The sequence below is a fragment of the Streptomyces sp. NPDC088246 genome (assembly GCF_044741025.1).
Classification (GTDB): Bacteria; Actinomycetota; Actinomycetes; order Streptomycetales; family Streptomycetaceae; genus Streptomyces.
Map to the genome: position 1 here is coordinate 53,791 of NZ_JBIURV010000004.1, position 53,929 is coordinate 107,719.

54 protein-coding genes, 1 tRNA gene and 4 pseudogenes (1 of these 59 cut by a window edge) are annotated in these 53,929 nt (G+C 70.0%); 34 read left to right on the plus strand and 25 right to left on the minus strand.

Translation table 11 applies throughout. The features are described from left to right. Nucleotides 1–384: the 5' portion of a TnsA-like heteromeric transposase endonuclease subunit gene (locus ACIPEK_RS07705; protein WP_401992007.1), read on the minus strand. It extends 168 nt beyond the left edge of the window; only the first 384 of its 552 coding nucleotides appear in the window; it begins with the start codon at nt 382–384; its stop codon lies beyond the left edge, outside the window. Between the two features lie 503 nt (nt 385–887). Here ACIPEK_RS07705 and ACIPEK_RS07710 point away from each other — a divergent pair. The 3 genes from ACIPEK_RS07710 to ACIPEK_RS07720 all read left to right on the plus strand — a co-directional run bounded on the left by ACIPEK_RS07710 (nt 888) and on the right by ACIPEK_RS07720 (nt 2,509). After that, nucleotides 888–1,391, plus strand: coding sequence for a helix-turn-helix domain-containing protein (locus ACIPEK_RS07710; protein ID WP_401992010.1), 504 nt, complete (start codon nt 888–890; stop codon nt 1,389–1,391). 27 nt (nt 1,392–1,418) lie between these two features. Beyond that, a complete protein-coding gene (locus ACIPEK_RS07715; RefSeq protein WP_401992013.1) occupies nt 1,419–2,051 on the plus strand; it encodes a hypothetical protein in 633 nt (210 codons plus the stop codon). A gap of 122 nt (nt 2,052–2,173) precedes the next feature. Then, on the plus strand, nt 2,174–2,509 hold the full coding sequence (locus tag ACIPEK_RS07720; RefSeq protein ID WP_383072642.1) for a DUF2516 family protein: 336 nt from the start codon (nt 2,174–2,176) through the stop codon (nt 2,507–2,509). Here ACIPEK_RS07720 and ACIPEK_RS07725 read toward each other — a convergent pair. The 3 genes from ACIPEK_RS07725 to ACIPEK_RS07735 all read right to left on the minus strand — a co-directional run bounded on the left by ACIPEK_RS07725 (nt 2,491) and on the right by ACIPEK_RS07735 (nt 6,307). After that, nucleotides 2,491–3,855, minus strand: coding sequence for a PP2C family protein-serine/threonine phosphatase (locus ACIPEK_RS07725; RefSeq protein WP_401992016.1), 1,365 nt, complete (start codon nt 3,853–3,855; stop codon nt 2,491–2,493). The two genes, ACIPEK_RS07720 and ACIPEK_RS07725, sit on opposite strands and share 19 nt — an antisense overlap. 332 nt (nt 3,856–4,187) lie before the next feature. Next, the gene (locus tag ACIPEK_RS07730) at nt 4,188–5,276 is read right to left on the minus strand and encodes an NlpC/P60 family protein (RefSeq protein ID WP_401992019.1); all 1,089 of its coding nucleotides are present in this window, start codon (nt 5,274–5,276) and stop codon (nt 4,188–4,190) included. 239 nt (nt 5,277–5,515) lie between these two features. After that, nucleotides 5,516–6,307, minus strand: a complete 792-nt coding sequence (locus ACIPEK_RS07735) for a class I SAM-dependent methyltransferase (protein WP_401992022.1) — start codon at nt 6,305–6,307, stop codon at nt 5,516–5,518. A gap of 225 nt (nt 6,308–6,532) precedes the next feature. Between ACIPEK_RS07735 and mshA the strand changes: the two genes are divergently transcribed. From mshA to ACIPEK_RS07750, 3 genes and pseudogenes are all read left to right on the plus strand, one after another. Beyond that, nucleotides 6,533–7,885, plus strand: coding sequence for a D-inositol-3-phosphate glycosyltransferase (mshA, locus tag ACIPEK_RS07740; RefSeq protein ID WP_401992025.1), 1,353 nt, complete (start codon nt 6,533–6,535; stop codon nt 7,883–7,885). Next, nucleotides 7,878–8,405: a YbjN domain-containing protein gene (locus ACIPEK_RS07745; protein WP_401992028.1), complete on the plus strand. Its 528-nt coding sequence runs from the start codon at nt 7,878–7,880 to the stop codon at nt 8,403–8,405. The genes mshA and ACIPEK_RS07745 overlap by 8 nt, the downstream gene beginning before the upstream one ends. Before the next feature lie 13 nt (nt 8,406–8,418). Beyond that, nucleotides 8,419–8,604: pseudogene (locus tag ACIPEK_RS07750) on the plus strand (hypothetical protein); the annotation flags it as partial. Between the two features lie 19 nt (nt 8,605–8,623). On the opposite strand, the gene ACIPEK_RS07755 reads toward ACIPEK_RS07750, so the two are convergent. After that, nucleotides 8,624–9,646, minus strand: a complete 1,023-nt coding sequence (locus ACIPEK_RS07755; protein WP_401992030.1) for a phosphotransferase family protein — start codon at nt 9,644–9,646, stop codon at nt 8,624–8,626. A gap of 182 nt (nt 9,647–9,828) precedes the next feature. Here ACIPEK_RS07755 and ACIPEK_RS07760 point away from each other — a divergent pair, with 182 nt between their 5' ends. Beyond that, entirely contained in the window at nt 9,829–10,620 is a 792-nt protein-coding gene (locus tag ACIPEK_RS07760) for a hypothetical protein (protein WP_383072649.1), read from the plus strand. 113 nt (nt 10,621–10,733) lie between these two features. Here the strand turns inward: ACIPEK_RS07760 and ACIPEK_RS07765 are convergent, their stop codons facing one another. Together ACIPEK_RS07765 and ACIPEK_RS07770 are read right to left on the minus strand one after the other, a co-directional pair. Beyond that, a complete protein-coding gene (locus ACIPEK_RS07765) occupies nt 10,734–10,976 on the minus strand; it encodes a hypothetical protein (RefSeq protein ID WP_383072650.1) in 243 nt (80 codons plus the stop codon). Further along, the gene (locus ACIPEK_RS07770; protein ID WP_114245784.1) at nt 10,973–11,221 is read right to left on the minus strand and encodes a hypothetical protein; all 249 of its coding nucleotides are present in this window, start codon (nt 11,219–11,221) and stop codon (nt 10,973–10,975) included. Before ACIPEK_RS07770 ends, ACIPEK_RS07765 begins: the two co-directional genes overlap by 4 nt. A gap of 135 nt (nt 11,222–11,356) precedes the next feature. On the opposite strand from ACIPEK_RS07770, the gene ACIPEK_RS07775 reads away from it, so the two are divergent. Further along, nucleotides 11,357–11,995 carry a hypothetical protein gene (locus tag ACIPEK_RS07775; RefSeq protein ID WP_401992035.1) on the plus strand — a complete coding sequence of 213 codons (639 nt, stop codon included), beginning with the start codon at nt 11,357–11,359 and terminating at the stop codon, nt 11,993–11,995. 177 nt (nt 11,996–12,172) lie between these two features. Here the strand turns inward: ACIPEK_RS07775 and ACIPEK_RS07780 are convergent, their stop codons facing one another. Beyond that, nucleotides 12,173–12,415 (minus strand): hypothetical protein, encoded by a 243-nt coding sequence (locus ACIPEK_RS07780; RefSeq protein WP_401992037.1) that lies wholly within the window; start codon nt 12,413–12,415, stop codon nt 12,173–12,175. Nucleotides 12,416–12,679: 264 nt separating this feature from the next. On the opposite strand from ACIPEK_RS07780, the pseudogene ACIPEK_RS07785 reads away from it, so the two are divergent. Next, nucleotides 12,680–13,493, plus strand: a pseudogene (locus ACIPEK_RS07785) (tyrosine-type recombinase/integrase); the annotation flags it as partial. Nucleotides 13,494–13,573: 80 nt separating this feature from the next. Here ACIPEK_RS07785 and ACIPEK_RS07790 read toward each other — a convergent pair. Continuing rightward, complete coding sequence (locus ACIPEK_RS07790) at nt 13,574–14,335, minus strand: phosphoglyceromutase (protein WP_401992040.1); 762 nt, start codon at nt 14,333–14,335, stop codon at nt 13,574–13,576. Between the two features lie 205 nt (nt 14,336–14,540). On the opposite strand from ACIPEK_RS07790, the gene ACIPEK_RS07795 reads away from it, so the two are divergent. After that, a complete protein-coding gene (locus ACIPEK_RS07795; RefSeq protein ID WP_401992043.1) occupies nt 14,541–15,893 on the plus strand; it encodes an MDR family MFS transporter in 1,353 nt (450 codons plus the stop codon). A 107-nt stretch (nt 15,894–16,000) separates the two neighbouring features. Here the strand turns inward: ACIPEK_RS07795 and ACIPEK_RS07800 are convergent, their stop codons facing one another. Further along, the gene (locus ACIPEK_RS07800) at nt 16,001–16,150 is read right to left on the minus strand and encodes a hypothetical protein (RefSeq protein WP_383072660.1); all 150 of its coding nucleotides are present in this window, start codon (nt 16,148–16,150) and stop codon (nt 16,001–16,003) included. Nucleotides 16,151–16,321: 171 nt separating this feature from the next. Further along, nucleotides 16,322–16,999, minus strand: coding sequence for a phosphate signaling complex protein PhoU (gene phoU / locus ACIPEK_RS07805; protein WP_401992046.1), 678 nt, complete (start codon nt 16,997–16,999; stop codon nt 16,322–16,324). A 196-nt stretch (nt 17,000–17,195) separates the two neighbouring features. Between phoU and ACIPEK_RS07810 the strand changes: the two genes are divergently transcribed. Beyond that, the gene (locus tag ACIPEK_RS07810) at nt 17,196–18,470 is read left to right on the plus strand and encodes a sensor histidine kinase (protein ID WP_383072662.1); all 1,275 of its coding nucleotides are present in this window, start codon (nt 17,196–17,198) and stop codon (nt 18,468–18,470) included. After that, nucleotides 18,467–19,147 (plus strand): response regulator transcription factor, encoded by a 681-nt coding sequence (locus ACIPEK_RS07815; RefSeq protein ID WP_030977814.1) that lies wholly within the window; start codon nt 18,467–18,469, stop codon nt 19,145–19,147. The genes ACIPEK_RS07810 and ACIPEK_RS07815 overlap by 4 nt, the downstream gene beginning before the upstream one ends. A 78-nt stretch (nt 19,148–19,225) precedes the next feature. Here the strand turns inward: ACIPEK_RS07815 and ACIPEK_RS07820 are convergent, their stop codons facing one another. Further along, nucleotides 19,226–19,888: a DUF461 domain-containing protein gene (locus tag ACIPEK_RS07820; protein ID WP_401992050.1), complete on the minus strand. Its 663-nt coding sequence runs from the start codon at nt 19,886–19,888 to the stop codon at nt 19,226–19,228. Nucleotides 19,889–20,508: 620 nt separating this feature from the next. Between ACIPEK_RS07820 and ACIPEK_RS07825 the strand changes: the two genes are divergently transcribed. The 6 genes from ACIPEK_RS07825 (at nt 20,509) to ACIPEK_RS07850 (ending at nt 26,973) form a co-directional block, all read left to right on the plus strand. Continuing rightward, the gene (locus ACIPEK_RS07825; protein ID WP_006380568.1) at nt 20,509–20,991 is read left to right on the plus strand and encodes a CarD family transcriptional regulator; all 483 of its coding nucleotides are present in this window, start codon (nt 20,509–20,511) and stop codon (nt 20,989–20,991) included. 333 nt (nt 20,992–21,324) lie between these two features. Next, nucleotides 21,325–22,071 (plus strand): 2-C-methyl-D-erythritol 4-phosphate cytidylyltransferase, encoded by a 747-nt coding sequence (gene ispD, locus ACIPEK_RS07830; RefSeq protein WP_401992053.1) that lies wholly within the window; start codon nt 21,325–21,327, stop codon nt 22,069–22,071. Continuing rightward, complete coding sequence (ispF, locus tag ACIPEK_RS07835) at nt 22,061–22,564, plus strand: 2-C-methyl-D-erythritol 2,4-cyclodiphosphate synthase (protein WP_383072665.1); 504 nt, start codon at nt 22,061–22,063, stop codon at nt 22,562–22,564. Before ispD ends, ispF begins: the two co-directional genes overlap by 11 nt. 243 nt (nt 22,565–22,807) lie before the next feature. Continuing rightward, complete coding sequence (gene cysS, locus ACIPEK_RS07840) at nt 22,808–24,211, plus strand: cysteine--tRNA ligase (RefSeq protein ID WP_401992057.1); 1,404 nt, start codon at nt 22,808–22,810, stop codon at nt 24,209–24,211. Nucleotides 24,212–24,292: 81 nt separating this feature from the next. Next, nucleotides 24,293–25,249 (plus strand): 23S rRNA (guanosine(2251)-2'-O)-methyltransferase RlmB, encoded by a 957-nt coding sequence (gene rlmB, locus ACIPEK_RS07845; protein WP_266359276.1) that lies wholly within the window; start codon nt 24,293–24,295, stop codon nt 25,247–25,249. 116 nt (nt 25,250–25,365) lie between these two features. Continuing rightward, nucleotides 25,366–26,973, plus strand: coding sequence for a DoxX family membrane protein (locus ACIPEK_RS07850; protein WP_401992061.1), 1,608 nt, complete (start codon nt 25,366–25,368; stop codon nt 26,971–26,973). 79 nt (nt 26,974–27,052) lie between these two features. On the opposite strand, the gene ACIPEK_RS07855 is transcribed toward ACIPEK_RS07850, so the two are convergent. From ACIPEK_RS07855 to ACIPEK_RS07865, 3 genes are all read right to left on the minus strand, one after another. Further along, on the minus strand, nt 27,053–27,763 hold the full coding sequence (locus tag ACIPEK_RS07855; RefSeq protein WP_351263513.1) for a nucleotidyltransferase family protein: 711 nt from the start codon (nt 27,761–27,763) through the stop codon (nt 27,053–27,055). 33 nt (nt 27,764–27,796) lie between these two features. After that, complete coding sequence (locus tag ACIPEK_RS07860; protein ID WP_266359270.1) at nt 27,797–28,210, minus strand: hypothetical protein; 414 nt, start codon at nt 28,208–28,210, stop codon at nt 27,797–27,799. A 225-nt stretch (nt 28,211–28,435) separates the two neighbouring features. Continuing rightward, nucleotides 28,436–29,572 carry an ABC transporter ATP-binding protein gene (locus ACIPEK_RS07865; protein WP_266359268.1) on the minus strand — a complete coding sequence of 379 codons (1,137 nt, stop codon included), beginning with the start codon at nt 29,570–29,572 and terminating at the stop codon, nt 28,436–28,438. 180 nt (nt 29,573–29,752) lie between these two features. Between ACIPEK_RS07865 and ACIPEK_RS07870 the strand changes: the two genes are divergently transcribed. The 3 genes from ACIPEK_RS07870 to ACIPEK_RS07880 all read left to right on the plus strand — a co-directional run bounded on the left by ACIPEK_RS07870 (nt 29,753) and on the right by ACIPEK_RS07880 (nt 32,615). Further along, a tRNA-Thr gene (locus tag ACIPEK_RS07870) sits at nt 29,753–29,826 on the plus strand. A 361-nt stretch (nt 29,827–30,187) separates the two neighbouring features. Beyond that, nucleotides 30,188–31,525 (plus strand): sensor histidine kinase, encoded by a 1,338-nt coding sequence (locus ACIPEK_RS07875; protein WP_401992066.1) that lies wholly within the window; start codon nt 30,188–30,190, stop codon nt 31,523–31,525. A 442-nt stretch (nt 31,526–31,967) separates the two neighbouring features. Continuing rightward, nucleotides 31,968–32,615, plus strand: coding sequence for an ArsR/SmtB family transcription factor (locus tag ACIPEK_RS07880; protein WP_401992069.1), 648 nt, complete (start codon nt 31,968–31,970; stop codon nt 32,613–32,615). Here the strand turns inward: ACIPEK_RS07880 and ACIPEK_RS07885 are convergent. Beyond that, on the minus strand, nt 32,599–33,246 hold the full coding sequence (locus ACIPEK_RS07885) for a response regulator (RefSeq protein WP_383072672.1): 648 nt from the start codon (nt 33,244–33,246) through the stop codon (nt 32,599–32,601). The two genes, ACIPEK_RS07880 and ACIPEK_RS07885, sit on opposite strands and share 17 nt — an antisense overlap. A 474-nt stretch (nt 33,247–33,720) precedes the next feature. Between ACIPEK_RS07885 and ACIPEK_RS07890 the strand changes: the two genes are divergently transcribed. From ACIPEK_RS07890 to ACIPEK_RS07910, 5 genes are all read left to right on the plus strand, one after another. Beyond that, a complete protein-coding gene (locus ACIPEK_RS07890) occupies nt 33,721–33,933 on the plus strand; it encodes a hypothetical protein (RefSeq protein WP_401992072.1) in 213 nt (70 codons plus the stop codon). A gap of 155 nt (nt 33,934–34,088) precedes the next feature. Further along, the gene (locus tag ACIPEK_RS07895) at nt 34,089–35,987 is read left to right on the plus strand and encodes an FtsX-like permease family protein (RefSeq protein WP_401992075.1); all 1,899 of its coding nucleotides are present in this window, start codon (nt 34,089–34,091) and stop codon (nt 35,985–35,987) included. Continuing rightward, nucleotides 35,984–36,256: a hypothetical protein gene (locus ACIPEK_RS07900; RefSeq protein ID WP_401992078.1), complete on the plus strand. Its 273-nt coding sequence runs from the start codon at nt 35,984–35,986 to the stop codon at nt 36,254–36,256. The genes ACIPEK_RS07895 and ACIPEK_RS07900 overlap by 4 nt, the downstream gene beginning before the upstream one ends. After that, on the plus strand, nt 36,253–37,080 hold the full coding sequence (locus tag ACIPEK_RS07905; RefSeq protein ID WP_401992081.1) for an ABC transporter ATP-binding protein: 828 nt from the start codon (nt 36,253–36,255) through the stop codon (nt 37,078–37,080). Before ACIPEK_RS07900 ends, ACIPEK_RS07905 begins: the two co-directional genes overlap by 4 nt. A gap of 60 nt (nt 37,081–37,140) precedes the next feature. Continuing rightward, nucleotides 37,141–37,596, plus strand: coding sequence for a peptidase inhibitor family I36 protein (locus ACIPEK_RS07910; RefSeq protein ID WP_401992084.1), 456 nt, complete (start codon nt 37,141–37,143; stop codon nt 37,594–37,596). 184 nt (nt 37,597–37,780) lie between these two features. On the opposite strand, the gene ACIPEK_RS07915 is transcribed toward ACIPEK_RS07910, so the two are convergent. After that, nucleotides 37,781–38,527, minus strand: a complete 747-nt coding sequence (locus tag ACIPEK_RS07915; protein WP_401992087.1) for a TetR/AcrR family transcriptional regulator — start codon at nt 38,525–38,527, stop codon at nt 37,781–37,783. Nucleotides 38,528–38,652: 125 nt separating this feature from the next. On the opposite strand from ACIPEK_RS07915, the gene ACIPEK_RS07920 reads away from it, so the two are divergent. Both ACIPEK_RS07920 and ACIPEK_RS07925 read left to right on the plus strand, forming a co-directional pair. Beyond that, on the plus strand, nt 38,653–40,152 hold the full coding sequence (locus ACIPEK_RS07920) for an MFS transporter (protein ID WP_401992090.1): 1,500 nt from the start codon (nt 38,653–38,655) through the stop codon (nt 40,150–40,152). 244 nt (nt 40,153–40,396) lie between these two features. Then, nucleotides 40,397–40,810 (plus strand): NUDIX hydrolase, encoded by a 414-nt coding sequence (locus ACIPEK_RS07925; protein WP_401992092.1) that lies wholly within the window; start codon nt 40,397–40,399, stop codon nt 40,808–40,810. Nucleotides 40,811–40,888: 78 nt separating this feature from the next. Here ACIPEK_RS07925 and ACIPEK_RS07930 read toward each other — a convergent pair whose 3' ends face one another. Both ACIPEK_RS07930 and ACIPEK_RS07935 read right to left on the minus strand, forming a co-directional pair. Next, nucleotides 40,889–42,298, minus strand: coding sequence for an NAD(P)/FAD-dependent oxidoreductase (locus ACIPEK_RS07930; RefSeq protein ID WP_401992094.1), 1,410 nt, complete (start codon nt 42,296–42,298; stop codon nt 40,889–40,891). A gap of 63 nt (nt 42,299–42,361) precedes the next feature. After that, a complete protein-coding gene (locus ACIPEK_RS07935; protein ID WP_401992096.1) occupies nt 42,362–43,036 on the minus strand; it encodes a rhomboid-like protein in 675 nt (224 codons plus the stop codon). 9 nt (nt 43,037–43,045) lie between these two features. Here ACIPEK_RS07935 and ACIPEK_RS07940 point away from each other — a divergent pair. Both ACIPEK_RS07940 and ACIPEK_RS07945 read left to right on the plus strand, forming a co-directional pair. Next, a pseudogene (locus ACIPEK_RS07940) lies at nt 43,046–43,963 on the plus strand (aminoglycoside phosphotransferase family protein); the annotation flags it as partial. 40 nt (nt 43,964–44,003) lie between these two features. Beyond that, a complete protein-coding gene (locus ACIPEK_RS07945) occupies nt 44,004–44,492 on the plus strand; it encodes a GNAT family N-acetyltransferase (RefSeq protein WP_401992098.1) in 489 nt (162 codons plus the stop codon). Between the two features lie 12 nt (nt 44,493–44,504). On the opposite strand, the pseudogene ACIPEK_RS07950 reads toward ACIPEK_RS07945, so the two are convergent. Continuing rightward, nucleotides 44,505–44,642, minus strand: a pseudogene (locus tag ACIPEK_RS07950) (zinc-binding dehydrogenase); the annotation flags it as partial. Nucleotides 44,643–44,726: 84 nt separating this feature from the next. On the opposite strand from ACIPEK_RS07950, the gene ACIPEK_RS07955 reads away from it, so the two are divergent. Beyond that, on the plus strand, nt 44,727–45,404 hold the full coding sequence (locus ACIPEK_RS07955) for a pentapeptide repeat-containing protein (RefSeq protein WP_401992100.1): 678 nt from the start codon (nt 44,727–44,729) through the stop codon (nt 45,402–45,404). 15 nt (nt 45,405–45,419) lie between these two features. Here the strand turns inward: ACIPEK_RS07955 and ACIPEK_RS07960 are convergent, their stop codons facing one another. The 3 genes from ACIPEK_RS07960 to ACIPEK_RS07970 all read right to left on the minus strand — a co-directional run bounded on the left by ACIPEK_RS07960 (nt 45,420) and on the right by ACIPEK_RS07970 (nt 48,113). After that, nucleotides 45,420–45,917, minus strand: a complete 498-nt coding sequence (locus ACIPEK_RS07960; RefSeq protein ID WP_114245809.1) for a hypothetical protein — start codon at nt 45,915–45,917, stop codon at nt 45,420–45,422. Between the two features lie 208 nt (nt 45,918–46,125). Then, nucleotides 46,126–46,752: a response regulator gene (locus ACIPEK_RS07965; RefSeq protein ID WP_383072701.1), complete on the minus strand. Its 627-nt coding sequence runs from the start codon at nt 46,750–46,752 to the stop codon at nt 46,126–46,128. Next, complete coding sequence (locus ACIPEK_RS07970; protein WP_401992103.1) at nt 46,749–48,113, minus strand: sensor histidine kinase; 1,365 nt, start codon at nt 48,111–48,113, stop codon at nt 46,749–46,751. Before ACIPEK_RS07970 ends, ACIPEK_RS07965 begins: the two co-directional genes overlap by 4 nt. A gap of 209 nt (nt 48,114–48,322) precedes the next feature. On the opposite strand from ACIPEK_RS07970, the gene ACIPEK_RS07975 reads away from it, so the two are divergent. Further along, nucleotides 48,323–48,877: a heme-binding protein gene (locus ACIPEK_RS07975; RefSeq protein ID WP_401992105.1), complete on the plus strand. Its 555-nt coding sequence runs from the start codon at nt 48,323–48,325 to the stop codon at nt 48,875–48,877. Nucleotides 48,878–49,177: 300 nt separating this feature from the next. After that, nucleotides 49,178–50,593 carry a M1 family metallopeptidase gene (locus ACIPEK_RS07980; protein WP_401992107.1) on the plus strand — a complete coding sequence of 472 codons (1,416 nt, stop codon included), beginning with the start codon at nt 49,178–49,180 and terminating at the stop codon, nt 50,591–50,593. Between the two features lie 25 nt (nt 50,594–50,618). On the opposite strand, the gene ACIPEK_RS07985 is transcribed toward ACIPEK_RS07980, so the two are convergent. Next, entirely contained in the window at nt 50,619–52,199 is a 1,581-nt protein-coding gene (locus ACIPEK_RS07985) for a M4 family metallopeptidase (protein ID WP_401992109.1), read from the minus strand. Between the two features lie 522 nt (nt 52,200–52,721). Further along, nucleotides 52,722–53,297, minus strand: a complete 576-nt coding sequence (locus tag ACIPEK_RS07990; protein ID WP_382946185.1) for a TerD family protein — start codon at nt 53,295–53,297, stop codon at nt 52,722–52,724. 192 nt (nt 53,298–53,489) lie between these two features. On the opposite strand from ACIPEK_RS07990, the gene arfB reads away from it, so the two are divergent. Then, nucleotides 53,490–53,924, plus strand: a complete 435-nt coding sequence (gene arfB, locus ACIPEK_RS07995; protein ID WP_072487942.1) for an alternative ribosome rescue aminoacyl-tRNA hydrolase ArfB — start codon at nt 53,490–53,492, stop codon at nt 53,922–53,924. Nucleotides 53,925–53,929: the final 5 nt, after the last annotated feature.

Here is a 53,929-nt window from a genome sequence, read left to right on the forward strand (position 1 = left end):
CACCCTCCGAGCTCCGTCCAGCAGACCGGCGCCGTCAGCGAACACCTCCACCAGACGATCGGCGAGGTCAGGGCGGTGCACCCGCGGATGCCGGTAGCCGGCCAGCCATCGCACGTTCGCCATCAGCACGGCCTCCGGCGTGCCGACCCGCGCGAATTCCCAGCCCACCGACCGGCAGGCCGCCGCAGTCACCGCGAACTTCACCGCGTCCCCTGGCCCGATTCGCTCATCCGGGCGCACGTCCACCACCAGGGCCGTACCATCCGCGCGCCGGACGAAGAAGTCCGGCGTGTGGCGCACCCGCTTCCCGTCGGGCCCCGTCCACGACAGCCGAAACGGCTGCGAGGACATGCCCGTCACCAGCGGATCGAAGTCGAGCAGCATCAGGCGATCGCGCTCCAGCCACGACTCATATCACCACATGCCTGCCGCACGTCGCCGACCAGTACCAACCGCACCAGTTCCCCTGACCCCGGAAAGCCGGGAACCGTCGCTCGGGCCGTACCGACTCGAACGGAACCGACCACAGGAGCCCCAGAGACCCACTTTCACGAAGCCCAGCCGCGCTGACGTACTCCAGCTCGACGTCCTGTACCGACACCTCGCGCACAACCATCCGGGCCTCCGGTACGACGCCGACCAGCCACGACGACCGTAGACAGCGAAGAGGCGGCGTACCCGGAGAAGACCGAGACACCCCACCAAATGCCCGGAGATGACTGAGACGTCAACTCACTTGCCCGGAGATCTCCGAGACTGCCCGGACATCACAGAGACAGGACAGTGACATCTACCGCGTGAAGTCACAGAGGGCCATGCGAGTGGTGTGGCGCACTTTTGCAAGCAGGTGCTTGCAAAAGTTAGCAAGGGTGGCGCACCATCGACGTATGGCATCACTCAACGTCGGCAATCTCGGTGAGTATCTGCGCGAGCAGCGGCGCAATGCGCAGCTGTCGCTGCGGCAGCTCGCCGATGCCGCCGGGGTGTCCAATCCCTACCTCAGCCAGATCGAGCGCGGGCTGCGCAAGCCGAGCGCCGATGTGTTGCAGCAGGTCGCCAAGGCGCTGCGGATCTCCGCCGAGACCCTTTACGTACGGGCCGGGATTCTGGATGAGCGGGAGCGGGAGGAGCTGGAGACGCGGGCGGTGATCCTGGCCGACCCGTCCATAAACGAGCGGCAGAAGAATGTTCTGCTGCAGATCTACGACTCCTTCCGCAAGGAGAACGGGTTCGAGCCCGGACCGGAATCCGGCGCCGAAGCCGGACCGGCGACCGGCGGCGAGTCCGGACCGGGAGCCGGTGCGGACGGCCGCCCCGGTGCCGACGGCCCCCGCACGGCCGGCGGCAGCGATGCCGGCACAGCTTCAAAGCCTTCAAAACCCTCACACTGAGTCTGATGATCCGGGAGGACCACAGTCATGGCCATCACCGATGACCTGCGTAAGACCCTCACCGACCCGACCCCTCTCTACTTCGCCGCCGGTACGGCCGATATCGCCGTCGAGCAGGCGCGCAAGGTCCCGGCGCTGATCGAGCAGCTGCGTGCCGAGGCGCCGGAGCGTATCGAGGCCGTGCGCAACACCGACCCCAAGGCCGTGCAGGAGAAGGTGACCTTGCAGGCCAAGGAGGCGCAGGCCACCGTGCAGGCCAAGGTCACCGAGGTGATCGGGTCGTTCGACAGTGATCTGCGGAAGCTGGGCGAGAGCGCCCAGGACCTGGCGCTGCGCAGTCTGGGCGTCGCTGCGGAGTACGCGGTGCGGGCCCGGGAGACGTACGAGAAGGTCGCCGAGCGCGGCGAGCAGACCGTGAAGACCTGGCGTGGTGAGACGGCCGACGAGATCGTCGAGATCGCCGTCGTCGTCGAGCCGCGCAAGGAGTCCAGGCCGACGGGCACCACGAAGACGGAGCCTGCCGCCAAGCCGGGGCCGGCAAAGGCTTCGCCCGCCCCGAAGACCGTCAAGCCGGAGAGCAAGGCCCCGGTCGCGCCCGCCAAGAAAGCGCCCGCGCGCAAGCCCGCTGCGAAGAAGACCACTCCGCCGACCGCGAAGTAGGGCCTCGGCTCACAGCCGGAGTGTGTACCGGGGCGCGGGGCGGGCACCTTTCGGGGTGTCCGGCGCGTTGTCCCGGTACCTTGGCCGCGAGGCGCTCATCCACTTATTAGGCGGTGCACACCATGTTGCTCACAGGATTCAGCACACTCGTCTGGCTGCTCTACATGGCCATGCTCGTCCTGGCCGTGGTCGCACTGGTCATGGCCGCGACGGCCCGTGAGGACGCCTACCGGGCCGCGGACAAGCAGAAGAAGTCCTTCTGGCTGATCATCCTCGGTATCACCGTCGCCGTGAATCTCTTCGTGCCGATGCTGTTCCTGCAGCTTGCGGGCGCGGTCGCGTCCATCGTCTTCCTGGTGGACGTACGGCCCGCGCTGAGGGCGGTCTCGGGTGGCGGCGGCCGGCGCGGTGGCTCCAGCAGCGACGGGCCGTACGGGCCCTACAACGGCGGGCGCTGAGCGCTCGCAGGGTTTGCCGGGGCCGTGGGTGATGCCGGTTCGGGGCGGGGGCGCGGGATGCTCCGGCCCCGGTTGGCGTTCAGGCCCCGTCGGCGGATGTGTTCCTGGTCGCGGTTGAGCAGCAGGACCGCGACGTCGTCGGTCAGTTCGCCGCCGTTCAGCTCCCGCACCTGGGTGACCGCGGCCTCCAGGAGATCCTCGCCGGTGAGCCCCTGAGCCAGCTGGCGGTTGATCATCGCGATCATGCCGTCCTGGCCGAGCCGCTGAGAGCCGTCCGGCCCCACGCGTCCCTCGATCAGCCCGTCCGTGTACATCATCAGGCTCCAGGAGCCGCCGAGATCCACCTGACGGCGAGGCCAGCGCGCACGCGGCAGCAGACCCAGAGCCGGGCCGCCGTCCTCGTACGGGAGAAGGTGCGCGGCCTGTCCGTGCCGGGCGATCAGCGGGGCGGGGTGGCCCGCCAGGCAGAGGCCGGCGCGCCGGCCGTCGGGGGTGATGTCGACGGTGCAGAGCGTCGCGAAGATCTCCTCGCTCTCCCGCTCGTGCTCCAGGACCTGCTGGAGGGTGGAGAGCAGTTCGTCGCCGCAGAGCCCGGCCAGCGTCAACGCCCGCCATGCGATGCGCAGTTCGACGCCGAGCGCCGCTTCGTCCGGGCCGTGCCCGCAGACATCGCCGATCATCGCGTGGACGGTGCCGTCGGGCGTACGGACCGTGTCGTAGAAGTCCCCGCCGAGCAGTGCGCGGCTGCGGCCGGGGCGGTAGCGGGCCGCGAAGCGCAGATCGGAGCCTTCGAGCAGCGGGGTGGGGAGCAGGCCGCGTTCGAGGCGGGCGTTCTCCTGGGCGCGCAGCCGGGACTCGGTGAGCTGGTGCTGGGCGACGTCGGCGCGCTTGCGTTCGACGGCGTAGCTGATGGCGCGGCTGAGCAGCCGTCCGTCGAGTTCGTCGCGGAAGAGGTAGTCCTGGGCGCCGACCCGTACCGCCTCGGCGGCCAGCTCGGCGTCGTCCTCCGCCGTGAGGGCGAGGACGGCGTGGCGCGGGGCGATCCGCAGGACGTGCTTGAGGGTGGCGAGCTCGTCGGCCCCTTCGGCGGGGGCGGAGCGGGCCTCGCTGCCGGTCGGCAGGGCCAGGTCCAGCAGGATGCAGTCCACGTCGTCCGTGAGGAGCCGGCCCGCCTCGGTCAGGTTGCGGGCGGTGCGGATACGGACCCGCGTGCCGGCTGCGGCCGGGAGCTCGGGGACGGTGAAGGTGCCCGCCGGGTCGTTCTCGATCACCAGGAGGGTCAGGTCGGCGCCGTGGGAGGTCTCCGCAGCGGAAACGGCGCTCTGCTGGGGTACAGGTACGGGCATCGGTTCGGGTTTCCTTCCCTCCCCCCGAGGGCGCGGCGGAACGACGATCGACGATCCGCCAGACGGGGACCATAGCGGTCCGCGGTGGGGGAACGGAATGGCGTTCCGTAATTGCCCGCTGTCATATGCACCGCCATAAGCCGCGTCAGGTCACGGATCCGGCGAGATGCGCGGGGGTGGGGCGGGTGCCGGGGCATGACAAAGGTCACGCGGGACGGTGGGGGGTGGGTGGTGCGGGTCACTCCCGTGGGGGTGCTGTGGGGCGCCCCCACGGCGGGTGCTTCGTCCTCGATCGCCGGACGGGCTTGATCTGCCCGTCAGGGCAGCGCCCCCTACTTGTCCGGGCGGACCACGCCGAGGATCTGCATCGAGCCCGCGCCCGCCAGTGTGACGTTCCGGCCGGGGCGGGGGGCGTGGATGATCGCGCCGTCGCCGATGTACATGCCCACGTGGCTGGCGTCGCCGTGGTAGATGATCAGGTCGCCGGGGCGCATGTCCTTGATGGCGATGTGGGGCAGCAGCCGCCACTGCTCCTGCGAGGTGCGCGGGATCGGCCGGCCCGCCGCCGCCCAGGCCTGTGACGTCAGCCCGGAGCAGTCGTACGAACGGGGGCCCTCGGCCCCCCAGACGTACGGCTTGCCGATCTGCTCGGTCGCGAAGGCCACCGCCTTCTTGCCGCTCGCACTCGCCTCGCGGTTGATGTCCTTCAGGGCGCCGGAGCTGAGCCAGGCCGTCTGCAGCTTGTACTCGGCCGCCTGCTCCAGCTTGAGCAGGCGGGCCCGCTCCTTCTCCTCCAGCTGGTCTTCCAGCTTCTTCGCCGCGGCGATCTGCGCGTTTATCTTCTTCTTGGCCTCGGCCTGCTTGAGCCGGTTGGCTTCGAGCTTCTCCCAGTTGGTGCTCGCGTCCTGGGTGTACGTCTCCAGGTCCTGCTGGGTCCTGGTCAGTTCACCGAGGACGCCCTGGGCGGCCTGCTGGCCCTCCCTGACCCGGCTCACCCCGTCGAGGAACAGTTGCGGGTCGTCGCTGAGCATCAGCTGGGCGCCCGGCGGCAGTCCGCCGGTGCGGTACTGCTCGCGGGCCTGGGCGCCGGCCTGGTTCTTGAGCTCGGCGATCTTCGACTGGCCCTCGACGATGGCCCTGGCCAGCTTCACGATCTCGCCGGACTGCTTCTTGGCCCGCTCCTCGGCGAGGTTGTACGCGTCGGTGGCAGCCCCGGCCTTGCGGTAGAGGGCGTCGATCTCCTCGCGTACCGCTTCGAGGCTCTTCTTCGGCGTCTTCGACCCGGAACCGGACCGGGTGTCGGGCTGCGTCGCCGAGGGGGAGGGGGGTGCGGGTGCGGCGAAAGCCTGGACCGGCGCGGTGAGTACGGTCAGCGCACAGACCAGAGTGATCGCGGCTGCGGCAACGTGACGTCGGTTCACGGGATCCCCTCCGAATGAATCTGATTTACCGTCAGTAACTTCTTGCCGATGACGAGATCGTGCCATGCCGTACCGAAAAGCAACAGAGGCACACACCTGCTGTCCTGACGGTCACACGGGTCGACCGACGCCCCGGGAATCGCTCCCCACATCCCGGGAATCGCTCCCCATCGTCCTGACGAACGATGCCCTGTCCGCGTTCCCGTACGCCTCCCCGCATGCGGGTCCGGCGGGTCTGTTCAGTACCTGTTGGGCTGCCGGTTGGGCTGGAGAGCGGTCCACTTCACCGTGACTTCGCCCTGGCGCCACCGCCGTACCCCGTCCGTCAGCGGCCAGTCGCCCGACAGCGCCCGCACCGCCGTGATCCAGCGCTGCCGGGCACCCAGTGACGCGTACGGAGCCGCCGCGGCCCACGCCCGGTCGAAGTCCCGCAGGAACGCATGGACCGGTTCGCCCGGCACATTGCGGTGGATCAGCGCCTTGGGGAGGCGTTCCGCGAGGTCGGAGGGGCGGTCCAGGGAGGCGAGCCGGGTCGCGAACGTCACGGTGCGCGGGCCCTCCGGGCCGAGCGCCACCCATACGTGCCGGCGCCCGATCTCGTCGCAGGTGCCCTCCACCAGCAGTCCGCCCGGCGCCAGGCGCGCGCAAAGCCGCTGCCAGACCGCGGCGACCTCACCCTCGTCGTACTGGCGCAGCACATTCGCCGCCCGGATGAGGTCGGGGCGCTCGGGGAGCGGGATCTCGAAGCCGCCGTGCAGAAAGGTGAGGCCCTCGCGCTCGTACGGTTTCGCCGCCGCGACCCGCTCCGGGTCGATCTCGATGCCGACCACCGTCGTGCGCGGCTCGGCGGTACGCAGGCGCTGCAGCAACTCGACGGCGGTCCAGGGGGCGGCGCCGTACCCGAGGTCGACGGCGACGGGGGTGCCGGCGCGGCGCAGGGCCGGGCCGTGGGTGGCGGCGATCCAGCGGTCCATGCGGCGGAGCCGGTTCGGGTTGGTGGTCCCGCGGGTCGCGGTGCCGATGGGGCGCATGACAGCGAGCGTAACGATCTCACGGGGGCGGAAGGCGGCCCGGGTGCCCGCCCCGGTCCGGCCCGGTGGGCGGCGCGGGGCGCCCGGCACCCCGACCCGGCATACGGCCCCCGCACTGCAATGATTTGGTAAAGCGGAAATGAAAGGAGAGATTCCGCTGTTGCAGCCCCCGAAGGGGCTCAGGTCCCTTCGGTGCCATGCCCTGAGTGAGGAGGACCGGACGACGTGAGTCAGTACGTCTCCCGGCTCGGCAGCAGCCGTGTCGCGCCGCGCCTCAGGTTCCCCGCCGCCTTCCCCGGCGGTCACCGCAAACCTCGCCGCATCGCGATGCTCTCCGTGCACACCTCGCCCCTGCACCAGCCGGGCACGGGTGACGCGGGCGGCATGAACGTCTACATCGTGGAGCTGGCCAAGCGCCTCGCCGCGATCAATATCGAGGTCGAGATCTTCACCCGGTCCACCACCGGCGGGCTGCCCCCGACGGTGGAGCTGGTGCCCGGTGTCCTGGTCCGGCATGTCGACGCGGGGCCGTACGAGGGTCTGGCCAAGGAGGAGCTGCCCGCCCAGCTCTGTGCCTTCACGCACGGCGTCATGCAGGCATGGGCCGGCCAGCGCCCCGGCTACTACGACCTGGTCCACTCCCACTACTGGCTCTCCGGTCATGTGGGGTGGCTCGCCGCCCAGCGCTGGGGCGTCCCGCTCGTCCACGCCATGCACACCATGGCGAAGGTCAAGAACGCGGCGCTCGCGGAGGGCGACACCCCCGAGCCCGCCGCCCGCGTCATCGGCGAGACCCAGATCGTCAGCGCGGCCGACCGGCTGATCGCGAACACCGCCGAGGAAGCGGACGAGCTCATCCGCTTCTACGAGGCCGATCCCGGGTCCGTCGCCGTCGTACACCCCGGGGTCAACCTCGACCGCTTCCGCCCCGCCGACGGGCGCGCCGCGGCCCGGGCGCGCCTCGGACTGCCGAAGGACGCCCTGATTCCGCTCTTTGCGGGCCGCATCCAGCCGCTGAAGGCCCCGGACGTGCTGCTGCGGGCCGTCGCCGTCCTGCTGGACCGCGACCCCGCGCTGCGTCGCCGGATGGTCGTACCGGTCGTCGGCGGACCGAGCGGCAGCGGGCTCACCAAACCGGAGGGGCTGCAGAAGCTGGCGGCGCGGCTGGGCATCGCCGATGTCGTACGGTTCCAGCCGCCGGTCGGGCAGGACCAGCTCGCCGACTGGTTCCGGGCCGCGTCCGTGCTGGTCATGCCCTCGTACAGCGAGTCCTTCGGCCTGGTCGCCATCGAGGCCCAGGCGGCGGGCACCCCGGTCGTCGCGGCGGCCGTGGGCGGTCTTCCGGTGGCGGTGCGGGACGGGGTCAGCGGCTTCCTGATACCCGGGCACGACCCGCAGGCGTACGCGCAGGCGCTGGGCCGGTTCGCCGAGGCGCCGGAGCTGGTCGCCCGAATGGGTGCGGCGGCCGCCGCACACGCCCGGGGTTTCGGCTGGGACACCGCCGCGTCCGCGACCGCCGACGTGTACACGGCCGCGATGCACGAACACCGCCGTCGCGTACGCTCGCACCATGGCTGACGTACCCGATGAAGCGGTGACGACGCAGGTCGCGCAGGTCGCGCAGATCATCGAGGCGACCCTGAAGGACGCCGAGCTCGAATGGGAGAGCCCCGAACCCGGCAGCTACGTCGCCAAGCTGCCCGGCACGCGGAAGCTGTTCACCACCTGTTCGCTGCGCGTCGGCAAGCACTCGCTCTCTCTCAACGCCTTCGTCGTCCGTCACCCGGACGAGAACGACGCGGCGGTGCACCGCTGGCTGCTGGAGCGCAACCTCCGTCTCTTCGGCGTGAGTTACGCGATCGACCAGCTCGGCGACATCTATCTGGTCGGCAAGCTGCCGCTCTCCGTGGTCACCCCGCAGGAGCTGGACCGGCTGCTCGGCACGGTCCTCGAAGCGGCCGACGGCTCGTTCAACACCTTGCTGGAGCTGGGCTTCGCGAGCGCGATCCGCAAGGAGTACGAGTGGCGGGTGTCGCGCGGCGAGTCCACGCGGAACCTGGACGCGTTCACGCATCTGACCCAACGCCCCGCCGGCTGACCTTCCGTTGCTGCTGATGCGGATCGACGGGCTCACCCCGTACAGCGCCACGGTCGGCGTCAGCGAGGTGACGGAGTTCGACCAGATCGACGTCCCCGACTTCGCCGGCGATCTGCACACCCGGCTGGAGGCCTACGGCGCGCCGGAGGCGGTGTGGCCGCCGAACCTCCACGAGGCGCAGCGGGCGTTGTTCGGCTGAGGGGGAGGCGGCGCTGTGGTCAGTCCCGTGCCCGCAGTGCCGTTTCCACGTCCCCCAGAGCCGATTCGAGCTGCGGACCGACTTCCTTCCACACCCCGTCGAGGTGCTCCTGGGGAACGCGGCGCGGAACGGTCTCCACCAGCATGATCAGGTAGAGGTAGCAGCGGTACAGCGCGAGCCGCAGCCGCACGGACGCGTCGAACACCAACGGCTGCCCGCTCCCGCTCCCGTACCCGGCGAGGAAGTCCTCGTCCTCCTCCATGTTCGCGAACAGGGCGAGCGATACGAAGTCGGCGACCGGGTCGCCCCAGAACATCCGCTCACCGTCGATGATCCCGCCGATGGTGCGCGCGCCGGGCTCCCCGTCGACGAGCAGGTTGCCCTGCCACAGGTCGAAGTGGACCAGAGCGGGCCGGGTGACGTCGCCGAGTACGGGCGAGGCTGCGGCGATCAGAGCGCGGATATCGGCTGCGGGGCGCGGCAGCCGGGCGCGGTAGGTGTCCGCATCGGCGAGTACGGCGTCCGTCATCGCCGTGAACGCCTGCCGCCAGGTCGGGGCCAACGGGCCCAACGCCCCGGCCGGATAGCCGAATCCGCCGGGGCCCGTGACGGAGTGCAGCCGGGCGACGATCCGCCCCAGCTCGTTCCTGAGCCGGCGCTCCTCGGCGTCGGACAGGGCGCGGTCGCCCGCGGCGCCGGCGATGTCGTACCAGGGCTGACCCGGGCAGGCCGACATGATCACGTACGGGCCGGTCGGGGCGTCCGGGTCGAGTTCGCTGTGCAGGACACGGGGAACTGCCGCCGAATCGCCCGCGCAGGTGTAGAACTCGACCTCGTTGACCAGCAGATCGCGTTCGTAACTCATCAGGGTTCCGTCGGTCGTGGGCGGCGGTATCTTCACCACCCAGTCGCTGCCGTCGGTGAGAGAAACCCGGGTGACGGCGTTGAACGTGCCTCCGGCGAGGGGTGCGACTGCGGCGATCCGGTCCTCCGTCACGCCAACGGACCGGAGAACGGCCGCGGTTGTGCCTTCTGGCTGCATGGGATGAATTGCCCTCTGTGTCGGTGTTCGATCCGGCTTGCGGCGACGGACAGCGTTTTCACAGGACGATCACGGCGCCATCACGATCACATCCCGTGCCCTGGTTGATTGATCGTCAAACCAACTGCTGCTCATAGAGTGAGCAAAACCCGAAGACCCAGCTCAGAGAGACGGACCGGACCATGCGATCCACCGCCATACGCCGTACCGCCGTTGCCGCCACCGCGGTGTCCCTGGCCCTGCTCGCCACCGCCTGCGGCGGCGGATCGGACTCCGGTTCCGGTGACAAGGGGGCGGATGCCAAGGGCAAGGAGTCCGCCGCCGCGAAGCCGGCCGCCAAGGCACTGACCGCCGCCGAGCTGGAGAAGGCGGCGCTGGCCCAGGGTGACGTCAAGGGGCACAAGATCTCCAAGGCTGCGGCCAAGGACGTGATCTCCGGCGACGACATCAAGGTCGAGAAGGAGGTCTGCGCCCCGTTCGCCGACGCGCTGATGGGGGCGCAGGTCGGTGAGCCCGCGGCGTTCACCAAGCGGACGGTCGTCAGCGAGCCCAAGAAGGGCAGCATGGGCAAGCAGGACGGCGTGGATGCCGAAGACGCGTTCAAGGCGGCGTTCGACATCACGACGACGCAGCTGGCCCTCGGCTCGTACGACGGCAAGGGCGCGGAGGAGTCGGTCGCCTCGCTGCGCACCGCCGCCACCGACTGTGCGGGCGGGTTCGACTTCACGGCTGCCGGTGAGAAGCAGAAGGTCAGCAAGATCACCGAGGAGCAGGTCAAGGGCGGGGAGGATGCGGCCGCCTGGACGGTGCAGGTGGAGCAGGACGGCGAGAAGATCCAGTTCAAGCTCGTGGCCATGCGCCAGGGCCCCTCGTTCGCCTCGTTCTCCTCGATGAACCTGGCCGCGATGGGCGGGGGCGAGGACTTCGAACTGCCGACCGCGGTGGTCGAGGCCCAGGCGGCGAAGCTGGCGTAAGGGCCGGGCGCGGCTCTGCGCGTCCCTTGTGGCGGCGGTCCTGCGCCGCCGAATCCGGGGAGTGAGGCACGACCGCTCGGGCACCCGAGGCATCTCCTCGGTTCGGTGCTGGTTCAGGGCAGCGGGACGAGCCTCACCACGGTGACGATCAGGACGGACCCGGAGACGTAATAGAGCACGATCGCCCCGGCGACCGTCGCCTCGCGGCGGTCGCGCTCGCTCGTGACGGCCGACGACCCGTGCCCGTACGGGTCGCGGCCCAGGGTTCGCGCCATCTCGTCCCGGAAGACCTCGCCGTAGCGCATCTTGGCCAGGGTGTCGTCGGCCGGCGGGGCGTAGGAGATGCGGAAACTCAAGCGACGGTCCGCCTCTCGGCCTCGTCCTGCGCCAGCCGGTCCAGGATCTTCTCGGCCTCCGGATCGGGTACGGCCTCCAGCATCCAGTGCCGCATGACCGCCTGGATCTCGCTCACACCGGCGTCGTTGATGGCGCGGTCGAACTCCTCACGTCTCTCCTCGGGCAGGGTGGCCCGGATGTCCGGAATGCTGTTGGGCACGTCGACTTCGGCGCCGCCGACGAAGGTCTTCAGGGGCTCGCCCATGATTGCTCTCCCCGCTCTCCTTGCTCTCTCCGCACGGCCCGTCCGATCGGCTCCGCTCGTGCACAGGCCGGTACTTGGGCCACCGTAGTGCCAGGGGCGGCGACGGACGCGGAACCCGCGCGATACGTTCGCCCCGTGACGGGAACTTCGTGGGACATATTGCTGATCGGTGGGGCGTCCGGCATCGGCAAGAGCCGGGTCGCCGCGCAACTGGCCGCTGAGGCAAAAGGGTTCATGGTCGAATTCGACGACGTCGTCAGCGCCGTCGAGGCCATGACGACGGCTGAACACCACCCCGCTCTCCACCACTTCGACGACATCCCCGACGTCGCGCAACTCGCCGTCGAGCAGGTGCTGGACCTTCAGATCGCCACCGCCAGGGCCCTGGAGCCTGCGGTGTTGGGGGTCGTACGCAACCGCCTGACCGTCGACGTGCCCGCCGTGATCGAGGGCGACTACCTCACCCCGGCCGCCGCTGCGGCGGCGATCCACGAGGGCCGGGCGGCGGGCCGCCGCGTGCAGGCGGTGTTCCTGCACGAGGGGGACGCGGACCGGATCGCCGCCAACTACGCCTGCCGGGAGCCCGACAGCGGGGTGCAGCGGCATCGGGCGCGGGTCAGTGCGGAGTACTCGCGATGGCTGGGCGACCAGGCCCGCCTGCGTGCCCTGCCGGTGGTCGCCTGCCGCCCGTGGGGCACGCTGGCGGCGCGCATCGGGCGGGCGTTGGGTGCGGAGGGGAATCGATATGGGTTGCTGGAGGTTCCCGGGGCATGAGGAAGCGCGGGGGTAAGGGGCGCTGTTCACAACGACTCATCGATGTCGGCTGATACGTCATGGAGCTGCGGCGGTAGTCCGCCGCGCTTCGGGGTCGATCGGGTTTGTGCGCGGTTGTTGGTGTCAGGCACTGATGTCAGGCCCCGGAGCGCCCTTGGCAGGAAGCACGGTTGGCCCCTACGGCGTGATCCAGTCCGCCCAGCCAAACGTGAACTTGTATGCGGCGCCCACTGCGCTTCGTCCTCGGCTACCCGCCAGAAGCGCCACGCCCAGAGCGACGACGAACAGCGCGGCGAAGGCTCCCGCGATGATCAAGCCTGTCCTAGGTGACCAGACCACTCCCACGAAGACGCTCGCGGTGATCACGATCACCAGGCCCACGTGCGCAGTGGGCAACTCCACGCGGAACAGGTTTCGCATCGAACTATGCGATGCCCGCATGTCTGCGTTGTACCGGTCTCTTGCCGCGTCAGGATCGGCATGCGGCCCCTCCGGCCATCGCTGCTCCACCAGCGCCCTCCCCAGTCGCCCGTGCCGCTGGGCCTAGACCTTAGCTACTCCCCAATCCTCAACCTACCACTCGCGCTTCTGCCCGGGCTGTGCCCTGTGCTTGCGCCGGAACAGGTTGAGCACATCTTCAACGTCGCTCGACAGCACGAGACATGGTCCCGGCGCTGAAGGGCCGTCCGCGGCTCCTACGCCCGGACGATCTATTCCAACGTGCGAGCCACCCTGAGCGCGGCCGTCGACGACGGTCATCTCCCGCGCAACCCGTGTGCCGCCCGTTCGGTCCGCCCACCGACCGTGGACGCCAAGCGCGTCATTCCCTGGACGCCGGACAGAGTCTTCGCCGTACGTGAGGCCATGCCAGACCGCTATCGGGCAATGGTCGACCTCGGCGGCGGCTGCGGGCTGCGACAAGGGGAGATTCTGGGCGTCGCCGTGGACGCGATCGACTTCGAGTCGGACACGCTGCACGTCGTCCAGCAACTCAAGCTCAGCCGCAGCAAACCGGTCTTCGCACCGCCCAAGGGCGGCAAGCTCCGCGACGTCCCGCTCCCGGCCCCCGCCGCTGAATCGCTGCGGGCCCACATGAACCGTTTCCCGCCGGTCGAGATCACGTTGCCGTGGAAGGTCGCGGACGGACCGCTTGTGACTGAACGCCTCGTCTTCTTCGGTCCGCGCGGTGGCCACTTCTGGCGTACGTCCCTCAACGACGAAGCGGAAGCCCTCGTTGGCTGCTGTCGGCATCATCCCGGTCTCCGAACGGGGCAAGCCGTATGCCGAGTCGCGGGAGAACGGAATGCATACACTGCGCCACTTTTACGCCTCGGTGCTCCTGGACGCGGGGGAGAACGTCAAGGCCCTCGCGGAGTACCTCGGCCGCTCGGACCCCGGGCTGACGCTCCGCGTGTATGTGCATCTGATGCCCTCCAGTCAGGAGCGCACGCGCTCGGCTGTGGCCGCTGTCTTCGCGACGGCCCGATCGAGCACCTGACGGCCCAGCGGCGGCCCCAGCGCAAAAACAAGCCCCCTACTCGCGGATAAACCGCAGGTAGGGGGCTTGTCTTGCCCGCGTTACTTCTTCTTGCCCTGGTTCTTCACGGCCTCGATGGCGGCCTTCGCCGCGTCCGGGTCGAGGTACGTGCCGCCCGGCTTGATCGGGCGGAAGTCGGCGTCCAGCTCGTAGGCGAGCGGGATGCCGGTCGGGATGTTCAGGCCCGCGATGTCGGCGTCGGAGATGTCGTCGAGGTGCTTGACCAGGGCGCGGAGGCTGTTGCCGTGGGCGGCGACCAGGACCGTGCGGCCGGCCAGGAGATCCGGGACGATGCCGTCGTACCAGTACGGCAGCATGCGGACGACGACGTCCTTGAGGCACTCGGTGCGCGGGCGCAGCTCCGGCGGGATCGTCGCGTAGCGCGGGTCGTCGCTCTGGGAGAACTCGGTGCCGTCCTCGAGGGCGGGCGGCGGGGTGTCGTACGAGCGGCGCCAGAGCATGAACTGCTCCTCGCCGAACTCGGCGAGCGTCTGCGCCTTGTCCTTGCCCTGCAGGGCGCCGTAGTGGCGCTCGTTCAGCCGCCAGGAGCGGTGGACGGGGATCCAGTGGCGGTCCGCGGATTCCAGCGCGAGCTGCGCGGTACGGATGGCGCGCTTCTGGAGGGAGGTGTGCAGGACATCGGGGAGCAGGCCGGCGTCCTTGAGCAGCTCACCGCCGCGGACTGCCTCCTTCTCGCCCTTCTCCGTGAGGTTGACGTCCACCCAACCGGTGAACAGGTTCTTCGCGTTCCATTCGCTCTCGCCGTGGCGGAGGAGGATCAACTTGTACGGTGCGTCGGCCATGGGCCCGAGCGTAATCGAAGCCGTACGGGCGCTGCGCGGCCGGTCACAGGGCGGACAGGCGGGGCGGGTGAGGGGCCGGGACCGGGACGATTGACTGCAGGCGTCAATTGACTGGCGGACCGGAATCCGGGATTCGTAATGTTCGGACAGCCGACGGGCCTCTTACCTTCGGTGCCCGTTCCGTACTTCCCTGGGGGGATTCCGTATGTCTGTCGCCGGTTTCAGACGGGCCGCACGCGAATCCGTGTCCGGTCTCCCCAGGGAGTTCTGGTGGCTGTGGACCAGCACGCTGGTCAACCGCCTCGGGGCGTTCGTCGCCACCTTCATGGCGCTCTACCTGACCCTCGATCGGGGCTACTCCGCCTCGTACGCCGGTCTGGTCGCCGCGCTGCACGGGCTCGGCGGGGTCGTCTCCTCGCTCGGGGCGGGGGTGATGACCGACCGGCTGGGCCGTCGGCCCACCATGCTCATCGCGCAGACCTCGACCGCCGTGTCCGTGGCCGTGCTCGGGTTCATGGTCCATCCGGTGGCGATCGCGGCCGTCGCCTTCGTCGTCGGCATGGCCAGCAACGCCTCGCGGCCCGCCGTACAGGCCATGATGGCCGACATCGTCCGGCCCGAGGACCGGGTGCGGGCCTTCTCGCTCAACTACTGGGCGATCAATCTGGGCTTCGCCGTCTCCTCGGCCGGGGCAGGGTTCGTCGCCGAGTACAGCTACCTCGCCGGGTTTCTCGGGGAGGCCGCGATGACGCTCGTCTGCGCGTTCGTCGTCTTCATGAAGGTGCCCGAGTCACGGCCGGAGAAGGCGGCGCCGGCCGGGCATGCGGTCACCGGCGCCGACGAGGTCCGGCTCTCCACCGTGCTGCGCGACGGGCGGTTCATGAGCGTCGTCGGGCTGTCCTTCGTCATCGCCCTGATCTTCCAGCAGGGTTACGTGGGGCTGCCGGTGGCCATGGGGGCGGATGGGTTCTCCAGCTCCGACTTCGGCACCGCCGTCGCCGTCAACGGTGTGCTGATCGTGGTGCTCCAGATCCCGGTCACCCGCTTCATCCAGCACCGTGATCCGCGCCGGCTGCTCATCGTGTCATCGCTGCTGGCGGGGTACGGATTCGGGCTCACCGCGTTCGCCGGTTCGGTCGCCGTGTACGCGCTGACCATCTGCGTCTGGACGGTCGCCGAGATCGTCAATTCGCCCGTCCAGACCGGTCTGGTGGTCCGGCTCTCGCCCGCTCAGGGCCGCGGCCGCTACCAGGGCATGTACACGATGTCCTGGTCCGCGGCGGCGCTGGTCGCACCGCTGATGTCGGGTGTGGTGATCGACCGGTTCGGGGCCCAGTGGCTGTGGGGGACGTGTGGGGTCCTGGGTACCGGGGCCGCGCTCGGGTACTGGCTGCTGATGCGGAATCTGCCGGGGGAGGACGGGGCAGCCGCCGAGGGCGGCCAGCTGGCGGAGAGCGGCCGGACGGTGACGGGAAGTGGCCGGGATGCGGGGGATGTCGTCGCGGTCGGTCCCGGGGCCGGCGCCGATGCCGATGCCGGGCCCGGGCCTTCCGCCTAGGGGACGCGCGGACGCCGCCCGGCGCCGCATCGGCACACGAAGGGCGCCCCGCGCGGAGCAGTCCGCTCCGCGCGGGGCGCCTTTCCGGCTCCGTGCAGGCCCGCCGGTCAGCCGCAGCAGCCACCGCACTGGCACGGGGCCCCGGACTGGCATCCGCATCCGCAGCCCGAGCCGCAGCCGCAGGCGCCGAGCACGGTCAGGTGCACCACTTCAGCGGGTGCCTCCTGCTGGAGTTCGGTCGTGGGGGAATCGGCCATGGTTCCTCCTCATTGCGCACGACAGGGTCGTACGCCACGACGACGCGCGTACGACCGGGGCGTACGGACAAGGCGTGCCGCCCCACCCCATTGCATGCCCAACCGGGCGGGCGCATCAACGGCGCATACGCGCAGAGACACATGTGCGACGGGATGCGACGGCGTACGCCGCTACACGCCCTCCACCGTCGCCTGCTGCTGGATCTCGTCGGCGTGCTCGCCCGTCACCAGGTAGACCACGCGCTTGGCGACCGACACCGCATGATCGGCGAAGCGCTCGTAGTAGCGGCCGAGCAGCGTCACGTCGACGGCCGTCTCGATGCCGTGCTTCCAGCGGTCGTCCATCAGGTGCTGGAACAGCGTGCGGTGCAGCAGGTCCATCTCGTCGTCGTCCTGCTCCAGCTGAAGCGCCAGGTCGACGTCCTTGGTGATGATCACCTCGGCCGCCTTGGCCATCAGGCGCTGCGCCAGCTGCCCCATCTCCAGAATGGTGGCGTGCAGGTCGTGCGGCACCGCCGATTCCGGGAACCGCAGCCGGGCCAGCTTGGCGACATGCTGGGCGAGGTCGCCCGAGCGCTCCAGATCGGCGCTCATCCGCAGCGAGGTGACCACGATCCGCAGATCCGTCGCCACGGGCTGCTGACGCGCGAGCAGGGCGATGGCCCGCGCCTCCAGGTCGTGCTGGAGGTCGTCGACCTTCTGGTCCGCGGCGATCACGCTCTCCGCGAGCTTGAGGTCGGCATCGAGCATGGACGTCGTCGCCCGGCCGATCGCCGAACCGACCAGCCGGGCCATCTCGACCAGGCCTTCTCCGATCGAGTCGAGTTCCTCGTGGTACGCGTCACGCATGGAAGTCCCTCTCCAGTCCTCACTAAGGCCGGGGCCAGGTATGAACCCCACGCTGCCACCATGGGCGGCGTACGCGTCGGCTTCCGGCCGCCCAAGTGAACCAACCCTTGCTCCTCGGTGAACTCTGGGCGACGAGTGTTCGGATCCGCACTCGGATGGCTGGGAGAGTCCTCCCGGACCCGCATAACCTTGACGTATGGACGTGAACGCGGCAGTCGCCGCAGCTGCGGCGATCGGCGGTGCTTGTACCGGCGTGATCGCCATGCTGGCGTTCCGCTGGAGCGAGCGCGACCAGAAGAAGCCGACGCGCACCTCCCTGCGGCCCGACAGCAATGCCCCCCTGCCCCCCGGGGTGGACACGGTCCTGTCCGTGCTCAGTTCCTCCGCGGTCGTGCTCGACGAGAGCGACAGCGTGGTCAAGGCCAGCTCCGCCGCCTATGCGCTGGGCCTGGTCAGGGGCGGGCGGCTCGCCGTCGACGCGATGCTGAACATGGCCAGGGACACCCGCCGCGACGGTGAGATACGGCAGGTCGAACTGGACCTCCCCAGGCGCGGTACGGGTCGCGGCGAGGCCCTCGCGGTCTCCGCCCGGGTCGCCCCGCTGGGCTCCCGGCTGGTGCTCCTGCTGGTCGAGGACCTCACCGAGGCCCGCCGCATAGAAGCGGTACGGCGCGACTTCGTCGCCAACGTCAGCCATGAGCTCAAGACCCCGGTCGGCGCGCTCTCGCTGCTCTCCGAGGCCGTGATGGACGCTTCCGACGACCCGGAGGCGGTGGAGCGGTTCGCGGGGCGGATGCAGATCGAGGCGACCCGGCTGACCAACCTCGTACAGGAGATCATCGACCTCTCCCGGGTGCAGAACGACGACCCGCTGGAGGACGCCGAGCCGGTCCGGGTGGACGACCTGGTGGCCGAGGCCATCGACCGCTGCCGCCAGCAGGCCGGCTCGAAGCAGATCACCATGGCAGCGGGTGGCACCGCGGAGCTCCGTATCTGGGGCAACCGCGGCCAGCTCGCAGCGGCGCTCGGCAACCTCGTCGAGAACGCCGTCAACTACAGCCCCGCCCGTACCCGAGTGGGCATCGCCGCCAGGCGACTGTCCGTACCCGGCGGGGACCAGATCGAGATAGCCGTGACCGACCAGGGCATCGGTATCTCGGAGAAGGACCGCGAGCGGGTCTTCGAACGCTTCTACCGCGTCGACCCGGCCCGCTCACGGGCCACCGGTGGCACCGGCCTCGGCCTCGCCATCGTCAAGCACGTGGCCGCCTCGCACGGCGGGGAGGTCACGGTCTGGAGCTCGGAGGGCCAGGGCTCCACCTTCACCCTGCGGCTGCCCGAAGCGGGCTCCGTACGGGAACGGGACCACAGCTCGGGCGGACCGCTCATCGTCAACGGCGACGAGGGCCCCCGCGGACCCGCTCACCCCGACACCCTTGATCCATTCCCTGCCCCGGAGGTCCTTCCGTGACCCGAGTGCTTGTCGTCGAGGATGAGGAATCCTTCAGCGACGCCCTGTCCTACATGCTCCGCAAGGAGGGTTTCGAGGTCGCCATCGCGGCCACGGGCCCGGACGGGCTTGACGAGTTCGAGCGCAACGGCGCCGATCTCGTGCTGCTCGACCTGATGCTGCCGGGCCTGCCCGGTACGGAGGTCTGCCGTCAGCTGCGCAGCAGGTCCAACGTCCCCGTGATCATGGTCACGGCCAAGGACAGCGAGATCGACAAGGTCGTCGGCCTGGAAATAGGAGCCGACGACTACGTCACCAAGCCGTTCTCCTCGCGGGAACTCGTCGCCCGCATCCGCGCGGTGCTGCGCCGCCGCGGAGAGCCGGAGGAGGTCACGCCGGCCGCGCTGGAGGCGGGCCCGGTCCGGATGGACGTGGACCGCCACGTCGTGACGGTCTCCGGCGGCAAGGTCGACCTCCCGCTCAAGGAGTTCGACCTGCTGGAGATGCTGCTGCGCAACGCCGGCCGGGTCCTGACCCGCATGCAGCTGATCGACCGGGTCTGGGGCGCGGACTACGTGGGCGACACCAAGACCCTCGACGTCCACGTCAAGCGCCTGCGCGCCAAGATCGAGCCCGACCCGGGCGCACCGCGCTTCCTGGTGACGGTGCGGGGCCTGGGGTACAAGTTCGAGCCGTAAACCGGCCCGTATGCGACGGCGGAGGGCGCCCCCCCCGAAAGGGAGGGCGCCCTCCGCCGTCCGCGTACCCGCGTACGGTCAGCCGGTCTGCGCCGAGGCGGACGCGGCGTCGCTCGGGGCGACCGTGTCGCTGTCGGACTCCGACGTGCCCGGGGCCCCCGCGGCCGGCGAGGCGGAACCGGACGGCGTGGTGGAGGCCTCGGGCGACTGCCCCGGCGCCACCGGCAGCGAGCTCGGGCCGAAGCCCTGGAAGTAGCTGGTCGCCGGAACCACGAACGCGCCGAGCGAGATCTCACCGGTCGAGCTGAACTTGAAGACGACGGGCTGCACATTGCCGGCCTGCGCGGCCTCGCGGCCGTTCTCGATGACGGCGGACGCATTGCCCTCGCCGCCGAGAACCACCCTGCCGCCGGCCGGGACCACGACCGGTCCGGTGCCCTTGGCGGCGTGCAGCTTCACCGCGACGCTCGTACCCGGCAGGGTGACGGAGTCCAGGGTCTGCTGCTTGGTGCCTTTGTTGAACAGCGTCGCGGAAACGACGGCCGGGCCTTCGGCGTTGCGCTCGGGCTGGGTGATGACGTTCGCGTTCTGGATGCTGATGTCGCCGGAGGCGGCGGCAGCACTGTCCGGCCTGACCTTGAGCGTCGCTGCGTCATTGCCCGCACCGCATGCGGTGAGCGAGGCGATCGAGAACACGATGGCTGTGGCGGCGAGGGCGCCGTGTCGAAGGCTGCGGCTCACGGCGGCGGCAACTCCTTGAACGTGTCGGACTGCGGACGGGAGGGGCGGGCGACGTAAAGCCGCCCTAAGGGTGTGTCAGCGGCCTCAGGCTACCGAGCCGCCAGTCCCGCCCCGCACCCGACCCGCCCCTTCGCGCACCGGCACTTCCCGGAGCCGGTGCCGTTCGGGGTCCGCACCCGGCCGAGGTTCGCGGACCGGCGCATCCCGAAACCGGTCGACACGCGCCGTTCACATATCGCCGGTGATCAATTCATGGAGCGTGGCGCATTCCGCGCGCATAACCGATCGCATCGGGGCGCTGATCAATTTCATTGATCCATCACACTTACGTCCGTACGGGTGATCGATGTCCGAACGGAGTACGGAAAGTCCATCATCCGGAATCCGGCAAAACGGGACGTTCGACCACTTTGAAGGGGGGGTCGGATGTGTGTAACGTGCGCCTTTCGCCCTGCCCGTACAGCCGCTCCGACCTGCGAATACCGTCTCCCGTGAGCCTTCCGCAGCACGTACGTGTTGCTGTTGTCAAGCCCCGAGATATGCCCTGACCTGCGAAAACGCCATTCAGGAGAAGCTGTTCTCGTGTTACTCTTGATAGCCACGGAAGGGGTACCTGTCACATGACGTTCAAGGTTGGCGACACCGTGGTCTATCCCCATCACGGGGCCGCGCTGATCGAGGCTATCGAAACTCGCCAGATCAAAGGCGTGGACAAGACCTACTTGGTGCTCAAGGTCGCCCAGGGCGACTTGACGGTTCGTGTGCCGGCGGACAATGCGGAGTTCGTGGGTGTGCGCGACGTGGTCGGGCAGGAGGGGCTGGACCGGGTCTTCGAGGTGCTGCGTGCACCGTATGCCGAAGAGCCGACGAACTGGTCCCGGCGCTACAAGGCAAATCTGGAGAAGCTCGCCTCCGGCGATGTCATCAAGGTCGCCGAAGTTGTTCGCGACCTGTGGCGTCGTGAGCGCGAGCGTGGACTCTCCGCAGGTGAGAAGCGCATGCTCGCCAAGGCTCGCCAGATTCTGGTGAGCGAGCTCGCTCTCGCGGAGAACACGAACGAAGACAAGGCCGAGGCTCTGCTCGACGAGGTACTCGCGTCCTGAACCGGCTTGCGCCGGTCGTAAAAAATGTGCCGCGGTGCCCGCTGACAACCGTATTCACGGTATGTCGTCGGGCGCTGCGGCATGTCCGGATTCAGCCAGGACGCGTCTGGATTACGTTCTGACTCACCGATGCGTTGGCTTCATCGGCGATCCCCCCGATACGTTGCTCGCGATCTTGTGTAGCCGATCCCGAGCGACCGGTGCGGCTTGTCCGACTTCGACCGGGTGTCACGGAAAGGGCCCGGTCGAGTCATGGCGTGGCGCCCGGCTCGCTTGTGGCCATACCCATGTCGGCTGGGGAAACAAACATGCCGGAGCTTCGGAGTGCAACCGATGTCTGATCAATCGCGTCCGTACCGCACCGCCGCCGTGATTCCCGCGGCCGGCCGCGGCGTACGGCTCGGCCCGGGCGCCCCCAAGGCGCTCCGCGCGCTGGGCGGGACGCCCATGCTCATCCATGCGGTACGGGCCATGGCGGCGTCCCGTTCCGTGTCCCTGGTCGTCGTCGTCGCGCCGCCGGACGGCGCCGCCGAGGTCAAGAACCTGCTCGACGAGCACGCCCTGCCCGAGCGCACCGACTACCTCGTCGTGCCCGGCGGCGAGACCCGGCAGGAGTCGGTGCGGCTCGGTCTCGACGCCCTGCCCGAGGGCGTCTGTGTCGTCCTCGTCCACGACGCGGCGCGCCCGCTGGTGCCCGTCGACACCGTGGACGCGGTGATCGAGGCGGTACGGGACGGGGCGCCCGCCGTCGTCCCCGCGCTGCCGCTCGCCGACACCGTCAAGGAGGTCGAGCCCGGTCCGCCGGGGGAGCCGGAGCCGGTCCTCGGTACGCCCGTACGGGCCAGGCTGCGCGCGGTACAGACTCCGCAGGGCTTCGACCGCGACACGCTCGTACGCGCGCACAAGACGGTCGCCGTCAGCGGCGAGGGCGCCACGGACGACGCGGGCATGGTGGAGCAGCTCGGGGCGCCCGTCGTGGTCGTACCCGGGCACGAAGAGGCGTTCAAGGTGACCCGGCCGCTGGATCTGCTGCTGGCCGAGGCGGTACTCGCACGCAGGAGGGCGAACGATGGCTTCTGAGGAACGGACCGGGCCCGTGATCCCGCTCGTCGGGATCGGCACGGACATCCACGCCTTCGAAGAGGGCCGCGAGCTGTGGTGCGCGGGACTGCTGTGGGAGGGCGAGGGGCCCGGCCTGGCGGGGCACTCCGACGCCGATGTCGTCGCGCACGCCGCGTGCAACGCGCTCTTCTCCGCCGCCGGGCTCGGCGACCTCGGGCAGCACTTCGGCACGGGGCGGCCCGAGTGGTCCGGCGCCGCCGGGGTCACCCTGCTGACGGAGGCGGCGCGAATCGTACGGGCCGAGGGCTTCGAGATCGGCAATGTCGCCGTTCAGGTCGTCGGCGTGCGGCCGAAGATCGGCAAGCGGCGCGACGAGGCGCAGAAGGTGCTGTCGGCCGCCGTGGGGGCGCCCGTCTCGCTTTCCGCCGCCACCTCCGACGGGCTCGGCTTCACCGGTCGGGCCGAGGGCCTCGCGGGGATCGCGACGGCACTGGTCTACCGCACGGACTGACCTGCCGGTGGGTGGGTCGGGGGCCTCGTGCCAGTCCCCGTGTTTCCCGAGGCCCACGAACGCAGGAACGGGAAGCGGGAGCGGCGACGCGGGTGGGGTACGGGTAGAGGCGCCATCGACCCCACTTGGAGGACGTACGCCATGGCTGCCGCACCCTCCTGGGCACACCCGGCCGGTACAAACTTTTCCCCGCGATTCCCAAGGGGTCGCGGGGCACTGGTGCGCGCCCACTACCCTTGAGGCGTGACTATTCGCCTGTACGACACCAGCGCCCGGCAGATCCGTGACTTCGTACCGCTCACAGCGGGCTGTGTCTCGATCTACCTCTGTGGCGCGACTGTCCAGGCCGCCCCGCACATCGGGCACATCCGATCCGGGCTGAACTTCGACATCATGCGCCGCTGGTTCGAGTACCGCGGCTACGACGTCACGTTCATCCGGAACGTCACCGACATCGACGACAAGATCATCGCGAAGTCGGCCGAGCAGGGCCGCCCGTGGTGGGCCATCGGGTACGAGAACGAGCGGGCGTTCAACGCCGGCTACGACGCGCTCGGCTGCCTCCCGGTCACGTACGAACCCCGCGCGACCGGCCACATCACCGAGATGATCGAGATGATGCGGGGCCTGATCGAGCGCGGCCACGCCTACGCGGCCGATGGCAACGTCTACTTCGACGTGCGCTCCTTCCCCGGCTACCTGGAGCTCTCCAACCAGGACCTGGACGATCTGCGCCAGCCGTCCGGCGAAGGCGAGACCGGCAAGCGCGACCAGCGCGACTTCGCGATGTGGAAGGCGTCCAAGCCCGGTGAGCCGAGCTGGGAGACCCCGTGGGGCCGCGGCCGGCCCGGCTGGCACCTGGAGTGCTCCGCCATGGCGCACAAGTACCTCGGCACCGCCTTCGACATCCACGGCGGCGGCATCGACCTGATCTTCCCGCACCACGAGAACGAGATCGCCCAGGCCAAGGCGTACGGCGACGACTTCGCGAAGTACTGGGTGCACAACGGCTGGGTCACCATGTCCGGCGAGAAGATGTCGAAGTCGCTGGGCAACTCGGTGCTGGTCAGCGAGATGGTCAAGGCGTGGCGTCCGATCGTGCTGCGCTACTACCTCGGTACCCCGCACTACCGGTCGATGATCGAGTACAGCGAGGAGGCCCTGCGCGAGGCCGAGTCCGCGTTCGCGCGGATCGAGGGCTTCGTCCAGCGCGTCACCGAGAAGGCCGGCGAGACGGTCGAGCCCGCCACCGAGGTGCCGCCCGCGTTCGCCGAGGCGATGGACGACGACCTGGGCGTCCCGCAGGCGCTCGCGATCGTCCACACCACGGTCCGCCAGGGCAACTCCGCACTCGCCGCCGACGACAAGGAAGCCGCCGTCGCCCGGCTCGCGGAGGTCCGCGCGATGCTCGGCGTCCTCGGCCTCGATCCGCTCGACGAACACTGGGCGGGCGAGAGCGACCGCGGCGACGATCTGCACGGGGTCGTCGACACGCTCGTACGTCTCGTGCTCGACCAGCGCCAGTCGGCCCGCGAGCGCAAGGACTGGCCCGCCGCCGACGCCATCCGCGACCAGCTCAACCAGTCCGGACTCGTCATCGAGGACAGCCCGACCGGGCCACGGTGGACACTCGGCCCGCGCCAGTAGTTCTCACCATGTGCCGCCCGGCGATCCGGGCGGCACACTTTCATTACGTACGCACGTCTGAAGCAACGAAACAGGTAGGTCATGGCCGGGAACAGCCAGCGCAGGAACCGCCGCACGTCCAACAAGAAGGGCATGCAGGTCGGCAGCGGTGGGCAGCGTCGCCGTGGCCTGGAAGGCAAGGGACCGACGCCGCCCGCCTCCGCCCGCAAGGGACACAAGAAGAACCGGGTGGCGAACGCCCAGGCCAAGCAGGCCGCGGCCCGCCGACCCGCCCCACGGCGCGGTGGCGCCAAGGGCACGTCCGAGATGGTCGTGGGCCGCAACCCGGTCTACGAGGCGCTGCGCGACGGCGTCCCGGCGACCACTCTCTACGTCCAGCAGTACATCGACAACGACGAGCGGGTCCGCGAGGCGCTCCAGCTCGCCGGCGAGCGCGGCAACATCAACCTGATGGAGGCCCCGCGCCCCGAGCTGGACCGGATGACGAACGGCCTGAACCACCAGGGCCTCGTCCTTCAGGTCCCGCCGTACGAGTACGCGCACCCGGAGGACCTCACCGCCGCCGCGTACGACAAGGGCGAGGACCCACTGATCGTCGCCCTCGACGGCGTCACCGACCCGCGCAACCTGGGCGCGATCGTCCGCTCCGTCTCCGCGTTCGGCGGCCACGGCGTGGTCGTGCCGGAGCGGCGCGCGGCCGGGATGACGGCGGGCGCATGGAAGTCCTCGGCGGGCACGGCGGCCCGTACGCCGGTCTCCCGGGTGACGAACCTGACCCGGGCCCTGGAGGGCTACCAGAAGGCCGGCATCACGGTCGTCGGTCTCGCCGCGGACGGTGAGCACACCGTCGAGGACCTGGAGGCCCTCGCCGGCCCCGTCGTCATCGTCATCGGCAGCGAGGGCAAGGGCCTGGGCCGCCTCGTCGGCGAGACCTGCGACTACCGGGTCCGCATCTCGATGCCGGGCGGCGCGGAGTCGCTGAACGCGGGTGTCGCGGCCGGGATCGTCCTGTACGAGGTCGCGCGGCGCCGGGGCTGAAAGTCACCCGGCCGGGGGGCGGCCGACCGGGGCGCTCCCCTGCCGGACCCCATTGACGGGCCTCGGACACTTCGGGCCCGTCAAGGCAGTGTCCTAAACACACATCACTCGGTTAGATGAGTGTGGACACCAGAACGCCTCGGTTCGACGAACAACCCGCCCTGAGCATGGCCAAGGTGGACTGCGACCCTGCGCAGGTCATCGTCAACCACGCCAGCTTCCGGGTGCGGCTCGCCCCCGGCCAGCGCCCGCGGCTGCGCGGTCTGGCCCCCGCCGGCGCGCCCAGGATCCCCGCCATGAGCGGCTCCGCCGGAGCTGTGCGCGGCAGGCGCTCGCCCGTCGTGTGGAGCGGCCGGTCCGCCCCGGGCGACCCCGGCGCCACCGGACTCCTCCAGGCCGTACGGAACTCCACCGCGGGCCGCCCGGCCACCGCGTACGATCCCTACGACTCCTACGCTGGCCACGAGTTCGACGGCGGGCTCGGTGCGCGCGGCACCCAGGTCATCGAGCGCCTCGAAGACACCCGGCCCAACCCCGTCATCACCGCGCCCCAGCAGCCGGGCCGCCACGGCAGCGGCCCCCTGCTGCCGCCCATGCGCCGGGCGGTCGGCGCCTACGACCCCGTCGACACCGGGCCAAACGAGTACGAGTACGACGACATCACCGAGGCCGGGGGGCGGCGCCACGGCGGCGATTCCGTGCGGCACGCGTACTACCCCGGGCGCCGGATGAACCTCGGCGTCGTGCTGCTGCCCATGCGTGTCTTCCTCGGCTTCATCTCCATCTACGCCGGCATGGGCAAGCTGTGCGACCCCGTCTACTTCGACGGCGGCGAGCGCGGCTCCATGGTCAAGTGGCTGACCTCGCTGCACCCCTGGGGCCTGGCCGAGCCACTGCGCGACTTCGCGCTCTCGCACCCGGTGGGCGCCGGACTCACCGTTGCCTTCCTCCAGGTCGTCGTCGGCGTCCTCACCGTCCTCGGCCTCTGGCAGCGCGTCGCCGCCTCCGTCGGCGCTCTCCTCTCCGCCGCCCTGCTGGTCACCGTGACCTGGCGCACCGTCGCCGTCTACGACGCGCCCGACATCATCTACCTCGCCGCCTGGAGCCCGCTGATCATCGCGGGCGCCCCCGTCTACTCCGTCGACGGACGGCTAGCAGGTGAGGCCTGGCGCAGGCTCGGCCCGCGCTCGGCGATCTGGGACCTCCGCCGCCGGGTGCTGCGCCGGGGTGCCGTCGTCGCCACCGTCGTCGTCGGCCTCACTCTTCTCGTGGGTTCCATGCTCGGCGGCGCTGTCCGCTCCTCCGAGGTCGTCACCGTGCCCGGTCCGAACGGCGACCCGACCAACCAGCTCCCCGGCTCTCCGCTCCCGCAGGAGTCCGGTAGCGGCCGGGCCTCCCACACGCCCGACGGGCGGCGCCCCTCGCCCTCCCGCAGCAGTGCCTCCACCACCCCGTCCGCCAAGGTGTCCACGCCCGCTGCGGGAGCCGTCCGCGAGTCCGGCCAGGCGGGTGCCGGTGCCGGACAGCCCAGCCAGACCCAGGGCACCGCCCAGCAGCCCCCGCGGACGACCCCGCAGCAGCCGCCGTCCAGCAGCTCCGGCCCGAGCTCCTCCGGCTCCACCGGCACCGGCGGCGGTTCCACGGGCGGCGGCTCGGACAGCGGAGGCTCCACCGGCGGAACGTCCGGCGGCGGGCAGAACCCCATCGGCGGTCTGCTCGGCTGAGACCCCCGGACTGCAGCAGACGAAGGGCGGTCACCGGAACGAACCGGTGACCGCCCTTCGCGTACTGCGCCGCTCTTTCCTACTGCCCGTCGAGCTCCTTGGCGGCCTCGGTCAGGTCCTTCGCCGTGTCGATGGCCCGCCAGTACGCCCCGTGCGGCAGCGGGTACCCGGCGAGCCTGCGCTCGCGGGCCAGCCGCGGGAACGTCGTCCGCTCATGGTCGCCCCGGTCCGGCAGCAGCGTCGTGAACGTCGGCGAGAAGACGTACACACCGGCGTTGATCAGGTACGGCGACGGCGGCGACTCGATGAAGTCGGTGATGTGCCCGAACGCGTCCGTCTCCACCGCACCCCACGGGATACGGGGACGGGCCAGGGCCAGTGTGGCGGTCGCATCGCGCTCGGCGTGGAACGCGGCCATCTCGCGCAGGGAGAAGCGCGTCCAGATGTCGCCATTGGTGGCGTACCAGGGCTGTTCCGGATCGGGCAGCCGGGCGGCGGCGTACTTCAGCCCGCCGCCACGGCCCAGGGGCTCGGACTCCACGACGGTCGTCACGCGCAGCGGCAGCACTGCCGAGTCCAGCCACTCCTGCAGTACCTCGGCCAGATGACCGCACGACACCACGGCATCGGTCACGCCCTCGGCGGCCAGCCAGGACAGCTGATGGCCGATGATCGGAGTCCCGGTGCCCGGGATCTCGACCATCGGCTTGGGGCGGTCATCGGTGTACGGGCGCAGCCGTGATCCCTGGCCACCCGCCAGGATCACGGCCTGCGTCGGATACGTATGCATGCCAGGCACGATATGCGGTGCCCGGACCACGGGTCAGCTGAACTGTGCGACGCCCGAGGCGAACGACGTGTCGCAGACGGGACGCGAGAACCGGTGGGCGCGCGTCGGACCGTACTGCTCGACCGCGGCGCGGCCCAGCGCCTTCGCGATCGACATGCAGTGCCGGGCGAGCGAGGGGCGGCCCTCGACGGAACGCTGCAGGTCCGTCAGCGCGACACCCGGGTCCTTCTCCCGAAGCTCCACGAGCAGCCGGTCACGGAGGATGTCCTGCGGAGTGCGCGCCTTGGCACGCTTCGAAAGATTGTGAGCCGATGCGGTCAGGACCTGCGACTCGGAATTGTGCGCTGCCCACGGCACGCTGGTGACGGCGAGAGTCCCGGAGAGGACCATCACGACGGGCAGTACGAAAGCGAGGGTTCGGCCGATGCGGCGCGCGGTGTGGGTCACGCAGCGAGCGTAGCGGGCAGTGATGATTTGGCGACATTTCGTCACCCTTGAGGGGGATGGTTCGAGGACGCTTTTCGAATCGTGTGTTGACGAGTCGCAGCGAAATGACCGGTGTGCCGGGGATTTCGGCGCTGTTCGGATCCAAACCCAAACACGCCCCACGGCGTGCGAACGGCCCCGCACGGAGAACGTGCGGGGCCGGCTGCGGTGCGGGTGTGCGTGGCGTCAGTCGGTGAGACGCGCACCCGTCGAGGTCGAGAAGACGTGCAGCTCGTCCGGGCGCGGCACGACGTGCAGCTTGGTGCCCTTCTCCGGAACGGCGCGGCCACCGACGCGGACGACCAGGTCCTTGTCCTCGCCGCCGACCCGCGCGGAGCCGTAGACGAAGCCGTCGGCGCCGAGCTCCTCGACGACGTTGACCGAGACGGCCAGGCCGGCCGGGGCGTCGGCGCTGTCCTTGGTGAGCGACTTGGCGGCGGCGCCACCGTGCTCGACGATGTCGAAGTGCTCGGGGCGGATGCCGACCGTGACGGTCGTGTCGCCCTTGTCCGCGGCGGCGGAGAGCGCCTCGCGGGAGACCGGGACGACGCTGTTGCCGAACTTCACTCCGCCGTCGGTGATCGGGACCTCGACCAGGTTCATGGCGGGGGAGCCGATGAAGCCGGCCACGAAGAGGTTCGCCGGCTTGTCGTACATGTTGCGCGGCGAGTCGACCTGCTGGAGCAGACCGTCCTTGAGGACCGCGACACGGTCACCCATGGTCAGGGCCTCGACCTGGTCGTGCGTGACGTACACGGTCGTGATGCCCAGACGGCGCTGGAGCGAGGCGATCTGCGTACGGGTGGAGACACGGAGCTTGGCGTCGAGGTTCGACAGCGGCTCGTCCATGAGGAAGACCTGCGGCTCACGCACGATGGCGCGGCCCATTGCGACACGCTGACGCTGACCACCGGAGAGCGCCTTCGGCTTGCGGTCCAGGTACTCGGTGAGGTCCAGCATCTTGGCGGCCTCTTCGACCTTCGCCCGGATCTCGGTCTTGTTGACACCGGCGATCTTGAGCGCGAAGCCCATGTTGTCCGCGACGCTCATGTGCGGGTAGAGCGCGTAGTTCTGGAACACCATGGCGATGTCCCGGTCCTTCGGGGGCAGGTGCGTGACGTCGCGGTCGCCGATGCGGATCGCGCCGCCGTTGACGTCCTCAAGACCCGCGAGCATGCGCAGGGAGGTCGACTTGCCACAACCGGAAGGACCGACGAGGACGAGGAACTCGCCGTCCGCGATGTCGATCTCGAGCTGGTCCACGGCCGGCTTGGTGGAGCCGGGGTAGACGCGGGACGCCTTGTCGAACGTGACACTGGCCATGCTGAATCTTCTCCTTCACCGGCAGGAACGTGCCGGACGATCCGAGTAAGGGAGTGGTCTGGTCCACTTGGGTGAATCCTCAGCGACGCTACCTGGCCATGTGGAATCTGTCAGTAGTTCGAGGGGCGCGAAATTTTGGGACCGCACAGGGGGCGGGTGTTGGTTACACTGCTCCGGCATGCCTCCTTAGCTCAGCTGGCCAGAGCAACGCACTTGTAATGCGTAGGTCGTCGGTTCGAATCCGACAGGGGGCTCCGGGAAACCCCCAGGTCAGGCACTAGCTGACCTGGGGTTTTGTCTTACTCGGGGGCGTGGCGGACGTACGGGTGAGGGAAAGCGGGACGGCCTGCGTGAGCGGCTTTGAGGCCGCTGTACCCACCCCGTGCGAAGGAGCGCCGGCTGCCGTCCCTGGCATCACGATCAGGGGCAGTGGGCGGCAGCGGGCGTCCGTGCCAGGTGGATCCTGCTGGTGGACCCGCCCCGCGAACGGCCCCGGCAGTACCTGCGACGGACTCCATTGCGAAACGATCGATGAGCCATGGGCGCACTCGCGGAACTCGCCTACGCCATCCGCGACTTCAGGTCGTACACGGCTCGATGCGTACGATCTGGCGCATGGGTGGGCTCAGTATGAACTCGGTGTACTGGGGCGGATACGGTGTGGTGATGACGGCCGCGCTCATGGCGGGTTGTCCGGCGATGGCGGCGACGGCGCCGCTCCTTGTCGTCGCCGCGTTGGTAGCCGTCGCGGCGGCGATGTTTCCCGCGCTGTGGTCGCCGCGCACAGCACACTGGGTCCCGGCCATCGTGTCGGGCGCCTGCGCGGTGTCCCAGGTGACCACTTTCGTCTTCCAGGGGCCGGTCGCCGGTGAAGCGGAGACCTGGTTGCTGGTGGAGAGCGTCGGCCTGACGGTGCTGGTGGTGCCGGCGGTGCGCAGGCCCCGTGGGCGCACCGCGCTGCTGCTCACAGTGCTCCTGACCGCGACCATCACGGAACTACCGCTGCGGATGCTGCTGAGGGTGGATCCACCGGCTACCTTCGAGCAAGCCGTCAAGCTCTGTCTGGCCTGGCTGCTGTTGGCCGCGGCGGCCAACGGCATCGGCTGCTATCTGCGGGTTCTGGACGCGCGCGGCAGGGCGGCGCTGGCCGCTGAGCGACGGACCCAGCGACTCGAACTCGCCCGGGATCTCCACGACTTCGCCGCCCATGACGTGACGGGGGTGGTGGTCCTCGCGCAGGCCGCCCGGGTCCTGGTGGACCAGGACCCGAAGCGGGTCGGGGAACTGCTCACGCACATCGAAGAGGCGGGCAGGCAGGCCCTGTCCTCGCTGGACCGCACCGTGCACGTGTTCACCGGTGACGACGCGGCGACGGACCGGCACGGGCGGCATGCCGGGGAGACGGCCGATGCGGGCGGCGATGCGCTCCGCCCGCGTCCGCGGGACCTGGACGGGCTGAAGGCGCTGACCGACCGGTTCGCCCGCACGGGCGGTGCGGCGGTGCGGCTCGATCTGGCCGACGGCGCCTTGGCCGACCTCCCTTGGCGCGTCAGCGAGTTGGGATACCGGGTGGTGGTGGAGGCGCTCACCAACGTACGGCGGCATGCCCCCGGCGCGTCCGAGGTGTGCATAGCGGTGTCCCGTGCGCCCTACGGCGGCATGGACACGCTCAGCATCACCGTGATCGACGACGCGCCGCATGTCGGCTCGGAGGAGGCCTCGGGGGAGGGCTCGGGGGAGCCCGGGGAGCCCGGGGAGCCTGGGGAGCCCCGGGGGCCTGAGCGGCTGGGCGGTGGGACCGGCCTGGCGGATCTTCGAAGGCGCGCGGCGGACATGGGGGGTGAACTCGCCGCGCGTCCGCACCCTTCGGGGGGCTGGCGGGTGAGCGTGCTGCTGCCGCTCGTGGCATCGGGGCCCGGCAGCGGCAGCGAAGAAGACCGGCCGAACGGCTGATGCCACGGAAGCAGGCGCTGAGCGACCATGAAGGGGCCGGCCGAGGGGCGCGGTCCCTGATCCGGTGATACACCCGGGCGGGAGATTACTGGTCAGGAGATTCGGGGGGATCTTCCAGATGATTCGCATTCGCATGTCTGCCGAGGATCTGACGTGTATTCGTATCGGCTCGGGCCTTGGTCCGGAAATCGAGGCGATTTTCGCGCTGGAAGTCCTGCAGGGGAGTGCGAACCATTTTCAGGCGTGGCGGAACGGCCTGCGTGAACGGCTTTCCTTGCAAGGGGATCTGGCGGCCCGTCTTGATCACCTCGTTCGGACGCCAGGAGTGTTCCGGGACGTCCTGAAGGTCTGGACGGGCGACCACGACATGGCGTCGGGCGAGAAATCAATGCCTTTTCGGTCGCACGCCGAGGCAAGAGAATTGGTACGGGATTTCTGCCGTGTGGCCGTGGCGCCCGGCTGGCCCGAGATCCAGGCGCGCATCGACGCCGAGACGGACGCTTGTCGGCAGATCGCGGGCAGCGCCGGAGTGAAGAGGCTGCTGAGCAGCTTGCATCCACGAATTCGCTGGCAGGGCCGGTGCCTTGAGATCCCTGCGGACGAGCCGAGCGAGGTCGTCCTGGACGGCCGGGGGCTGGTACTCGCTCCCTCGCTCTTCCTGCAGAGTGCGGGAGAGATGCTGGTGAACGCCGAGGGGGCAGGGAACAGCGTCCCGACGCTGGCCTTCCCGGTGCGGTTCGACCCGCGCCGGGAAGTTCTGCTGACCGGCGAGTCCGACGGCGCCATCACCGCACGCGACAGACAGCAGTCGCTCGGGGCGCTCGTCGGGCGGACCAGGGCCGCGCTCCTGCGCGCCGTGCTCGACGAGTCCACCACCGGCGAGCTCGCCGACTCGCTCGGGGTGACAGCCGCAGCGGTGAGCCAGCATGCGGCCGTCCTTCGATCAGCCGGACTCATCACGAGCCGTCGCAGCGGCAGCAGCGTGCTGCACACGGTGACGATGCTGGGCCTGCATCTGTTGCGTGGCGAGAGCGCCCGGCGAGCCGGTCATCGAACCGCCTCCGGTGCCCGGCTCACGGCCCGGGCCTGAGGCCCGCTTCCCAGGCCCAGGCGGCGATTTCCACCCGGTTGCGCACTCGCAGCTTGCGCTGCAGGTTGCTCAGGTGGGACTTGACGGTGCCCAGTGAGATGAAGAGTTCCGCGCAGATGTCGGCGTTGGTGAGCCCTTCGGCCACCAGGGTGGCGATCTCCTCCTCGCGAGCGGTCAGAGGCTCCACGGGTTCGTACGGGCGACGACGCGGTTCGGTATAGCGGCGCAGCAGCCTCATCGTGATCTCGGGGCTGATGAGCGCGTCGCCGGCGACCGCGGATCGTACGGCCTCGGCGAGCAGCGCGGGCCCGGAGCGTTTCAGGAGGAAGCCGCACGCGCCGTAGCGCAGTGCGGTGTGCACGTATTCGTCGAGGTCGAACGTGGTCACCACGACGACCTTCACTTCGGGGGCGACGCCGACCAGTCGGCGGGTCAGTTCCAGGCCGTCCATGCCGGGCATACGGATGTCGGCGAGCAGCACGTCCGGTCGCAGTTCCCGGACGGTCTCCAGTGCGCCGGGTCCGTCGGCGGCCTCGGCCACGACCTCCAGGTCCGCCTCGGCTTCCAGGATGTGCCGGAAACCCTCGCGGACACTCGCCTGATCATCCGCGACGACTATGCGCGTCTTCATGGTCGCATCATGCCACGGAGGGTGTGCACCGATGGGTACTTGTTATGGCCGCGGTAATTGATTCATGGTGGCGCTCATCGCGCTCGCCCATCGCTGTACCTCGCCGCAACCATCTCTGACTTGGTGAATTTAGAGACCGCTAAATGGTGTTGGTGCGGAGGTTCGAGATGGGGAATCGTAAGTGTCGTCACCGAGGCGCGGAAGTCCGGAGATGGAGAAAGGGGGGTGGGTGTCTTATGGGCGTGAGATACGAGTCCTATGCGATTGCGGATCCAGTGTGGTACGAGGTGTTGGAGCGATGTAGCGACGAGGAATCCAGATTCTCCGTCAGCGGGTCCGAACCGCCTTCCGGCTGGCGGCGGCAGACCATGGGCGTGTGGGAGTACCTCGACTTCGAGGGCGGCCGGCCGGCATGCGGTCGACCGGCTCCACATCGAGAAAGCCGCCCTGGAGCGGGTCGGTCACCTGCACTTCGTGCCCACCCTGTACGAGTACTTCACCGCCTGGGAGCACCACTACCTGGCCACCGGCTCCGCCGGAGCGCTGCTCGCTCTCGCGACCGGTGCCCCCCTCGACCGGCATGGAACGGGGGCGAATGACATGGCGGACATCCTGGCGCTGCGGGAGCTCGACGAGGAGGCCGTTCTCGACGCTCCGTTCAGCTCGCGCTCCCTCTTCAACTGCTGAAACAGCTCGTCATGGAAGCGGGAGTCGGTCCGGGAGGGCCGCGGCTCGTGCGGCCTTCCCGGAAACCGAACATACCCGTAGAAGGGTAGGAAATCGCAATGTCCTCAGCGCCGACCGTACCGGCACAACCTCTTCAAATGCCGGGGTTCATAAGGTTGTTCACGTCTGAGGTACGGGTGCATCCGGGGCGCGTCGCCGGAGCCGCGGTGGCCTGTGCGGTCACCGCCGCCGGTGTCGGTGCGTGCCTGGTGCTGATGACCGGCGTGAGTGGCACGGGCTATGCCGAGAACTCGGCCGCGGCGGCCACCGCCGACAGCGCGCAGGACCTCCTGTCCCTGTTGCTCACCCTGCTGCTGATGTCCGCCGTCCTGGTGACCGGGTCCACGGTCTCGCTGTGGACGGGCCAACGCCTCGGCCAGTTCGCCGTGTTGCGGGCGCTCGGGGTGTCGGCCCGCCGACTGCGCGCCATGGCGATGCTGGACGTGGCCGCGCTGTCGCTGCTGTCCGCAGTGGTCGGCATGGGCGTCGGCATCCTGCCCCTGGCCCGGTTCGTCCGGCAGGTGATGGCCGACAACGACCTGTACCCCGCGGCTGCCGGGCTGCCTTCCCCCGCCGTGACCGTACTGGAGGCGGCCGCGGTCTGCATGGGAACCTCCGTGGTCGCGGTGGTGGCGGCGCTGACCGCTGTCCTCGCGGCGGGCCGGGTACGCCCGATCGACCTGCTCAAGGACAACGCTCTGGCGATGGCGCCGAGCCGACGGAGCCCGGTGCGGCTCGGCATCGGTATCGCACTGCTCGTCACGACGTGCCTGCCGCTGCTGGTCCTGATGGTCGTGCCCATGCTGCCGGGGATGCTCAAGGCGGCGCTGGCCCCGGGCCTCGCCCCCATGATCATTCCGGTGCTCGCGGTACTCGCCCCGTGGTACGTGCCCCTGCTCGTGCGGCCTCTCGGCGGGCTGCTGCGACTGCTCGACAGACGTGTCGGACGGATCGCGGCCGCCGGGCTGCGGGCGGCACCCGTGCGTACGACCGCGGTCGCCGTGCCCGTGCTCCTCGCCGTCGGGCTCGCCGCGGCGATGCTCGGCGCCGGAGCGACCATGGGCGAGGCGGTGCGGGACCAGACTGAGCGCGGCCTGCGGGCCGACGGCGTGGTCAGTGCCGAGCCGGAGCACCGGCTGCCGGCCGGCGCCACCGCCTTCCCCGGCGGCACCGCGACTCCTCTCGTGCACACCACGGTCACCGCGCCGAAGACCTTCTACGACGACAGCCCCGAGCCGGTCCGCGCCTGGGGCGCCGACGCGCGGGCGCTGCCCGGGGTCCTCGACCTCGACGTGGAGCAGGGCCGCCTCGACGCGCTCACCGGAAGCAGCTTCGCCGCCGGTGCCACACAGGTTGAAGGGCACCACTGGAAGATCGGCCAGACGGTCAGGTTGCGGCTTGCGGACGGCAGTTCGCACCGGCTGCGGCTGGCCGCCGTCTACGGCCGTGACCTCGCGTTCCCCGAGTTCCTGCTGCCCGGCTCCCTCGCGATGGCCCACACCCCGGATGCCTACGCCGAACAGATCCTGTTGCGCGGCGACATCACCTCCTGGCCGAAGGCAGCAGGCCAGGAGGTGGCCTCGCGCTCCGCGTATCTCGCCGACCTCGCACCGCGCAGCCCGCAGGACGACCTGGCCGCCCATCTGATCGTGGCAGTGGTCAGCGGCTACGCGCTGCTCGCCGTCGCCAACACCTGCGCCCTGGCCCAGCGCGACCGCCGTGCTCAGCGGGCGCACCTGCGTGCCCTGGGGCTCACCCGGTGGCAACTGCTGCGCTGTGTCCTGTACGAGTCGTCGGGCGGCGCCGTCGTCGGCGTGGTGCTGTCCGCGCTGACCGCACTGATCTGCCTGACTCCGCTGGCGGCCGCACTCGGCGTACATGCCGTGCCGACGTTCGACGTGCCCTGGACGCTGGGCGTGCTCGGCGCCGTACTGGCCGCGGCGGCGCTCGCCTCCGCCCTGTCCGCACGCCCGCTGCGTGACATCCGTGAGCAGTTCGCGGGCAGTGCGTCATGACTCGCCCGCCGCGCCCGCCGCGTACGCGAGGACTCGGCCGGTCCTTCTGGCTGTTGTTCACCGGGGAGTCCGCCTCGGCCCTGGGCACCGCCGCATCCGTCATCGCTCTGCCTGTGGTCGCGTTGCGCCGCCCCGGCCCCGACACCGCGGCACTCGGCGCCCGAACACTGCGTCTCCTCGCCGCCGCGACCGGCCTGAAGCCCCCGAGCCCCACGGCGGGCAACCCCGCACCACCCCGATCACCGATGAACCCGAGGAGCACGATATGACCTCACCCCGCCCCTGGCCGGTCGGCGTCCCGCCCCACCGCACGCCGCCCGTGGACCCCGCGGCGGCGGCCTCCGCGGTGAACCTGACCAAGGCGTACGGGCAGTCGAACGCCCAGGTCGTCGCCCTCGACAGGGTCTCCGTCACGTTCCGCCGCGGCGAGTTCGCCGCGATCATGGGGCCTTCGGGTTCGGGCAAGTCGACGCTCATGCACTGCCTGGCCGGACTCGACTCCGGCACATCGGGCGGGGCCTGGCTCGGCGACGTGGAGCTGTCACGCCTGGGGGATCGCGCCCTGACCCGGCTGCGCAGGGAGCGGATCGGCTTCGTCTTCCAGGCGTTCCACCTGATCCCGGCACTGACCGTGCTCGAGAACATCGTGCTGCCCCTGACCGTCGCCGGACGCAGGCCGGACCAGCAGTGGCTGCGCTGGGTCATCGACACGGTCGGCCTCGCCCACCGGCTCGGCCATCGCCCGGCTCAGCTGTCCGGAGGGCAGCAGCAGCGGGTCGCCTGCGCGCGCGCCCTGGTGGGCCGCCCGGAGATCGTCTTCGCCGATGAGCCGACCGGGAACCTGGACTCACGAGCGGCCGCGGACATCCTCGGGTTCCTGCGCCGGTGCGTGCGCGAGCTGGGCCAGACGGTCGTCATGGTCACCCACGACCCGCTCGCGGCCAGCCACTCCGACCGCGTCGTCTTCCTCTCCGACGGCCGCATCGTCGACGAACTGGCCCACCCCACCTCGGACCTCGTGATGAGCCGTATGCGGCAGTTCGACACGAGCATCGGCATCAGCCACTGGGCAGGGCCCGACGCGGGGCCATGACCAGTCCGGCGAAGTCCGTCACCTGCCACCCACGCAGGGCCGTCCACGAAGGAGTCATGCATGTTCGGCACCGACAGACGTGCAGTCGTTCCCGTCGGATTCGTCGCGCTGCTGCCGGCTGCGCTGGTCCCCCTCACGGCCGAGCGGGCTGATGCGGCCCCGACGGCGGACAACTGCCCGCAAGGCATGGTCTGCTTCTATCCGCAGGCCGACTGCCAGGAATCCGTGCAGATCGCTGATCTCGCTGCGACGCCGGGATGCCGGTCCACGATTCCGGCACGCTCGGTGATCAACAACAGCAGCTCGCCCGTCGGGCTCTACGTCGACGACGAGTGCACTCGGTACCCCGACCGAGTCGAGGCCTGCGGAACCCGGGACACGCTCGCCGCGTCCGCCGTCACGGCGGACCGACTCATGAAGCAAGGCCAGGTCACGGGGTGCGCACGGCCGCTTCGGGATTCCGCGGTACCGCCCGGCACCACCCTGGATGATCTTGCAGGCCCTTGTGATGCGTAGGGCGTCGGTTCGAATCCGACAGGGGGCTCGGTGAAAGGCCAGGTCAGACATTCGTCTGACCTGGCCTTTTCTGTTGATCCGACAGGGGCTCAGAGGAACCCCAGGTCACGCGGCCCGTGACCTGGGGTTTTCTTATGCATGAGGCGTGGCGGGGCGTGTGGTCGCGGTGTCGTGGGAGGACTTGCTAGCGCGGGAGGCGCAGCGACAGGCCGTCGAGGACGACCTCCAGGCCGTAGGCGAACTTGGTTTCGCGGATCTCTGCGGGGTCGACGGCCGGGGGTTCGGCGTAGGCGTCGGCGAGGTGGTCGTGGCCGGCCGCGGCCTGCTGGGCGGCGGGCATGAGGCGGGCGATGAAGGCGGCCTCGGTCTCGCCGGAGCGGGCGACCGTGGTGAGCCAGGCCGCCTCGGTGGTGCTCATGCCGATGACGTAGGACATGACGGTGTCGATCGCGCGGCTCGGCTCGGGAAAGCCGGCGGCCGTGAACAGGGCGGCCAGTCGCTCGGCGAAGGACATGAGGTTGGGGCCGAGGTAGGCGAGGCCCGCCTGGCCGAGGACCGAGGACAGCCACGGGTGGCGCAGGGAGGTCGCCCGGAAGGACCGGGCGGCCTCGGTGGCGGCGGCGCGCCAGTCGGGGCTGTCGGCCTCGGGGTCTGCCCGGACGGAGTCCGGGGAGGGGACGACGATCTCGGCGGCGACCTCGTCCACCGCGAGCTCCATCAGCTCGTCCTTGGTCGCGACGTGCCGGTAGAGGGAAGTCGCACCGGCGTTCAGGCGGGCGCCGAGCTTGCGCATGCTCAGCGCCTCGATGCCCTCGGCATCCAGCATGGCGATCGCCTCGCGGACGATCGCGGCCCGGCTGAGTGCGGGCTGGTCGGGCGCGGGCTGCTGCCGGGCCCACACGGACGGGATCGGGTTCGTCCTGGCGGCCATGACCCTCCTTCAAGGCGTACAGCGTTCGCATTCAGCGTACAGGAATAGGTGCTTGCGAACGATGTACTCGCATGCGTACGGTGTTCGCAACGAGGAACGTCGTGCGCAGGCCGAGAGGAAACCCCATGGAAACCCGTAATCCGCGCCGCTGGTGGATCCTCATCGTGCTGTGTCTCAGCACGCTGGTCCTGGTGGTCGACAGCATGGCGCTGACCGTCGCGGTGCCGTCGATGACCGAGGACATCGGCGCGAGCGCCCAGGACATCCAGTGGATCCTCGACTCCTACATCCTGGTCTTCGCCGGGCTCCTGCTGACCTCCGGCAGCCTCGGCGACCGCTTCGGCCGCCGGAAAATCATGATCATCGGCCTGTTGCTCTTCGGAGTGGCGTCGCTGGCCGCGACCTTCTGCACGAACCCCGGCGAGGTGATCGCGGCGCGGATCACGATGGGCGTGGGCGGGGCGCTGATCATGCCCTCGACGCTGTCGATCCTCATCACCGTCTTCGACGAGGAGGAACGCCCCAAGGCGATGGCGGCGTGGGGCTCGGTGTCGATGCTCGGCCTGGTCGGCAGCCCGGTGCTCGGCGGCGTGCTGATCGACCACTTCTCCTGGCACTCGATCTTCTTCATCAACGTCCCGGTCGCCGCGCTGGCCGTCCTGTCGGCCCTCGTCCTCATGCCGGAGTCGAAGGGGCCCTGGCAGAAGCCCGACCCGATCGGAGCGGTGCTGTCCGCGGTCGGCATGACCGCCCTGATCTGGTGGATCATCGAGCTCCCGCAGCACGGCGCCTTCGGCGGCCGCGCGGTGATCACCCTGGCCGCCGCGGTGATCGCCCTCGGCGGGTTCGTGGTCTGGGAGAACGTCACCCCCGCGCCGATGGTGCCGCTGGTCCTGTTCAAGCACCGCAACTTCAGCGGCGGTTCGCTCTCGCTGACCCTTGTGCAGATCGGCAACGGCGGCCTGCTGCTGGTGCTCACCCAGTACCTGCAGTTCGTGCTCGGCTATTCGCCGGTCAAGGCGGGCCTCGCGTTCGTACCGCTGGCCGTCGCCGCGCTGATCGGCAACGGCGCCGGCGCCGGGCTCGCCGCGAAGATCGGCAACCGCTTCCTGGTACTGGGCGGGATGCTCGTCATGGCTTCCTCCTTCGCGCTGCTGACCACCGTCTCGGCAGACTCCGGCTTCACCGTCCCGGCGGTCGCGCTCGGACTGCTCGGCCTCGGCGCCGGCCTCGCGATGCCGGCCGCGGTCGGCGCGCTGATGGGCACCATCCCGGCGGAGAAGGCCGGCGTCGGATCGGCCCTGAACGACACCATCCAGCAGGCCGGCGCCGCGCTCGGCATCGCGATCCTCGGCTCGCTCCTGACGAGCGGTTTCCGCAGCGAGATGCCCGCCGACGCGCCCGAGCAGGCCAAGCAGTCGATCGCCGGCGCACTGGCCGCCGCCAACGGCGACACCGGACTGGTCCACACCGCCCGGGAAGCCTTCACCGCCTCGATGTCGACCACCTTCACCATCAGCGCGATCGGCGTCCTCGCCGCGGCCCTCCTGGCCACCCTGGTCATGCGCGACACCAAGCCCGAGCCCGCCGCGGCCCAGGCCGAGGAGCCCGAACTCATCGCCTGACCCCGTGAAGAAGGCCGGTGCCCCGGGAGGGCGCCGGCCTTCTTCCGTTGCCGGTGCGCCGACCGGGCCGGCAGGTGGCGGTCGGCTCGCAAGCCGATCAACGCGCCCTCCACGACGGGTGGTTCACCTTCGTTTCCCTGCGGAACCCGCCCGCACCCTCTCGGCGCACGGTCGATAGATTGCCCCGCACGGGGCGGTCTGGGCCGCAGAGCCTGAGAACCGGAGGGACACAGTGAACAGTCATGTGCGTTCGCGCGTATCGGCGTATGCCATTGCCACCGTGCGGGACCAACTACTTTTGACTCAACTCTCCGATGCCTCACCGGTCTTCGAGCCCGGGCTGTGGCACCTGCCCGGCGGCGGAATCGATCCGGGCGAGCAGCCGCGGGAGACGCTGGCACGCGAGTTGTACGAGGAGACCGGCCTCGAACTCCTTGGCGCCCGCCTGGCGGACGCGCGGGCGTATACGGCCACCCGGCTCGGGATCAGCTGGAACCTGGTGGGGCTCTTCTACATCGTCGAACTCAAGCCCGGCCCGCCGACGGTCACCAAGGCGGATGACTCCACGAGCGCGGTGACCTGGATGCCCCTGTCCGGCCTGGAGGACTCGATCCTGTCCCCGGCCGCGATCGACGGTCTCGGGATGATCACGAAGTGACGCGACCTCCGTACGGGTGACCGAACGGACCACGGGCACCCGCCACCGCCCGGTGGCGGGTGCCCGTCCGTTTTCCGGTCAGTGCCGTCCGGACAGCCGGTCCGCGGCCTTCGCGATGGGGTCCGTGCCGAGGCGGAGCGAGGTGAGTTCCCGGCGGTCGGCGGTGCGGTAGGCGGCGTACATGCCGTGGACACCGAGCCAGCGGAAGGGTTCCGGTTCCCAGCGGCGGACCCGGTGGTTGACCCAGGGCAGTGCGGTCAGTTCCGTGGGGCCGGACTGACCGGAGTCCTGCTGGATCAGGTCGCGCAGCGTGCGGGCGGCGAGGTTGGTGGTGGCGACGCCGGAGCCGACATAGCCGCCGGCCCAGCCGAGGCCGGTGGAGCGGTCGAGGGTGACGGTGGCGCACCAGTCGCGGGGGACGCCGAGGATGCCTGACCAGGCGTGATCGATGCGGGCGGCCCCGGTGGTGGGGAAGAGGCGGACGAGGATGTCGCGAAGGGCCTCGATGGTGGCGGGCTGGGTGCGGGCTGTGTCGTTGAAGTGGGCCGCACCCGAGCCGTATCGGTACGGGACGCCGCGGCCGCCCAGTGCGATGCGGTCGTCCGCGGTGCGCTGGGCGTACATGTAGGCGTGGGCCATGTCGCCGAGGGTTTCGCGGCCGTCCCAGCCGATGGTGTCCCACACGGACCGGGGGAGCGGCTCGGTGGCGATCATCGAGGAGTTCATGGGGAGCCAGGTGCGCCGCTGGCCCTTGAGGTTGGCGGTGAAGCCCTCGGTGCAGCGCAGGATGTACGGGGCGCGGACGGTGCCGTACGGGGTGTGGGCGTGCTTGGGCTTGATCTCGGTGACGGGCGTCGACTCATGGATGGTGACGCCGAGCGCCTCGACTGTCGCGGCGAGGCCCTTGACGAGTTTGACCGGGTGCAGGCGGGCGCCGTGCGGGGTCCAGGTGGAACCGACGGCTCCGGTGACGTTGATGCGTTCGCCGGTCTCGCGGGCGCCGCGCAGGACGCGGTCCTTCTCGCCGAAGGCGATCTCGACGGAGTGGAAGTCCTTGAGCCGGGCCAGCTGGGCGGGGGTGTAGGCGACTTCGAGAACACCGCCCTGGTGGATGTCGGCGTCGATGTTCTCCTCGGCGGCCACGCGGACGACCTCGTCGACGGTGTCGTTCATCGCCTGCTGGAGACGGACGGCGGCTTCGTGGCCGTGGAGCTTGGCGTAGCGGTCGCGGCCCGCGATGCCGTTGTACAGCCAGCCGCCGTTGCGCCCGGAGGCGCCGTAGCCGCAGAACTTGGCTTCGAGGACGATGATGTTGAGGAAGGGGACGGCCTTCTTGAGGTAGTAGGCGGTCCACAGTCCGGTGTATCCGCCGCCGACGATGCAGATGTCGGCGGTTGCGTCGCCGGGGAGGGGTTCCCGGGGGGTGGGGGTCCCTTGGTCCGCGTACCAGAACGATATGCCGCCGTTGACGGTGCTGACGGTGCTCATGTTGCCCCTGCTTTGTCCGGTGTGAAGCCGTGCCTGAGGTCGTGCTTTCTCTGGGGCGGGACGTTACTGCGCCGGAGGGGTTTTCGTCTTCGGCCGGGACCGGGTCAGTGGGTAGCAGGCGAGGCCGATGAGTACGGAGGTGAAGTGGCCGAGGTCGGTGAAGGTGCGGCCGGTGATGAGCGGGATGCCGTAGAAGACGAGGACGGCGAAGAGGTACACGTACCGCCAGGGCGCCGGGACGCGGTATGTGAGAACTGCGACGACGCCCGCGAGCGCGTAACTGACCCCGACATCGAGCGTGTTGGCGGCGGCCGGCGGTACGTGTCCGTGCCGGATGGCCCAGGCCAGGAGGCCTTCGCTGACGAGGGTGGCGAGAACATGGGCCGCGATGACGACGGCGAACCAGCGCAGGGTGCCGAGCCAGCGTTCGGCGGGGGCGTGGAAGACGGTGTAGAGGACGGCGTAGGGAACCCAGTGGCCGCCGTCGATCCAGAAGGCGCTGGTGATCAGTACGCGTACGGGGTCCCGGGAGAGTTCGTGGATGTTGGTCGAGCGCTGGCGCAGGAAGTCCTCTTCGAAGTCCGGTGACATCTGGTGGACGATGACGGCGGTGACGAAGAGTGCGGCCAGCCAGATGTAGGTGCCGGGTGCGCTGCGAATCCATGAGCCGACGCTGCGGATCCACGAGCCGGCGGTGGTGCGCGGCCGGGGCGGCGGGTCGGGGCTGCTCGGAGTCATATCCGATTGATGCACGGCTCTACGATCGTCCGCGTGATTGACATTCCGGACGGGCTGATCGACACCCAGTCCAAGTACAACGGGGCGGTGGGGCGGGCCTTTCTCGCGGCGCTGCCGGGGCGGGCCGCCGAGTTCCTGGAGCGGTGGGGGCTCCGGCGGGACGGTGAGGCGTTCCACGGGGTGTGCGCACTGGTGCTTCCGGTGGTGCGGGTGGCGGACGGTCGCCGGGCGGCGTTGAAGCTTCAGCCGGTGGACGAGGAGACGGCGGGGGAGCCTGTCGCGCTGCGGCTGTGGGGCGAGGCGGGCGCGGGGGCCGTGGAGCTGCTGGATCACGACGCGGCGACGGGGACGCTGTTGCTGGAGAGACTGGAAGGTGACCGCTCGTTGACGGAGATGGCGGACGGGCGGGAAGCGGTGCGGATTCTGACGGGGCTGCTGGCCCGGCTGTCGTCCGTACCCGCTCCGGCGGGCTGTGGGCTGCGGGGGCTGGGGGACATGGCGGCCCGGATGCTGACGGCGGCGCCCGGGGCGGTGGCGGCGCTGGCGGACGGGGAGGAGCGGCGGCTGCTGGCGGACTGCGCGGCGGCGGTGCGGGAGGTCGCGGGGGAGCCGGGGGACCGGTTGCTGCACTGGGACCTGCATTACGGAAATGTGCTGGCCGACGGGGAGGGCCGCTGGGTGGCCATCGACCCGAAGCCGCTGGTCGGCGATCCGGGGTTCGAGCTCCTTCCGGCGCTGGTCAACAGGTTCGACGCGGCGGCCGTGCGCCGGCGGTTCGATCTGATGACGGAGGTGCTGGGGCTCGACCGGGAGCGGGCGCGGGCCTGGACGCTGGGGCGGCTGCTGCAGAACGGTCTGTGGGCTGTGACGGACGGGGAGCGGCGGCTGGAGCCGGATCAGGCCGAGATCGCGCGGCAGTTGCTGGGGCGGGGTCGGCGGGGGACGAGCCCGTGCTTACGCTGCCCTCATGATTCGTACCGCTGCCCCTGCCGATGTCCCCGTCATCCACGCCATGATCCGTGAGCTGGCCGACTACGAGAAGGTCCTGCACGAGGCGAACGCCACCGAGGAGCAGCTGCACGAGGCACTGTTCGGCGAGCGGCCCGCCGCTTACGCGCACATCGCCGAGTCGGACGACGACGGCGAGGTCGTCGGCTTCGCGCTGTGGTTCCTGAACTTCTCCACATGGCGCGGTGTGCACGGCATCTACCTGGAGGACCTGTACGTACGTCCGGAGCGGCGCGGCGGCGGGCACGGGAAGGCGTTGCTGACGGAGCTGGCGCGGATCTGTGTGGAGCGCGGCTACGAGCGCCTGGAGTGGTCGGTGCTGAACTGGAACACCCCGTCCATCGCGTTCTACGAGTCGCTGGGCGCGCGGCCGCAGGACGAGTGGACGGTGTACCGGCTGACGGACGGGGCGTTGTCGAAGCTCGGGGAACAGCTCGGCGGAAAGTAAGTCCTCGCCGGGTTACGGAATCAGGACGACCTTGCCCATCGTGCCCCGGGTCTCCGGGGCGCGGTGGGCGGCGGCCGCTTCGGCGAGCGGGAAGCGCTGGACCGTGGGGCGGAGCCGGCCGGAGGCCGCCTCGGAGAGCGATCGCGTTTCGCGCTGCTGTGTACGGGACGGTTCGCGCACCCGTTTGTGACATCGGCGAGGGGCGTTGTCAGTGGGGTGGGTCACGATGGGGGCATGGCGCGCAGCAGCAGGAAGACGGACACGATCGCAGCGGCACGGCGGCCGGAGGTGCGGCTGCCGCCGCTCGTTCTGTACGACGGGGGAGGACTGGAGCCGGACGGGGACTACGACGGTGTGCGGTTCGACGGGACGGATCTCGCGGACGAGTCGGGTCCGGGGGCCCGGTTCATGGACTGTGCGCTGGACGGCTGCGCGCTGGACCGCACGGAGCTGGTCAGGGCCCGTTTCATCGACTCGGTGCTGACGGGCGTACGGGGTGTGGGCACCGATCTGGCGGGGGCGTCGCTGCGCGATGTGGAGGTGGTGGACGCACGGCTGGGCGGGGTGCAGTTGCACGGCGCGGTGCTGGAGCGGGTGCTGGTGCGCGGCGGGAAGATCGACTACCTGAATCTGCGGAAGGCGCGGCTGAAGGACGTGGTGTTCGAGGGTTGTGTGCTGTCCGAGCCGGATTTCGGGGATGCGCAGCTGGTGCGGGTGGAGTTCCGCGACTGTGTGCTGAAGCGGGCCGACTTCAGTTCCGTACGGATGGAGTCGGTGGATCTGCGGACGGTCGCGGAGCTGGACATCGCCCGCGGGGTGGAGCGGCTGGCGGGTGCGGTGATCAGCCCGTCACAGCTGATGGAGCTGGCTCCGGCGTTCGCGGCGCAGATCGGGGTGCGGGTGGAGGCGTAGCCCGCCGGGGCCGGGTCAGATACGGGGGAAGCGGGCCTGGAGGTCCCAGATCACGGGGTTGTCGGCGAGCCCTTCGTGCATGTCGGCGAGGTCGGCGATCAGGTCGTGCAGGAAGTCGCGGGCCTCGCGGCGCAGCAGCGAGTGGCTGAAGGTGAGCGGGGGTTCGTCGCCGGGCATCCAGTCGGCCTCGACGTCGACCCAGCCGAAGCGGCGCTCGAAGAGCATCCGGTCGGACGATTCGGTGAAGTCCAGCTCGGCGAACTGGCGCCGGTGCGAGCGGTTGCCGCGCGGGTCCTGGTCGATCTGTTCGACGATGTCGCACAGCGCCCACGCGAAGTCGAGCACCGGCACCCATCCCCAGGCTGTGGACACTTCGCGGTCCGCCTTGGTGTCCGCGAGGTAGACGTCCCCGGAGAACAGATCGTGCCGCAGGGCGTGGACGTCCGCGCGGCGGTAGTCGGTCTGCGGGGGATCGGGGAAGCGTCGGGAGAGGGAGTAGCCGATGTCGAGCACAGTTCGATGGTGTCATGCCGGGTGACGGGGGGCCGACACGATCGGGTGAGGCCTGCGCCGCAGGGCCCACGAGTCCGGCAGACACGGACTGGAAGACTGCTGAAGATCTCGAAATCGAGCCCGGCTCGTACCTGTTCGACCCGATTGGCATTTACCGGCATTCCGGGTGAGCCGAACGGCCCGAACAAGATCTTCAGGGCTCTTCCAGCTAGGGCAGCAGCCGCTGCTCCTTCGCCACGGCTACGGCGCCCGCGCGGGTGTCGACGCCGAGTTTGTCGTAGATGCGTCCCAGGTGGGTCTTGACCGTGGCCTCGCTGATGAACAGGGCGCGGGCGATGTCCCGGTTGCCCAGGCCCTGGGAGAGCTGGGCCAGGATGTCGAGTTCGCGGTCGGTGAGGGTGGGCCCGGGCTTGCGCATCCGGGCCATGACACGGCTGGCCACGGGCGGGGAGAGCGTGGTGCGGCCCTGGGCGGCCGAGCGGATCGCGGCGAAGAGCTCCTCCGGGCGTTCGGCCTTCAGCAGGTAGCCGGTGGCGCCCGCCTCGATGGCGCGGGTGATGTCGGCGTCCGTGTCGTACGTGGTGAGGACCAGTATGTGGACGCCGGTGGCGGCGATGCGGCGGGTGGCCTCGACGCCGTCGATGCCCTCGCCGAGCTGGAGGTCCATCAGGACGACGTCCGGGGTGAGCTTGGCTGCCAGGGCGACGGCCTCCTCGCCGCTGCCGGCCTCGCCGACGACCTCGATGTCCGGTTCGCTGCCGAGGAGGGCGAGCAGCCCTGCGCGTACGACGGCGTGGTCGTCGCAGAGCAGGATGCGTACGGGCGGCGCGGTCATGCGGGGGCCTCCGGGGCGGTCGTCGGTGCGGGTGCGGGTGTGAGGGGGACGGCGGCGGACAGGACCGTACCCTCGCCCGGTGTCGACTCGATCGTCAGCGTGCCGCCGAGCTGGTGCAGCCTGGCGCGCATCGCGGGCAGCCCGTGGCCGCGTACGCCGCCGTCGGGTCCGGTGCGCTCGGCGGGTGCGAAGCCCTGACCGTTGTCGGCGATGTCCAGGACGATCCGGTCGTCGAGATGGGTCAGCGTCAGCGCCGCCTCCGTCGCGTGTGCGTGTTCCTTCACATTGGCCAGTGCGCCCTGCGCGATGCGCAGGAGCGCCGACTGCACGCGGTCGGGCAGCGCGGTGTGCTGCTCTCCCTCCACATGGCAGCGGACGGTGAGCCGCCCCTGCGCCTGCGCCGTCTCGCGTGCGGCCAGTGCGTGCAGGGCCGCCTCCAGGCCGCCGCCCTCCGCGAGATCGGCCGGGGCCAGGTCGTGGACGAAGCGGCGGGCCTCGGCCAGATTGCGTTCTGCGATGCCCGTTGCCGTACGGACATGGCGGCGGGCTGTCGCCGGGTCGGCGTCCCATGTGCGGTCGGCGGCCTGGAGCAGCATCTGCTGGCTGGACAGGCCCTGCGCGAGAGTGTCGTGGATCTCCATCGAGAGCCGCTGGCGTTCGGCGAGGGTTCCTTCGCGGCGCTCGGTGGCGGCCAGTTCGCGGCGGGTGCGCAGCAGGTCGTCGATCAGTTCGCCCTGCCGTTCGGACAGTTCGCGCTGACGCACGGCCTGACGCTGCATATGGACGAAGACCGCCGTCGCGACCGCCGCCACCGCGGGCGGGGCGAGCACCAGGTTCGGGTCGAAACCGTCGGCCAGCCGCAGCTGCGCGGCGACGACGAACACGGTGAGCAGAGCGACGAGCGCGAGTGCGGCGCGTGGCGGAAGGATCCGCAGCCCGGTGTAGAACAGCGGGACCGCGCACCACGCGAAGCTCGGCGCGAGGACGACCAGCACCATCCATACGGCGACCAGCACCCCCAGCCACACCACGCTGCGCGGCGTCGGACGCGAACCGAGCACCGGCCCGAGCACGTACAGCACGGCCAGGGCGACGGAGAGCGCGATGATCCACGGGGTGCGGGCCTCGCCCGGGTGCCGCAGCAGGAAGCGGGCGAGCGAGGCGCCGAGCAGCAGGAAGAACGCGGCGTGCATCAGGAGCGCGAGCCATCGGGCATCCGGGTCGCCGGTTCCGGTTGCGCCGTTCCTGCTTTCGCCGAAGGCGCCGGTCCGCCCTGTCACGGTGCCGTCAGTCCGCCCCGTGACCGTGCCGGGCGCCGGTCGGATTCGGTGCTCCACCTCGTGACCCTCGCTCCTCACCATCGCTATCGGCGCTGCTGACCTGCGCAGATACGTCCATGGTCACCCCGGATGACCACCCACGCATCAACCGATCGGCCGATGGGGCCGTCGGCCGTACCGCGCGCGGCGTCGAGCCGGTTCGTCGACCGTACGGCGCCGGACGCGGCCGGAGGATCGATGACAGAGCCGAGCAGGCTCATCCGCTGACCCCACTGCTGAAGGAGCCCACCATGAAGAAGCTGTCGCTGCGCACTCGCGTCCTGACCGGTGCCGTTGCCGCCGCCGCCCTCGGCGCCGGAACCTTCGGTGCGATGTCCGCCAACGCCTCCACCCCGGCCGCCGCAACCGCCGCGGTCGACGCCGACACCGCGAACCGGAACCTCCAGCAGACCACCCACCTGACCGTGGCCGCCGCCACCGAGGCCGCGCAGGCCGCGCTCGACGCCGCGAAGAAGGAGAACCAGCGCGTCTCCGTCGCCGTCGTCGACCGCAATGGCAACACCGTCGTGACGCTGCGCGGTGACGGTGCGGGACCGCAGGCCTACGAGTCGGCCGTGAAGAAGGCGTACACCGCCGTTTCCTGGAACGCGCCCACCTCCGAGCTGGCCAAGCGCCTGGAGCAGGCCCCGAACCTCAAGGACATCCCCGGCACCCTGTTCCTCGCGGGCGGCGCCCCGGTGCAGGTCAAGGGCGCCCCGGTGGCGGGCATCGGAGTGGCCGGAGCCCCCAGCGGCGACCTCGACGAGAAGTTCGCGAAGGCCGGCGTCGCCGCCCTCGCGAAGTAAGACCGACCGGCACATGGGGGGGGCGGCGTCGCGGGGCTGGGCACGCACTCTCCCAAGGCCTTAAGGGCCAGGGGGACCCCCTCCGGCGTTGTCGTCGGTCGACAACTTCCCCATAGCCCTGAAGGGCCTTGAAGGCATGGGGGGATCCCCTTCGCGTTGCTTCCCTCCTCCGCCTTGCAGCTGCACGCACCCAGCTCCGCTCCTTCTTCCACCCCCCATGTGCCGGTCGGTCTAAGTGCCCGCCGTGCCCGCCGTGCCCGCACAAGCGCATTCAGACATTTCGCGCCTAGGATCACTGGTGTGGTTCCGCGAACATCTGTACGCCGCACGGCACGTGCCGCCGTCGCCCTGCTGATTCTGGCGACGTCCACAGCGTGCACCGGTGGCATCGGCGGTGTCGACGGCACCCCCGGCGCCTCCGGTCTGCGCGACCCGTATTTCCCGAAGCTCGGCAACGGCGGCTACGACGTCACGCACTACGACCTCGACCTCGACGTCGACCCGGCCGCCGGACATCTGCGCGGCACCGCCACGATCACCGCGCGCGCCACCCAGGACATCAGCGCCTTCAACCTCGACCTCGCCGGGCTCACCGTGCGGTCCGCGACCGTCGAGGGCCGCCCTGCCGCAGTCAACCGGGCGGGGCACGAGCTGACGCTGCGCCCCGACGCCGAGATCGAGAGCCGGCTCCACAAGGGCAGGACGTTCCGTACGGTCGTCCGCTACTCCGGCTCCCCGCAGACCCTCACCGACCCCGACAAGTCGAAGGAGGGCTGGCTGAGGACCGCGGACGGATCGGTCGCGCTCGGTGAGCCGACCGGTTCCATGGCCTGGTTCCCCGGCAACAACCACCCGAGCGACAAGGCGTCGTACGACATCACCGTGACCGTTCCCAAGGGCCTGACGGCCGTCTCCAACGGCGAGCTGACATCCCGCAGCACCTCGGGCACCACCACCACGTACCACTGGCACACCGCCGAACCGATGGCGAGCTATCTCGCGACGGTGGCCATCGGCCGCTTCGACACGAAGACGTCGACCACCCCGGACGGCATCAAGGTGTTCACCGCCGCGGACCCGAAGGTGGCGGCGGACAGCGCACGGATTCTCGCCCGGGTTCCCGAGATCGTGAAATGGGAGGCGGAACGTTTCGGCCCGTACCCCTTCTCCGCCACGGGCGCGATCGTCGAGCGTCCCGGGGACGCCGGATATGCGCTGGAGACCCAGAACCGGCCGTTCTTCCCGCGGCCGCCGGACGCCGGACTGCTCGTCCACGAGATGGCCCACCAGTGGTTCGGGGACTCCGTCACGCCCAAGAGCTGGCGGGACATGTGGCTCAACGAGGGCTTCGCGACCTACGCGGAATGGCTGTGGGAGGACGACCAGGAGGGCAACCCGGTCCAGAAACGGTTCGACGCCGCCTTCGCCGACGACGACAACTGGGCCTTTCCGCCCGCCGATCCCCCGACCGCTGCGGACATCTCGCAGGCGCCGGTGTACGGGCGCGGGGCGATGGTCATCCACAAGATCCGGCAGGCTGTGGGCGACGACGAGCGTTTCTTCGCGCTCGTCAGGGGCTGGACGCAGGCCCACCGGCACGGCAACGCGTCGACCGCCGACTTCACCGCCTATGTGGAGAAGGCGACCGGTCAGGATCTGACGGCGCTGTGGAACACCTGGCTGTACGGCGGGAGCCGGCCCGCCTCGAAGGACTGACCGGCTCCCGCGTACAGCAGTGGGGCTACTTCACATTGACGCCGCTCCAGGCGGCGTCGACTGCCGCGAGCTCGGCGCTGTCCGCCCCGTACAGGTCGGTCGCCGCCTTCTCGGTCGCCGTGCGGGCGGCCGCGTAGTCGGTGGTCGACGTCATGTACTCGGAGAGGGCCTTGTACCAGATCTGGACGGCCTTGTCCCGGCCGATGCCGGTGACCGTCGAGCCGTCGATGGTCGGGGAGTCGTAGTCGACGCCGTTGATCGTCTTCGCGCCGCTGCCCTCGGACAGCAGGTAGAAGAAGTGGTTGGCGACGCCGGAGGAGTAGTGCACGTCGAGGTCGCCGACGCTGCTGTCCCAGTAGTCCGCGGAGCCGCCGTCCTTGCTCGGCTTGTCCATGTAGCGCAGCGGGGTGCCGTCGCCGTTGATGTCGATCTTCTCGCCGATGAGGTAGTCGCCGACGTCCGTGCTGTTGTCGGCGGCGAACTCCACCGAGGTGCCGAGGATGTCGCTGGTCGCCTCGTTCAGGCCGCCGGACTCCCCGAAGTAGTCGAGGTTGGCGGTCGACGCGGTCAGACCGTGGCTCATCTCGTGGCCCGCGACGTCGAGAGCGGTGAGGGCGCTCTTGTTGTCGGCGCCGTCGCCGTACGTCATGCAGAAGCAGCTGTCGTCCCAGAACGCGTTGACGTACCCGTCGCCGTAGTGGACCCGAGAGTACGCGGCCTTGCCGTCACCGGCGATGCCGTCGCGGCCGAACTCCGACTTGTAGAAGTCCCAGGTCTTCGCAGCACCGTAGGCGGCGTCGACGGCGGCGGTCTGGCGGTCGTTGCCGGTGCCGTCGCCCCAGGTGTCGTCGTCGTCCGTGACGAGGTCACCGGTGCCGCTCTCGCCCTGGTTGAGGTCGTACGTCTTGTGGCCGCCGCGGTCGCCGTCGGTCAGCTCGAAACCGGAGCCGGCCGCGGTGGTCGTCAGGTCGACCTGGCCGCTGTACTGGCTGTTGCCGACGCCGGTCTCGATCGCCTCGTAGCTCTGGAGCTTCTTGCCGGTGGTCGCGTCGGTGATGATGTGCAGCCTGCTCGGCGTGCCGTCCTTCTGCACCCCGGTCTTCACCGTCTCGAAGGCGAGGACGGGCTTGCCGCCGCCCGCCCAGATCACCTTGCGGCCACTCGCCGCGGTCTTGATCTTCGCCGTCGTCGAGGGCACGGATATCCGGGCCCCGGTCGCCTTGGTGACGCTCTTGAGCTTTCCGCTGCGGGCGGTGTGGGTGACGAGGTCGCCGCCGATGACCGGGAGGCCGGCGTAGGTGCGCTCGTAGCGGGTGTGGACGGTGCCGTCGGCGTCCTTGATCACATCACGGGCGATCAGCTTCTCCTGGCTGCCGAGCCCGAGGGAGTCGGCGGTCGAAGAGGCGTCGGACTGTGCCGAGTTGATGGCGGCGGTGCGCTGCGAGGCGCTGTTCGCGCCGAAGGGGGCGGCGCTGCGAGAGGCGGAGGGACCGTCATTGCCGTTGTCCGGCACGGCGTTTGCCGCACCGGTCTGGACGCCGACGACGACCATCGCGGCCACGGCGGCCAGGGCTGCGGCGCGACGGGTGTTCATGTGGGGGGTCATGCGTTCTCCGTTGCTCGTTCCGTGGGGGGTTACGAGCTGAGAGCGTGCCACCGAATGACCGGCATTGACGGTGTACTAACAAATGCCTCACATTTTTTTGACCACTTCTTGTCCGAATGGGATGCGCTTGTGTTCGTTATGCGGCGGAGTCCGGCGGTGACGGTGGCCCGGAACTCCGCGTGCCGAAACGCCGCGCACAGCTTTGGCGGTGCGGAGCATGTGCGCGTCGTGTGAAGGGCTGCGGGGCCGGCTCTGACGAGTGGTGGACGTCGAGCCGGCCGACCGTCTTTGACCGGTGGTCGGACGGGCCGCCGTCCTTGCCCGGCCCGCTCGGCGTTCGCTATGCGGTCATCTGTGATTGTTCGCGGAGCGCTTGGACCGACCGGCAAATGGAGGGCGGCGTCGCGGGGTCCATTTGCCGGTCGGTCTTGTGCATAACGGCCCTGGCTCAAGCCCGGCCGGTGCGCACGCGGAAGCCCCCGGCCGTGACGGCCGGGGGCTTCCGCGTGATGAGCTCTTGCGTCAGAGGTTGACGCCGAAGTCCTGGGCGATGCCGCGCAGGCCCGAGGCGTAACCCTGGCCGACCGCGCGGAACTTCCACTCCGCGCCGTTGCGGTAGAGCTCGCCGAAGACCATGGCGGTCTCGGTGGCGGCGTCCTCGCTCAGGTCGTAACGGGCGATCTCCGTGCCGCCGGCCTGGTTGATGATGCGGATGAACGCGTTGCGAACCTGGCCGAAGTTCTGGCTGCGGGTCTCGGCGTCGTAGATCGAGACCGGGAAGACGATCTTGTCGACGTCGGCCGGCAGGCCCGCCAGGTTGACGTTGATCTGCTCGTCGTCGCCCTCGCCCTGGCCCGTGACGTTGTCGCCGGTGTGGACGATGGTCTGGTCCGGCGTCGACTTGTTGTTGAAGAAGACGAAGTGGCCGTCGGAGACGACCTTGCCGCCCGGGTTGACCGCGATCGCCGAGGCGTCGAGGTCGAAGTCGGTGCCGGTGGTGGTGCGGACGTCCCAGCCGAGGCCGACCGTGACGGCGGTCAGGCCCGGGGCCTCCTTGGTGAGCGAGACGTTGCCGCCCTTGGACAGGCTTACAGCCATGGGAAGTCCCTTTCATCGTCGATCGCGGGCTTCATGTCGTCACGAAGCTACCGTCACAGGTCATAACGCGGGCAAGGGGCCGTGAGGTTCCTGCTCCCTTTACTTTCTTTACCGAAGTCCCCCGGTCGGCCCGACGGTCCGTACGGTCCGTACGGCAAAAGAAGGTGACGAACGCCCTGTGGTCCGGGGAACATGGGTGCCATGTCCGGGCCCTATGTCATCCGCGGTTCGGTCTCCCTGCCGGAGGCCGAGCTCATGTGGCGTTTCTCGCGGTCCTCCGGGCCCGGCGGGCAGCACGTCAACACCAGCGACTCCCAGGTGGAGCTCCGCTTCGACCTCGCGGCGACCGAGTCGCTTCCCGAGGTGTGGAAGGAGCGGGCGCTCCAGCGTTTGGAGAGCAGGCTCGTGGGCGGGGTGATCGCGGTACGGGCGTCCGAGCACCGCTCCCAGTGGCGCAATCGCGAGACGGCTCTCGTACGGCTCGCGTCCCTGCTGGCCGAGGCCACGGCGCCGCCGCCCAGGCCACGCCGCAAGACCAGGATTCCGCGCGGCATCAACGAACGCCGCCTGCGGGAGAAGAAGCAGCGCGGCGAGACGAAGCGAGGCCGCTCCGGCCGCGACTGGTAGCCGCG

Excerpts from the sequence above, each read along its gene's own strand:
- ACIPEK_RS07760 (WP_383072649.1), top strand. The coding sequence starts at position 9,829 with ATGCGATCCACCGCCATACGCCGTACCGCCGTTGCCGCCACCGCGGTG.
- ACIPEK_RS07790 (WP_401992040.1), bottom strand. The coding sequence starts at position 14,335 with ATGGCCGACGCACCGTACAAGTTGATCCTCCTCCGCCACGGCGAGAGC.
- ACIPEK_RS07965 (WP_383072701.1), bottom strand. The coding sequence starts at position 46,752 with ATGACCGCGCCGCCCGTACGCATCCTGCTCTGCGACGACCACGCCGTC.
- ispD (WP_401992053.1), top strand. The coding sequence starts at position 21,325 with ATGTCTGATCAATCGCGTCCGTACCGCACCGCCGCCGTGATTCCCGCG.
- ACIPEK_RS07755 (WP_401992030.1), bottom strand. The coding sequence starts at position 9,646 with ATGCAGCCAGAAGGCACAACCGCGGCCGTTCTCCGGTCCGTTGGCGTG.
- ACIPEK_RS07770 (WP_114245784.1), bottom strand. The coding sequence starts at position 11,221 with ATGGGCGAGCCCCTGAAGACCTTCGTCGGCGGCGCCGAAGTCGACGTG.
- ACIPEK_RS07795 (WP_401992043.1), top strand. The coding sequence starts at position 14,541 with ATGTCTGTCGCCGGTTTCAGACGGGCCGCACGCGAATCCGTGTCCGGT.
- ACIPEK_RS07855 (WP_351263513.1), bottom strand. The coding sequence starts at position 27,763 with ATGCATACGTATCCGACGCAGGCCGTGATCCTGGCGGGTGGCCAGGGA.
- ACIPEK_RS07905 (WP_401992081.1), top strand. The coding sequence starts at position 36,253 with ATGACCTCACCCCGCCCCTGGCCGGTCGGCGTCCCGCCCCACCGCACG.
- ACIPEK_RS07955 (WP_401992100.1), top strand. The coding sequence starts at position 44,727 with ATGGCGCGCAGCAGCAGGAAGACGGACACGATCGCAGCGGCACGGCGG.
- ACIPEK_RS07885 (WP_383072672.1), bottom strand. The coding sequence starts at position 33,246 with ATGAAGACGCGCATAGTCGTCGCGGATGATCAGGCGAGTGTCCGCGAG.
- ACIPEK_RS07985 (WP_401992109.1), bottom strand. The coding sequence starts at position 52,199 with ATGACCCCCCACATGAACACCCGTCGCGCCGCAGCCCTGGCCGCCGTG.
- ACIPEK_RS07725 (WP_401992016.1), bottom strand. The coding sequence starts at position 3,855 with ATGCCCGTACCTGTACCCCAGCAGAGCGCCGTTTCCGCTGCGGAGACC.
- ACIPEK_RS07735 (WP_401992022.1), bottom strand. The coding sequence starts at position 6,307 with ATGCGCCCCATCGGCACCGCGACCCGCGGGACCACCAACCCGAACCGG.
- arfB (WP_072487942.1), top strand. The coding sequence starts at position 53,490 with ATGGGTGCCATGTCCGGGCCCTATGTCATCCGCGGTTCGGTCTCCCTG.
- ACIPEK_RS07900 (WP_401992078.1), top strand. The coding sequence starts at position 35,984 with ATGACTCGCCCGCCGCGCCCGCCGCGTACGCGAGGACTCGGCCGGTCC.
- rlmB (WP_266359276.1), top strand. The coding sequence starts at position 24,293 with ATGGCCGGGAACAGCCAGCGCAGGAACCGCCGCACGTCCAACAAGAAG.
- ACIPEK_RS07810 (WP_383072662.1), top strand. The coding sequence starts at position 17,196 with ATGGACGTGAACGCGGCAGTCGCCGCAGCTGCGGCGATCGGCGGTGCT.
- ACIPEK_RS07945 (WP_401992098.1), top strand. The coding sequence starts at position 44,004 with ATGATTCGTACCGCTGCCCCTGCCGATGTCCCCGTCATCCACGCCATG.
- ACIPEK_RS07720 (WP_383072642.1), top strand. The coding sequence starts at position 2,174 with ATGTTGCTCACAGGATTCAGCACACTCGTCTGGCTGCTCTACATGGCC.
- ACIPEK_RS07780 (WP_401992037.1), bottom strand. The coding sequence starts at position 12,415 with ATGCGAAACCTGTTCCGCGTGGAGTTGCCCACTGCGCACGTGGGCCTG.
- ACIPEK_RS07865 (WP_266359268.1), bottom strand. The coding sequence starts at position 29,572 with ATGGCCAGTGTCACGTTCGACAAGGCGTCCCGCGTCTACCCCGGCTCC.
- ACIPEK_RS07715 (WP_401992013.1), top strand. The coding sequence starts at position 1,419 with ATGGCCATCACCGATGACCTGCGTAAGACCCTCACCGACCCGACCCCT.
- ACIPEK_RS07710 (WP_401992010.1), top strand. The coding sequence starts at position 888 with ATGGCATCACTCAACGTCGGCAATCTCGGTGAGTATCTGCGCGAGCAG.
- ACIPEK_RS07745 (WP_401992028.1), top strand. The coding sequence starts at position 7,878 with ATGGCTGACGTACCCGATGAAGCGGTGACGACGCAGGTCGCGCAGGTC.
- ACIPEK_RS07975 (WP_401992105.1), top strand. The coding sequence starts at position 48,323 with ATGAAGAAGCTGTCGCTGCGCACTCGCGTCCTGACCGGTGCCGTTGCC.
- ACIPEK_RS07825 (WP_006380568.1), top strand. The coding sequence starts at position 20,509 with ATGACGTTCAAGGTTGGCGACACCGTGGTCTATCCCCATCACGGGGCC.
- ACIPEK_RS07920 (WP_401992090.1), top strand. The coding sequence starts at position 38,653 with ATGGAAACCCGTAATCCGCGCCGCTGGTGGATCCTCATCGTGCTGTGT.
- ACIPEK_RS07915 (WP_401992087.1), bottom strand. The coding sequence starts at position 38,527 with ATGGCCGCCAGGACGAACCCGATCCCGTCCGTGTGGGCCCGGCAGCAG.
- ACIPEK_RS07935 (WP_401992096.1), bottom strand. The coding sequence starts at position 43,036 with ATGACTCCGAGCAGCCCCGACCCGCCGCCCCGGCCGCGCACCACCGCC.
- ispF (WP_383072665.1), top strand. The coding sequence starts at position 22,061 with ATGGCTTCTGAGGAACGGACCGGGCCCGTGATCCCGCTCGTCGGGATC.
- ACIPEK_RS07875 (WP_401992066.1), top strand. The coding sequence starts at position 30,188 with ATGGGTGGGCTCAGTATGAACTCGGTGTACTGGGGCGGATACGGTGTG.
- ACIPEK_RS07990 (WP_382946185.1), bottom strand. The coding sequence starts at position 53,297 with ATGGCTGTAAGCCTGTCCAAGGGCGGCAACGTCTCGCTCACCAAGGAG.
- ACIPEK_RS07970 (WP_401992103.1), bottom strand. The coding sequence starts at position 48,113 with ATGGTGAGGAGCGAGGGTCACGAGGTGGAGCACCGAATCCGACCGGCG.
- phoU (WP_401992046.1), bottom strand. The coding sequence starts at position 16,999 with ATGCGTGACGCGTACCACGAGGAACTCGACTCGATCGGAGAAGGCCTG.
- ACIPEK_RS07800 (WP_383072660.1), bottom strand. The coding sequence starts at position 16,150 with ATGGCCGATTCCCCCACGACCGAACTCCAGCAGGAGGCACCCGCTGAA.
- ACIPEK_RS07930 (WP_401992094.1), bottom strand. The coding sequence starts at position 42,298 with ATGAGCACCGTCAGCACCGTCAACGGCGGCATATCGTTCTGGTACGCG.
- ACIPEK_RS07910 (WP_401992084.1), top strand. The coding sequence starts at position 37,141 with ATGTTCGGCACCGACAGACGTGCAGTCGTTCCCGTCGGATTCGTCGCG.
- ACIPEK_RS07850 (WP_401992061.1), top strand. The coding sequence starts at position 25,366 with ATGAGTGTGGACACCAGAACGCCTCGGTTCGACGAACAACCCGCCCTG.